Source organism: Streptomyces sp. NPDC102283, from assembly GCF_044766265.1.
Taxonomy (GTDB): Bacteria; Actinomycetota; Actinomycetes; order Streptomycetales; family Streptomycetaceae; genus Streptomyces.
Map to the genome: position 1 here is coordinate 113,882 of NZ_JBIWLQ010000018.1, position 57,118 is coordinate 170,999.

The 57,118-nt window shown below is 71.5% G+C and carries 48 protein-coding genes, 1 pseudogene and 1 riboswitch (2 of these 50 cut by a window edge); of the genes and pseudogenes, 24 read left to right on the forward strand and 25 right to left on the reverse strand.

Annotated features, from left to right (window positions below):
• Window positions 1-205, reverse strand: partial view of a hypothetical protein gene (locus ACIRJT_RS29945; RefSeq protein ID WP_361333251.1) — the 5' portion only. Its footprint begins 350 nt before the window's first position; 205 of the gene's 555 nt are visible here — the first part of the coding sequence; its start codon is at window positions 203-205; the stop codon falls past the left edge of the window.
• Between the two features lie 296 nt (window positions 206-501).
• A complete protein-coding gene (locus ACIRJT_RS29950) occupies window positions 502-651 on the reverse strand; it encodes a hypothetical protein (RefSeq protein ID WP_403915314.1) in 150 nt (49 codons plus the stop codon).
• Between ACIRJT_RS29950 and ACIRJT_RS29955 the strand changes: the two genes are divergently transcribed.
• From ACIRJT_RS29955 to ACIRJT_RS29980, 6 genes are all read left to right on the forward strand, one after another.
• Window positions 613-1,245, forward strand: coding sequence for a hemolysin III family protein (locus tag ACIRJT_RS29955; RefSeq protein WP_403915296.1), 633 nt, complete (start codon window positions 613-615; stop codon window positions 1,243-1,245). The genes ACIRJT_RS29950 and ACIRJT_RS29955 overlap by 39 nt on opposite strands.
• Window positions 1,246-2,454: 1,209 nt before the next feature.
• Complete coding sequence (locus ACIRJT_RS29960; protein ID WP_403915145.1) at window positions 2,455-2,793, forward strand: MerR family transcriptional regulator; 339 nt, start codon at window positions 2,455-2,457, stop codon at window positions 2,791-2,793.
• A gap of 648 nt (window positions 2,794-3,441) precedes the next feature.
• Window positions 3,442-3,645, forward strand: coding sequence for a cold-shock protein (locus ACIRJT_RS29965; protein WP_151512159.1), 204 nt, complete (start codon window positions 3,442-3,444; stop codon window positions 3,643-3,645).
• A gap of 324 nt (window positions 3,646-3,969) precedes the next feature.
• Window positions 3,970-5,487, forward strand: coding sequence for a DEAD/DEAH box helicase (locus tag ACIRJT_RS29970; RefSeq protein WP_403915148.1), 1,518 nt, complete (start codon window positions 3,970-3,972; stop codon window positions 5,485-5,487).
• 46 nt (window positions 5,488-5,533) lie between these two features.
• Complete coding sequence (locus tag ACIRJT_RS29975; protein ID WP_403915151.1) at window positions 5,534-5,938, forward strand: CBS domain-containing protein; 405 nt, start codon at window positions 5,534-5,536, stop codon at window positions 5,936-5,938.
• Between the two features lie 56 nt (window positions 5,939-5,994).
• Window positions 5,995-6,306 carry an SCO5918 family protein gene (locus ACIRJT_RS29980; protein ID WP_069752083.1) on the forward strand — a complete coding sequence of 104 codons (312 nt, stop codon included), beginning with the start codon at window positions 5,995-5,997 and terminating at the stop codon, window positions 6,304-6,306.
• Between the two features lie 103 nt (window positions 6,307-6,409).
• On the opposite strand, the pseudogene ACIRJT_RS29985 reads toward ACIRJT_RS29980, so the two are convergent.
• A pseudogene (locus tag ACIRJT_RS29985) lies at window positions 6,410-6,762 on the reverse strand (hypothetical protein).
• 1,253 nt (window positions 6,763-8,015) lie between these two features.
• Between ACIRJT_RS29985 and ACIRJT_RS29990 the strand changes: the two are divergent.
• Window positions 8,016-8,360 (forward strand): PRC-barrel domain containing protein, encoded by a 345-nt coding sequence (locus ACIRJT_RS29990; protein WP_403915154.1) that lies wholly within the window; start codon window positions 8,016-8,018, stop codon window positions 8,358-8,360.
• 401 nt (window positions 8,361-8,761) lie between these two features.
• Here the strand turns inward: ACIRJT_RS29990 and ACIRJT_RS29995 are convergent, their stop codons facing one another.
• From ACIRJT_RS29995 to ACIRJT_RS30035, 9 genes are all read right to left on the reverse strand, one after another.
• Entirely contained in the window at window positions 8,762-9,178 is a 417-nt protein-coding gene (locus ACIRJT_RS29995) for an ATP-binding protein (RefSeq protein WP_403915156.1), read from the reverse strand.
• A 1,069-nt stretch (window positions 9,179-10,247) separates the two neighbouring features.
• Complete coding sequence (locus ACIRJT_RS30000) at window positions 10,248-14,372, reverse strand: hypothetical protein (protein WP_403915159.1); 4,125 nt, start codon at window positions 14,370-14,372, stop codon at window positions 10,248-10,250.
• A complete protein-coding gene (locus ACIRJT_RS30005; RefSeq protein WP_403915162.1) occupies window positions 14,369-16,093 on the reverse strand; it encodes a TIR domain-containing protein in 1,725 nt (574 codons plus the stop codon). Before ACIRJT_RS30005 ends, ACIRJT_RS30000 begins: the two co-directional genes overlap by 4 nt.
• Entirely contained in the window at window positions 16,090-17,994 is a 1,905-nt protein-coding gene (locus tag ACIRJT_RS30010; RefSeq protein ID WP_403915164.1) for a hypothetical protein, read from the reverse strand. Before ACIRJT_RS30010 ends, ACIRJT_RS30005 begins: the two co-directional genes overlap by 4 nt.
• Window positions 17,991-18,320, reverse strand: a complete 330-nt coding sequence (locus tag ACIRJT_RS30015) for a hypothetical protein (RefSeq protein WP_403915167.1) — start codon at window positions 18,318-18,320, stop codon at window positions 17,991-17,993. Before ACIRJT_RS30015 ends, ACIRJT_RS30010 begins: the two co-directional genes overlap by 4 nt.
• Window positions 18,313-19,863, reverse strand: coding sequence for a hypothetical protein (locus ACIRJT_RS30020; RefSeq protein WP_403915169.1), 1,551 nt, complete (start codon window positions 19,861-19,863; stop codon window positions 18,313-18,315). Before ACIRJT_RS30020 ends, ACIRJT_RS30015 begins: the two co-directional genes overlap by 8 nt.
• The gene (locus ACIRJT_RS30025; RefSeq protein ID WP_403915172.1) at window positions 19,860-21,353 is read right to left on the reverse strand and encodes a hypothetical protein; all 1,494 of its coding nucleotides are present in this window, start codon (window positions 21,351-21,353) and stop codon (window positions 19,860-19,862) included. The genes ACIRJT_RS30020 and ACIRJT_RS30025 overlap by 4 nt, the downstream gene beginning before the upstream one ends.
• Window positions 21,350-23,422 (reverse strand): Hsp70 family protein, encoded by a 2,073-nt coding sequence (locus ACIRJT_RS30030; protein ID WP_403915175.1) that lies wholly within the window; start codon window positions 23,420-23,422, stop codon window positions 21,350-21,352. Before ACIRJT_RS30030 ends, ACIRJT_RS30025 begins: the two co-directional genes overlap by 4 nt.
• A gap of 17 nt (window positions 23,423-23,439) precedes the next feature.
• A complete protein-coding gene (locus ACIRJT_RS30035; RefSeq protein WP_403915177.1) occupies window positions 23,440-23,892 on the reverse strand; it encodes a hypothetical protein in 453 nt (150 codons plus the stop codon).
• Window positions 23,893-24,190: 298 nt separating this feature from the next.
• Here ACIRJT_RS30035 and ACIRJT_RS30040 point away from each other — a divergent pair, with 298 nt between their 5' ends.
• Window positions 24,191-24,979: a hypothetical protein gene (locus ACIRJT_RS30040; RefSeq protein WP_403915180.1), complete on the forward strand. Its 789-nt coding sequence runs from the start codon at window positions 24,191-24,193 to the stop codon at window positions 24,977-24,979.
• 36 nt (window positions 24,980-25,015) lie between these two features.
• Here ACIRJT_RS30040 and ACIRJT_RS30045 read toward each other — a convergent pair whose 3' ends face one another.
• Complete coding sequence (locus ACIRJT_RS30045) at window positions 25,016-25,666, reverse strand: response regulator (RefSeq protein WP_403915182.1); 651 nt, start codon at window positions 25,664-25,666, stop codon at window positions 25,016-25,018.
• A 181-nt stretch (window positions 25,667-25,847) separates the two neighbouring features.
• Between ACIRJT_RS30045 and ACIRJT_RS30050 the strand changes: the two genes are divergently transcribed.
• Entirely contained in the window at window positions 25,848-26,927 is a 1,080-nt protein-coding gene (locus ACIRJT_RS30050; RefSeq protein ID WP_403915185.1) for a hypothetical protein, read from the forward strand.
• Window positions 26,928-26,963: 36 nt separating this feature from the next.
• Here ACIRJT_RS30050 and ACIRJT_RS30055 read toward each other — a convergent pair whose 3' ends face one another.
• The gene (locus ACIRJT_RS30055) at window positions 26,964-28,205 is read right to left on the reverse strand and encodes a sensor histidine kinase (RefSeq protein WP_403915187.1); all 1,242 of its coding nucleotides are present in this window, start codon (window positions 28,203-28,205) and stop codon (window positions 26,964-26,966) included.
• A gap of 258 nt (window positions 28,206-28,463) precedes the next feature.
• Here ACIRJT_RS30055 and ACIRJT_RS30060 point away from each other — a divergent pair, with 258 nt between their 5' ends.
• Both ACIRJT_RS30060 and ACIRJT_RS30065 read left to right on the forward strand, forming a co-directional pair.
• Complete coding sequence (locus ACIRJT_RS30060; protein WP_403915189.1) at window positions 28,464-29,264, forward strand: thioesterase II family protein; 801 nt, start codon at window positions 28,464-28,466, stop codon at window positions 29,262-29,264.
• 135 nt (window positions 29,265-29,399) lie between these two features.
• Window positions 29,400-31,505, forward strand: coding sequence for a serine/threonine-protein kinase (locus ACIRJT_RS30065; protein ID WP_403915192.1), 2,106 nt, complete (start codon window positions 29,400-29,402; stop codon window positions 31,503-31,505).
• A 63-nt stretch (window positions 31,506-31,568) separates the two neighbouring features.
• On the opposite strand, the gene ACIRJT_RS30070 is transcribed toward ACIRJT_RS30065, so the two are convergent.
• The 5 genes from ACIRJT_RS30070 to ACIRJT_RS30090 form a co-directional block, all read right to left on the reverse strand.
• Window positions 31,569-31,973 (reverse strand): GntR family transcriptional regulator, encoded by a 405-nt coding sequence (locus ACIRJT_RS30070; protein WP_097866115.1) that lies wholly within the window; start codon window positions 31,971-31,973, stop codon window positions 31,569-31,571.
• Window positions 31,974-32,018: 45 nt separating this feature from the next.
• Window positions 32,019-32,993 (reverse strand): ABC transporter permease, encoded by a 975-nt coding sequence (locus tag ACIRJT_RS30075; protein WP_403915194.1) that lies wholly within the window; start codon window positions 32,991-32,993, stop codon window positions 32,019-32,021.
• A complete protein-coding gene (locus tag ACIRJT_RS30080; protein ID WP_403915197.1) occupies window positions 32,990-33,934 on the reverse strand; it encodes an ABC transporter ATP-binding protein in 945 nt (314 codons plus the stop codon). The genes ACIRJT_RS30075 and ACIRJT_RS30080 overlap by 4 nt, the downstream gene beginning before the upstream one ends.
• 128 nt (window positions 33,935-34,062) lie before the next feature.
• Window positions 34,063-34,707: a LuxR C-terminal-related transcriptional regulator gene (locus tag ACIRJT_RS30085; protein WP_403915200.1), complete on the reverse strand. Its 645-nt coding sequence runs from the start codon at window positions 34,705-34,707 to the stop codon at window positions 34,063-34,065.
• Window positions 34,707-36,161, reverse strand: a complete 1,455-nt coding sequence (locus ACIRJT_RS30090) for a sensor histidine kinase (RefSeq protein WP_403915203.1) — start codon at window positions 36,159-36,161, stop codon at window positions 34,707-34,709. The genes ACIRJT_RS30085 and ACIRJT_RS30090 overlap by 1 nt, the downstream gene beginning before the upstream one ends.
• Before the next feature lie 134 nt (window positions 36,162-36,295).
• Between ACIRJT_RS30090 and ACIRJT_RS30095 the strand changes: the two genes are divergently transcribed.
• The 3 genes from ACIRJT_RS30095 (at window position 36,296) to otsB (ending at window position 40,829) form a co-directional block, all read left to right on the forward strand.
• Window positions 36,296-37,183, forward strand: coding sequence for an ABC transporter ATP-binding protein (locus tag ACIRJT_RS30095; RefSeq protein WP_403915206.1), 888 nt, complete (start codon window positions 36,296-36,298; stop codon window positions 37,181-37,183).
• Complete coding sequence (locus tag ACIRJT_RS30100) at window positions 37,177-39,753, forward strand: FtsX-like permease family protein (RefSeq protein ID WP_403915209.1); 2,577 nt, start codon at window positions 37,177-37,179, stop codon at window positions 39,751-39,753. Before ACIRJT_RS30095 ends, ACIRJT_RS30100 begins: the two co-directional genes overlap by 7 nt.
• Before the next feature lie 224 nt (window positions 39,754-39,977).
• A complete protein-coding gene (gene otsB, locus ACIRJT_RS30105; protein WP_403915212.1) occupies window positions 39,978-40,829 on the forward strand; it encodes a trehalose-phosphatase in 852 nt (283 codons plus the stop codon).
• A gap of 19 nt (window positions 40,830-40,848) precedes the next feature.
• On the opposite strand, the gene ACIRJT_RS30110 is transcribed toward otsB, so the two are convergent.
• Both ACIRJT_RS30110 and ACIRJT_RS30115 read right to left on the reverse strand, forming a co-directional pair.
• Entirely contained in the window at window positions 40,849-42,279 is a 1,431-nt protein-coding gene (locus ACIRJT_RS30110) for a trehalose-6-phosphate synthase (protein WP_403915215.1), read from the reverse strand.
• Between the two features lie 105 nt (window positions 42,280-42,384).
• A complete protein-coding gene (locus ACIRJT_RS30115) occupies window positions 42,385-43,335 on the reverse strand; it encodes a glucosyl-3-phosphoglycerate synthase (protein ID WP_403915299.1) in 951 nt (316 codons plus the stop codon).
• A 154-nt stretch (window positions 43,336-43,489) separates the two neighbouring features.
• A riboswitch (SAM riboswitch) is annotated at window positions 43,490-43,617 on the forward strand.
• Between the two features lie 19 nt (window positions 43,618-43,636).
• Here ACIRJT_RS30115 and thrC point away from each other — a divergent pair.
• From thrC to ACIRJT_RS30140, 5 genes are all read left to right on the forward strand, one after another.
• A complete protein-coding gene (thrC, locus tag ACIRJT_RS30120; RefSeq protein WP_403915218.1) occupies window positions 43,637-44,938 on the forward strand; it encodes a threonine synthase in 1,302 nt (433 codons plus the stop codon).
• Window positions 44,939-44,966: 28 nt separating this feature from the next.
• Window positions 44,967-45,245 (forward strand): MoaD/ThiS family protein, encoded by a 279-nt coding sequence (locus ACIRJT_RS30125; RefSeq protein ID WP_003967347.1) that lies wholly within the window; start codon window positions 44,967-44,969, stop codon window positions 45,243-45,245.
• Between the two features lie 442 nt (window positions 45,246-45,687).
• Window positions 45,688-45,894, forward strand: a complete 207-nt coding sequence (locus tag ACIRJT_RS30130; RefSeq protein ID WP_003967346.1) for a cold-shock protein — start codon at window positions 45,688-45,690, stop codon at window positions 45,892-45,894.
• Window positions 45,895-46,260: 366 nt separating this feature from the next.
• Window positions 46,261-47,883 (forward strand): chaperonin GroEL, encoded by a 1,623-nt coding sequence (groL, locus tag ACIRJT_RS30135; RefSeq protein WP_018958808.1) that lies wholly within the window; start codon window positions 46,261-46,263, stop codon window positions 47,881-47,883.
• 465 nt (window positions 47,884-48,348) lie between these two features.
• Window positions 48,349-50,139, forward strand: coding sequence for an ABC transporter ATP-binding protein (locus ACIRJT_RS30140; RefSeq protein WP_403915222.1), 1,791 nt, complete (start codon window positions 48,349-48,351; stop codon window positions 50,137-50,139).
• 4 nt (window positions 50,140-50,143) lie between these two features.
• Here ACIRJT_RS30140 and ACIRJT_RS30145 read toward each other — a convergent pair whose 3' ends face one another.
• A complete protein-coding gene (locus tag ACIRJT_RS30145; protein ID WP_403915225.1) occupies window positions 50,144-50,731 on the reverse strand; it encodes a Uma2 family endonuclease in 588 nt (195 codons plus the stop codon).
• A 56-nt stretch (window positions 50,732-50,787) separates the two neighbouring features.
• Window positions 50,788-51,606: a hypothetical protein gene (locus ACIRJT_RS30150; protein WP_403915302.1), complete on the reverse strand. Its 819-nt coding sequence runs from the start codon at window positions 51,604-51,606 to the stop codon at window positions 50,788-50,790.
• Window positions 51,607-51,975: 369 nt separating this feature from the next.
• Here ACIRJT_RS30150 and ACIRJT_RS30155 point away from each other — a divergent pair, with 369 nt between their 5' ends.
• The 4 genes from ACIRJT_RS30155 (at window position 51,976) to ACIRJT_RS30170 (ending at window position 55,277) form a co-directional block, all read left to right on the forward strand.
• On the forward strand, window positions 51,976-52,779 hold the full coding sequence (locus ACIRJT_RS30155; protein ID WP_403915227.1) for a hypothetical protein: 804 nt from the start codon (window positions 51,976-51,978) through the stop codon (window positions 52,777-52,779).
• Window positions 52,780-52,880: 101 nt separating this feature from the next.
• Entirely contained in the window at window positions 52,881-53,381 is a 501-nt protein-coding gene (locus ACIRJT_RS30160; protein WP_403915229.1) for a SigE family RNA polymerase sigma factor, read from the forward strand.
• Window positions 53,374-53,856: a hypothetical protein gene (locus tag ACIRJT_RS30165; RefSeq protein WP_403915231.1), complete on the forward strand. Its 483-nt coding sequence runs from the start codon at window positions 53,374-53,376 to the stop codon at window positions 53,854-53,856. The genes ACIRJT_RS30160 and ACIRJT_RS30165 overlap by 8 nt, the downstream gene beginning before the upstream one ends.
• A 134-nt stretch (window positions 53,857-53,990) precedes the next feature.
• Window positions 53,991-55,277: a mannosyltransferase family protein gene (locus ACIRJT_RS30170; RefSeq protein ID WP_403915233.1), complete on the forward strand. Its 1,287-nt coding sequence runs from the start codon at window positions 53,991-53,993 to the stop codon at window positions 55,275-55,277.
• Between the two features lie 45 nt (window positions 55,278-55,322).
• Here the strand turns inward: ACIRJT_RS30170 and ACIRJT_RS30175 are convergent, their stop codons facing one another.
• Complete coding sequence (locus ACIRJT_RS30175; RefSeq protein ID WP_403915305.1) at window positions 55,323-56,213, reverse strand: NAD(P)-dependent oxidoreductase; 891 nt, start codon at window positions 56,211-56,213, stop codon at window positions 55,323-55,325.
• A 177-nt stretch (window positions 56,214-56,390) separates the two neighbouring features.
• Between ACIRJT_RS30175 and ACIRJT_RS30180 the strand changes: the two genes are divergently transcribed.
• Window positions 56,391-56,717 carry a winged helix-turn-helix transcriptional regulator gene (locus ACIRJT_RS30180; protein WP_403915236.1) on the forward strand — a complete coding sequence of 109 codons (327 nt, stop codon included), beginning with the start codon at window positions 56,391-56,393 and terminating at the stop codon, window positions 56,715-56,717.
• A 77-nt stretch (window positions 56,718-56,794) separates the two neighbouring features.
• Here ACIRJT_RS30180 and ACIRJT_RS30185 read toward each other — a convergent pair whose 3' ends face one another.
• Window positions 56,795-57,118, reverse strand: the 3' portion of a protein-coding gene (locus tag ACIRJT_RS30185) for a cupin domain-containing protein (RefSeq protein WP_403915239.1). Its footprint extends 63 nt past the window's final position; only the last 324 of its 387 coding nucleotides appear in the window; its start codon lies off the right edge, out of view; the stop codon is at window positions 56,795-56,797.

Consider the following 57,118-nt stretch of genomic DNA (forward strand, 5'->3'; position numbering starts at 1 on the left):
CGGCCTCGGTGGGGGCAGGGAGCGCGGCCAGCAGTCCGAGGAGATGGCCGATTGCCGCATAGCCACCGGAGTGGGCAGCTGCGACGACTGCGATGCCCGCGACGCGCTCCACGTCGACCTGGCCGGCTTCCGAAGCGGGGCCCAGCTGATGTTCCAACTGGTCGGCCAGAGGTGCGGACAGGTGGGGGTGGACTTCAGGAAGCATGGGCGCTCCTTGCGGGTGGGCGAGCGGAGATGCCGCTTCGGAAGCTCTGATCGTTCCCCACGGCCGGTCCGTCTACTCAGCTCCGGCAGGCCGAACCGACGTCGGGGTCGCGGGGGGGTTTGCACGACGGCGTTGGGCCCCATGGGCGACAAGCCCATTCTCCCGGACCTCTTGAAGGGTTTCGCGTGGGCCTTTTTGGCATGAGTGCATGATTGCCAGTGACGCTCATGAGCTCGGTGAAGGCCGGGAAGCCGTGTCCCGCGATGCGGCCGGAGCCGGAGGTGTCCCGCGTCGGCTCAAGGCGTGGAGAGCGCGGCGAAGTCGCTCAGCCCCGCGAAGCGCAGGGTGGCGATGGGGCGAAGAGCGGTCATCCGGTCGCTGCTCTGGTGGGGCAGGCCGTCAACCTGGTGGAGCCGGTCAAGCCGAGGCTGCGTGGCTGGCTGCATGCGGGGATGGCCCCCGCCTCTTTGACCGCGGGCATCGCGCTCATCGGGTTGGCTCGCACGCCGCAGGCGGTCTGGGCCCGCACCGTCTACGCCGTCACTGCCTGGTTGCTGTTCGGGACAAGCGCCACCTACCACCGCGGTACCTGGGGGCCACTGGGGGAGGCTCTTCTGCGACGTCTCGACCACGCCAACATCTTCTTGATCATCGCCGGTACCTGCACCCCTCTGGCCGTGCTGCTCCTGCCGCCCAACGACAGATCCGTGCTGCTGTGGACCGTGTGGGCCGGCGCGTCGGTCGGCATCGCGTTCCGGGTCCTGAGGGTCGGAGCGCCACGCTGGCTGTACACCCCGTGCTACCTGGCTCTGGGGTGGGCGCCGGTGCGGTATCTGGCCGACTTCCTGCACACCGGAGGAGCGGCTGTACTCACCCTGACCGTGGTCGGCGGTCTCCTCTACAGCGCCGGCGCGGTCGTCTACGCAATCCAGCGACCCGACCCATCACCTTGCTGGTTCGGGTTCCATGAGGTGTTCCACGCGCTCACTGTGGCAGCGTTCACCGTGCACGACATCGCCATCCTCTTGGCCGCTTACTGAACAGCCGCCGCTCTCGAGGGGCGATCCGCCGTGCTGCCGGCCACGATGCTCTTGGCGAGGTGTTCCAGGGCCGCCGTGTTACCGGGCGAGGTCGGCGCTGACGGCCACCGGGTGTCCGGTGAGCCACCGCGGTGGCGCGGGCGAGTGGGCTGAGCACGGGCGGTCGGAGCCTCCGGTGTCGCCGTTCAGGTCGGTGGTGCGCATACGCAGCGCCGCAGGCCGCTGTCGTAGCGGCCACCGTGATGCTGTCCGGGCAGGCGTATAGGCGAGCAGGTCCAAAGGGCAGGTGACATCGCCGAGCGGGCAGGTGAGACGTCGACGCTCATCGTGTCCACCAGGCCCCCTGGTCTCCGTCGGCCGTGCTGGAGCCCTCCTGTCTGAACCGGGGCCTGTGTCCTGTCCGGCCGCGCTCCGACCGGATGTGCCCAGCTGCGGGTAACGGCCCTGGTCGAGTGCAAGGGTCTTGGCTGGGATGACCCATCTGCGCTCCGCCGGTGGCTCAGGCGGAGAGCCTTTCTCGCTAGCGCGTGAATATCTGTGCTGGCCGAGGTAGACATTGAGGTGCGTGGTGGTTATGGTTTCTCTCGTAAGCAAGAAGGACGACACGGCCTGGTAGAGATGAACTACCGGGCAGCAGTACTCAGCAGTTGCAGTGTGCAGGTCGGTGCGGTGGTGGAGTTCCGAAGCCGGTGTCGTTGCAGGATGGCGACGGGGCTGACGACCGGACCGGGTGGCCCGCCGTCTTCAGGGGCTGCCGTACGCAGGAAGCAAGTGCAGTCCGCAGTACCAGTGGTCCCTCGGTAAATGGCGTCAGGCTGCGGCGCGCGTACCGGGAAGTTCGGCAGTGGGGTTCCAAGCCAGAGCAGATGCAGGGCGGGCGACGGGGCTGGCTGCCGAAGTGGCGCTGTGAGAGGCCACCATGAGTACGGAAGTGGTTTGTCCAGAGGGAAAGAACGGAGGAGTCGAGCGCCATCAGGATCGCCCGGGCGGAAGTGTTGGGCCCGGGTACCGCAGGACATCGTGAGTGAGGTGGTCTCCGGTCAAGCAACCGCGATCCCCGCAACCTTCGGATCTCTTTCCGGCAGGTATGCGGAAACACAGAGCCGGCGTAGCCGATCAAAGCCGGCTGATGGTGTAGCAGTTCCTTCGGGGCCCGGGTGCCACATGGCACCCGGGCCCCTCCGACGCGTGTTCCACAGGAAGGTACAGATGACAGCAGACGACTCGTTCGGCCGCCTCGACGACGACGACTACCCCGCCTACACCATGGGCCGGGCAGCCGAGATGCTCAACACCACACAAGGGTTCCTCCGCGCCATCGGCGAAGCCCGCCTCATCACCCCACTGCGCTCCGCGGGCGGCCATCGCCGCTACTCCCGTTACCAGCTCCGCATCGCCGCCCGCGCCCGCGAGCTCGTCGACGGCGGTACCCCGATCGAGGCCGCCTGCCGCATCGTCATCCTTGAGGACCAACTCGAGGAAGCCCAGCGCATCAACGCCGAACACCACCGAGGCACCAAGCCGCCCGGCATGCCGACCTCGGCCTGAAGCGCCGCACGTCCGGTGGAAGACCGGCAGGTGTCGGACTCACCTGCCGGAAGTGCGCTCAAGGGGCGTCCCCCTTGCGGTCGTCATGCTCGAAAGGATGCTCTCGTCTTCGGCGTGGGTGCTCTGTCGCGCCGCTGCTTCTTCGCGAAATACGTCCATCGGCTGGTCGGGGCGGCGTCTGCAGGCGGCTTCAACCCAGTGAAGGGCTTTGGCCGCGACGTCAGAGGCAGCTTCCCGGAGGCGTACCGCCCCGTTCGTGCCCTTCGGGCTACCGTGAACTCCAGTCTGCCGCCGCCGGCAAACGGTCGGCATCCCCGCGCTGTTAAGGGTGAAGCCCCTTCCGGCAACGCTGTGCTCGGGGCGGGCCGATATCTATGGCCGCGGCGTGAGAGTTCAATGCGCCGCGCTGGGAGTGTTTTTACCGCAGCAAAGAGACTGGAATTTTTCACCGTACGCGGACCATTACGGCATGCTACTGTCGATCTCGGTTGCAGTTGTGGTTCCCAAAACTTCAAGCTTTCGCGTGGGTATTTCCGACCACTGGAAGCTTCATTGTATTTCCGGTTTCCTCCGGGCGGGGCATCATCGCGGCGACGCGGTATCCGTGCATCACGGATCCCGACGTACCTGCCCCGAAGGAGATGTGACATGGCGTCAGGCACCGTGAAGTGGTTCAACGCAGCCAAGGGTTTCGGCTTCATCGAGCAGGACGGTGGCGGCGCTGACGTGTTCGCCCACTTCTCGAACATAGCCGCTCAGGGCTTCCGTGAGCTGCTCGAAGGCCAGAAGGTCACCTTCGACATCGCACCGGGCCAGAAGGGCCCGACGGCCGAGAACATCGCTCCCGCCTGACGCTGACGCGCACTTCGTGGCTGGGGCCCGCACCCTTCGGGGTGCGGGCCCCAGCCCCGGGCATTCTCCCGAGTGGTGCCACCTGCGGTGAAACTTTCGCCCGCAGAGTCTTCTCACTGCCCACTCCTCCCGAGCCCTGCCTGCCGGTGAAACTCGGTTCCTCGCCCCTACGGCGTCGCCCGTTCCATGGCCTGCCTCCCCATACGGGATCAACCGCAGGTCCTATTTGATTCCCCATTCTGCTCGGCCCGTTCTTGTGATTCCCCGCGCTGTTCTTCCGCTGCGGGAATTCCTTGATACGTGCCGTATCAAGGAAGGTTCTGAATGAACCCCACACGTACGAACAATCGCTCTTCCCGTGCCCGCAGCCGTACTGCCGACTCCGGCCGAGGCGGTAGCCGCTTCGGCTCGACCGCCCCGACCCGTTCCGCTGCCCCGGCCCGTTCCGGCGGTTCGGGCCGCTCGGGTGGTCATGGGCGGCGGCCCGCCGCGGTCCAGGGCGAGTTCGCCCTGCCGGTCACGGTCACTCCCGCGCTGCCCGCCGTCGAGGCGTTCGCCGACCTCGACATGCCCGCCCCGCTGCTGGCGGCGCTGACCGCGCAGGGGGTGAGCGTTCCGTTCCCGATCCAGGGGGCGACCCTGCCCAACACCCTCGCGGGCCGCGACGCCCTGGGACGCGGGCGCACCGGCTCCGGCAAGACCCTTGCGTTCGGACTGGCCCTGCTGGCCCGTACCGCCGGTCAGCGGGCCGAGCCCCGTCAGCCGCTGGCCCTGGTCCTCGTGCCGACGCGTGAGCTGGCCCAGCAGGTGACCGACGCCCTGGCCCCCTACGCCCGCTCGGTGAGGCTGCGCCTTGCCACCGTCGTCGGCGGAATGTCGATCGGGAGGCAGGCCAACGCACTGCGCGGTGGTGCCGAGGTCGTCGTGGCGACGCCGGGCCGGCTCAAGGACCTCATCGACCGCGGTGACTGCCGACTTGACCAGGTCGCGATCACCGTCCTGGACGAGGCCGACCAGATGGCCGACATGGGCTTCATGCCCCAGGTCACCGAGCTTCTGGACCAGGTCCGCCCCGAGGGCCAGCGGATGCTCTTCTCCGCCACCCTGGACCGCAACGTCGACCGCTTGGTCCGCCGCTACCTCACCGACCCGGTCGTCCACTCCGTCGACCCCTCCGCCGGGGCGGTCACCACGATGGAGCACCACGTCCTGCACGTGCACGGCACCGACAAGCACCGCACGACGACCGAGATCGCGGCGCGCGAGGGCCGGGTGATCATGTTCCTGGACACCAAGCGGGCTGTGGACAAGCTCACCGACCACCTGCTGGCCAGCGGTGTGAGGGCCGCCGCTCTGCACGGCGGCAAGGCGCAGTCGCAGCGCACCCGGACCCTGACCCAGTTCAAGACCGGGCACGTCACGGTGCTCGTGGCCACGAACGTCGCCGCCCGCGGCATCCACGTCGACAACCTCGACCTCGTCGTCAACGTCGACCCGCCGACCGACCACAAGGACTACCTCCACCGCGGCGGCCGAACCGCGAGGGCAGGGGAGTCCGGCAGCGTCGTCACGCTGGTCACTCCCAACCAGCGCCGCGACATGACTCGCCTCATGACCGCCGCCGGCATCGTGCCCCAGATCACCCAGGTTCGCTCCGGCGAAGAGGCACTCGGCCGCATCACCGGCGCCCAGGCCCCCTCCGGCATTCCTGTGACGATCGCCGCGCCGGTAGTCGCGCGGCGTGTGCGCAGCCGCAGCGCATCCTCTCGCGGCCGGCGCAGCCCCGCCTCCGCGGCCCGGCGCGTGACCGCACATCAGTCCTCCTTCGACGCCGCAGCCTGAGAACTCCGTGATCCGGAAACTCACCCACCACTGCAGGAGGCACCTTTTGACGTTCGTCCAGATGCAGCCCCGCACGACGAAGGCCACTGCCGTAGGCAGGACGGTGGCCGACACCATGGACACCGCCGGGCCGCAGGTCTGTGATGACATGACCGTCGAGGTCGCCCTGTCCGTCATGGCCAGTGCCCGCACCGGGCATCTGCTTATCTGCGACGACAGCGGCCGGTGTACCGGACTGGTCACCCACGCCCGCCTTGCAGCAGTTCGTGACGGCTCCGCGTACTCGGACAGGGTCCGGTTGCGGGACATCCTCGGCGACCGCGGACCGTTCACCTCACCGGTGACCACCATGGCCGAAGCCGGCCACATGATGCGCTACAACCAAGTCGATGCCCTGCCCGTGGTCGACGAACACGGCAGCGCCCTGGGCGTCCTCGCCCTCGCCCGCTGAGCCGTCCCATCCGCGGCAGAACCACTCCCTCTTCGTTCCTCTCCCTGTGAGGCATCATGCGCTGTGTCATCGCCCGCTTCCCGTTCGACCTCACCAGGAGCGGCGTCCTGGAATCGATGAAGGGCATCAAGCCCGAGCACGCTCCCGGCGAGTCCGTGATCATCGGCCGACGGACCTACCCCGTCAAACAGGTCGGACAGGTCATCACACGCCAGGACCGCCGCGACTTCAGCGCAGGAGAGGTACTGCGGGCCATGACCCAGCTCGGCTTCACCTGCCGCGACCTCGCCCCGGCCCCCGCGCCCACTCGCGTTCTCAATCCTTTGCAGCAGGCATCCGCGATGCTCGGCGCCCCTGTGGCCGCTTGAGCGACGGGCAGGCGTGAGCCGCCGGCAAGCAGGGGTGAGGGGCCGCCCGGAGCATCCGGGCGGCCGCTCACCCCTGGCTGGAGCAGTCCGGCCCGGCAGTGTCTCAGTGGTCGGAGTAGCTGAAGTCGCCCAGGCGCTGACGTCCTCGATCGCGACCCGGTACATCCCGCCCGTCTCCGGGATCCCCACCGTGCCCTGCAGAATCCGCGCCACGTGGAAGTGCAGATGCGTGGGCGGCCCTTCCTCAGAGGCAGCGGTGGTGAACATGGCGGAAAAGTCGCCCAGGCGGGCCGAGTCCGCAAGGACCTTTGACACCCGCTGCCTCCGGACGGCCTCGGGTGCCAGCCGGCCCGTGATGACAGCTCCACCGGCGACCACGGTCGGGGCCATCTGATTGCTGCGCCCGGACTCCACCAGGGCGGCAACGTCAACAAGCAGCGCGTCAGGCTTCGACATGGAGCCGATTGTGTTCGTCGAACATTGGCAGGCTCTCCCGCGCTGCCGCTGCGAGCAGGACAGCACTGAGGCCCTGTTGCCGACAGGCGCTGAACCGCCTGTCGGCGGCACCGGAGCCGACGCTCCTCCTGCCCCGCGGGCGCCTGCTCCGAAAAGGAGACGAGTCGGCTTACCTCTGCACCGAGTCGATCCTCGCGCTCGGCACATGGTCCGTTACGGGCATGAGGCCGGGCACCCCCGCCGGTGGAGTCCGTCGACGTCATAGCCGCTTCTTTGAGAAGACAGCTCGGAGCCCGGTCGGCGTGCCCGCGTGTACGTGCCTGGCGACACGGCTTTCCGGCCGAGCACGACAGGCGGGTTACCCCACCGCAGCGCACGGCTTACCTACTCGTGCAGGGCGAGGAGGTGGCAGGAGTGCCGGTGAGGGCCCGGCTCGGCGCAGCCGGAAGACATGAACTGCTTGTCCGTCCATGGACAGCAGGGAGAGGGCGGAGCGCGGTCGTGACCGACTTTCCGGCCTGGCGCGAGTGGAGCTCAAGGGACCGGAAGCGGAGGTGGCGAGGTGCCCGGCCAGCCCTGAGACACCGGTGCGGCGCGGACCACCTGGGGAGCCTTCAGCCGAACCGACCCCGCTGGGCCTCCCATGGGGCTTCTGCTTCCAGGTGGAGTCGGCGCAACGTGCCTTCCGTCTCACGCCTGAAGTGTTCGAAGGACACCAGACGCTGCCACAACGGGTCAGGACGGCAGGGGACGGCGGCTCCTTCGGATGACCATTCTTCGGCGAGCCGACTGTACAGAGGTGTACTCCCGTTCATCGCTTCGTCAGAGGCCTGCTCTCGGGCGTGAGCCGGGCCGCAGGCATGTTTGCCGCGCGCTTGCTCCGGAAGAAGAGGGCCCGCTCTGCGCTTGCCCCTGCCGGCCGGCGCGCTGCGGTTCGATTCGGCCCCTTGGTCATTCGTCACATATGCCAGAACGATTCCTCCACCTCTCCGGATACTGCTGCCGTGCTTTGCCGGCCTGCCCTGGCCCGCCCTTCACGCAACGGCCGCCTCCGCCACAGGGCCTTGGCTGTCACGGAAGCCACCACGCAACCCGCTCCGGCGGCAACCGACTTGGCCTGCGCGCACGCCGACCGCCGCATCGAATGGCTGATTGCCCGGCACGTGGCAGGGAAGGAAGAGACCGTCGTAGGAGACCAGGCCACCGTCCGCGGTCGGCCGGGATGAAGGGCTGGGTCGGTGAGCAGTATGTGGATGTACGCGCAGGACAGCGGTCACATGGATGGCCAGTCGCTGGTGGGATTCACCGTGGAGGCCGCGGACGGGGGCATCGGCCACGTAGACCGTCAGCAGGACCAGCCCGGCATGCAGCACTTGGTCGTCGACACCGGTGTGTGGAAGTTCGGCAGAAGCGTGCTGATCCCGGCCGGTGCTGTCATTGCCCTCGACACCAGGGCGCAGACGGTGAAGGTCGCACCGTCCCGGGAGGAGATCAAAGCCGCTCCCCGATTCACCACCGACAGCGAGACAGGTGATCCCGACTACCTGTCGGCGGTCGGTGACTACTACCTTTCTCTCCGCACCGCGCCCCTTCGCTGAACCTGGGCGCAGTCGGCGGGCCCGCCTACCAGGGCTGGTACTCCACCGCGACGGGACCGGCCCCGGCACGCCTGCCTCGGCAGCTTCGGTTTCGGTGTGCCGACAGACAGCCGCTCCGTCCCTGTGTTCGGGGCGGAGCGGCAGCGAGGGCGTCGGTCGTGCGTTGCGGTGGGATCAGAATGAGGTGAGTATCGCTCCCCCAGCCCCTCGCGTCATCCATCAGAGTGCCAAGTGGAGTCCGCGCAGACGCCTTTGCGTCCGCCACGAGTGATCGCCGCCTTGTTGCCGCAGATGCCCCGTACGCGCCCCGGAACGACCTCAGTGGCTTTCCTGTTCGGTCCTTCGGGCTTTCGCTGGCTCTGCGGTGATCCGACCCGGAGGTCTTGCTGCCCGTGGCAGCGTCAGCGGGAGAGGAGGGCCGTGACGGTCTTGCCTCCGGCTGCCCGGCGAGTGACCGCGGTCCTGCGGGCCAGGCGGTTGACCATGGGCCAGCCGAAGCCGCCGTCGGAACCGGTCACGTCGGGGGTCCGCATACGCGGCCATCGCGGACTTGCGTCGTCGACAGCGACCTCAATGGCGCCGAGGTGAGCGTTCAGACGGAGTGCGAAGGCGCCGCCGCCGTGGCGCAGGGCGTTGGTGACGAGCTCGGAGACCACCAGGACGAGGGTGTCCGCCACGTCCGAACAGGGCTTTGGGACCAGGCGGTCGGTGAAGGCCCGGGCGGCCTGGCGGGCTTGGCTGACGCCCGTTGCGCTGTTGCCCCGGACCGTGGCCGGTACGGGGGTCGCCTCTGAGATGGTGATCTTCGTGCTGTTCATGCGCGTACACCCCACCTGTGATCGGTCGTGGCGCTTGTGCCGTGCTGGCCCGCCTGCCCGTTTCCGGCAGTGTTCACACCTTTAGGCCCGCCCCGGAGCACCAGGTCGGCGCTGCGTACCGTAAGACTTCAATGGCACCGTCCATAGAAAATCTGTTGCAGTGGAAGTAGACATGCGGGTGCCGCTGAGGCTGGTGTTCTGTCCGTAGCCAAGAGGTCGAGCAGGACCGGCAGGCATGAACTGCCGTGAGGCACTGACGCAGTTGCAGGACGGTGCGGCGGTGGAGTTGCGAAGCCAGGATTGTTGAAGGACGGCGACGGGACTGGCCCCGGACCGCGTGGCCCGCAGTGGATCAGGGGCCACCGCAGGCAGTACCGCAGTCCGCAGTACCAGTGGTTCCTCGGTAAATGGCGTCAGGCTGCGGCGCGCGTACCGGGAAGTTCGGTAGTGGGGTTCTAAGCCGGAGCAGATGCAGGATGGGCGACGGGGCCGGCTGCCGGAGTGACGCTGTGAGAGGTCACCAGCGGTTCGCGGTATCAGCAGTACGCCTTTCCGGCGCGGTATCAGGGCCGGTGGGTGGTGTAGCAGTGCAGTCGGGCCCCGGCGCCCTTGGCGCCGGGGCCCGACGGCGTTTCGCGGAGTGGGCACTGTGGCGGTGCCGGGCGGCCGCGCGTTACAGGAAAGTGACAGTCGCCCTCGTGCCCCGCCCAACGTGCCCGGTCCTCGTGGAGAGCCACGCGGCCTGACAGGGATGTGCGGTCGCGCGGCCCCGCCGGTGGACGGGCGGTGGACGGACGCCTTTGGATGGTGCAGCGCGGAGTGGCAGAGGCCAAGCTGCTGCACATGCTCTGACCAGGAAGAACGTCCTGGGCCAGCACAACGAGGTACCACCCGGCATGAGCGCTCGCGGTCTCGTCATGCGTAGGTCTCGGGTTCGAATCCCGAAGGCGGCTCAGTCGAACCCCAGGTCACTCAGCTCGTGACCTGGGGTTTTCTGTTGCTCGGGGCGTGGCGGGTCACACGGCCGGTGTGCTCGTGGCCGGTGTTCCGTGCGGATCGGCGTGGGCGGTCATGCTTCCTCCGGGCGTACCGCTCGGAGGATCTGCTGGATCTGCTCGCGCCGCTCTCCGTCGGCCAGGAGTGTGGACTCCAGGAGTTCGGTCGCACGCTCCGCGCACTTCGTGCGCACCGCTTGGAGTTCATCGCTCAGAATCCTGCGCGACGTGCCCGTGGTGGACCGAATCCGCGTGCGGACCGCAAGCGCCTCCTGGTAGAGCGCGACGACCAGTTGCTCGTTCGCCCCCGCGTTCTCGGGGTCCTGCTCACACAGATTCCGTAGGTCCTTGGAGAGCGCACGCGCTGTGGCGACGGGGTCCAGGTCGCTCCGGTCCGTGGCCAGGGCCGCGTTCACGACCAGCACTCGGCGGTTCCTGACCGTGGCGTCGTCCGTCCACCGTGCGAGGTCCTCGGCGACGGTAGACGCGGTGGGCACGTCCTTCGCCGAGTTGATCCAGTCGTTGTACGCCTCGGCGAGCAGAACGCGCAGCCGCTCGTCGTCGGGGTGATCGTCGAGGAGTTCACGCACCAGGTCCACGGCCTCGGCGAACCTTCCAGCGCTGATGTCGAGACGGGCGGACGCGATGGCGACCTGTCGTCGTCCCAGCTCGCCGAAGGCTTCGCGCCTGGCCCTGGACAAGACCGCGCGGGCCTCGTCGAACCGGCCGAGGGCAGTGAGCAGTGCCGCCAGGTTGCGGGCGGGGCCGGTGGCCCCGGGGAGCCGGTCCCGCCAGCGTTCCAGAGCGGCCGCGGCGGCCGTGAGGATCTTGCGTTGCTCCTCGCCGGCGGGGCGACCGGTCTCTCGCAGCTGCTTCAGGAGGTCGAACGCCGATTCCGCGGACGGGGAGTAGACCTGGTACGGGTCGTCGAGGAGGCCGGCGTACACCTCGGGGACGGCGTCGCCATTGCGCCCCCAGGAGAGTGCCATACGCCGGAACCGGTCGGAGAAGTGCCGTGTGGCGGGGCCGGACGCCGCCTCCTGGGCCGCCCCGTAGATCCGTTTCACGGCGACCTCGCAGGCCAGCTGGCCGAGTTGGTTGTACTGCTCGATGACCTCGGTGGCGTCACCCCGGGCGCCCAGCTGCTGGGCACCGCGCAGCAGACCCTCGTCCGCCGGGTCCAGGGGCAGCGAGTCGATGCGGCTCAGATTCGCGATCACGTCGCCCGAGTGCTCGGTCAGCGGCCATGCGGAGTCCTGGCTCTGCACGGCCTTGCCGAGCTTCACCTTCCACAGGAGTCGACCGCGCGCCCATTCCTGGTGGGCTGTCTCCTCCGCCTCGCTGCCCGCCCTCCGGGTGCGCCCCCGTGTCCGGGAGGCATCTCTGTGGGCCGCGTCGATCATCTCGTCGCACAGTTTTCGGAAAGCGGCCCGGACCTTGGGCGGGAGCAATCCCACGGCCCCTTCGACGGCAGCCTTGCGACGGTCCCGGGCGGCGGCCAGTTCGGTGTCCTTGACGGAGCGGCCAACGCCGAGGACGAGGGTCGAACTGCGATGGGACAGGGCGTGGTTCAGCTCCTCCAGTCGCAAATGCGCGACGGCGGTCGTGATCTTGCCCGCGCCTGCCAGCAGCCGCACCACCTGCCCCTGGTTCTCGTCCGTTTCCTGGTCGGCTGTGAGGGGCGGGCAGAGTGGGGCCGTACCGAACGACGCGGCCAGCACCCGGTGCAGGGCCGCGCGTTCGGCGGCGCCGCTGCGGATGTCCCCGTCGACCACCGCCCTGAGGTAGTGCGCTTCGAGATCGAGGCTCCACGCCTGAGCGGCCGGACCGAGGTCGCCCGCGACGGTGTGCGCCACCGCGAGGTTCCGCAGTACGGCCGGGTGCAGGGGATCGTCGGTGAGCATGGTGCTCCAGCGCCGCCGCGCCGCCGCCGACCGTCCGAGCCGCTGATCGGCCTCCGCCTGATGCCCACCGAGGTAGGTGCGCAGGAGGACGACCGCCTCCCGGTGTCTCAGCGCGGCCGGATAGGCGTCCAGTGTCTGCCAGGCCTCGGCGAAGTTGGTGTGGAGGGCCTGTTCGGCGACGGCGAGGGCGTGCTGGACCCGCTCGCGCGGACCTGCCTGCTCGGGAGGCGGCGGGGGAGACGGGCGCAGGGCGACGGTGTCGGCTGCCACGGGGGCGGCGGGGTTCGGGTCCAGGGCGGCGAGGCGCTCCGCGAGCGCCAGGGCGGTCGGCGAGGGGGCGGGTGCGGTGGCCGGGAAGACCGCCTGCTGTGTCGCCAGCCTTTTGCCGACCCTCTTGGCGAGGATGCCGCGTACCTTGCCCGGGCCTTCCTGCAGGCTCGACTCGCACTCCTCCAGCCGCCGCTGGAACTCCGCGAAGGGCAGCACGAGACCGGAGGCCGACGCCTCGGGTGCCTTGAGCTGTTGCAGGGCTTGAAGCCGGATCGTTCGTACGGCTTCCAGGCGTTCCACCAGGTCGGCAAGGACCTGCTGGTCGCCCAGGGCGCGGGCGTAGTCCGGCTCTTGGTCCACGGTGGCCTTCACCAGGGCCTTGGCCTGGCCGAGGGCGTCGTCCGTGACGGCGGTCAGCCGGGCGGCAGCCTCCTCGAGTAGGGCCAGCTCGTCGTCGGGAGAGGAGAAGCCGCCGGGAGAGGAGGAGCCGCCGGGAGAGGAGAAGCCGCCGGGCGGCCCCTCCAGCGTGGCCAGGCGGTCCACCAGAGCGTTCGCCCGGTCGCTCGGCGCGGGTGCGGCGGTGCCGAAGCTCGCCTTGTTGGCCGCCAGTTGTCTGTTCACTCGTCTGTTCAGGACGGCCCGCAGGCTGCCCAGGGGCTCCTGGAGGGAGGACTGGCATTCCCCGACCCGCCGCTGGAACTCCTCGAAGGCCATCACCAGTCCCGAGGGCTCCGCCGCCTGGAACCGCTGAAGCTCCTCCAACCGGGCCTGCCGTACCGCCTCCAGGCGCTTCACCAGGTCCGTCAGTACGTCCCGGTCGCCGGCGACCAGGGCGTATCCGGCATGGTCCGTCACCGTGGCCCCGGCGAGGGCCTTGATGTGCGCGTGCACGTCCCTGGTGAGGAGGGCCAGATCCGCGGCGGCCTTCTCGAACGCCGCAAGGCGGTCGTCGGGATCCCTTGCGTCCGGCCCCGTCGTATCGGCTTGCCGCGGTACGTCCGCCATGGGCCCGGCGGAGGTGAGGGCGAGCTGCTCGGCCACCAGCCGCAGCGCCTTCTCGTGCCGCGTGTGATCGCCCTCGGTGAACTCCCGCGCCGCCGCGTGGGCACCCAGGTCCGGAAACCGGAGCGGGCGCCGGAACAGCCTTCGGCGGTGGATCAGCGCGATGAGCACGTCGGGCAGGGAACGTTCGGCGAGGCAGGCGGCGAGCCGGTCCGGGAGTTCGGCGAGGTCCGTCTCGAAGAGGTCGCACACCAGGTACAGCATGCGTGCCGCCGGGCCATCGTCCGGTGGCAGCAGCTTCGCCAGGCGGCGCACGGTCGCGGTCGGGTAGCCGTACACCATCCACTGCACGGCGAGAACGGTGAAGGAGGCCGTCCCGCCCCGGCGTCGGCGGGCCCGTTCGGCGATGCCCTCCAGTTCGGCGGCGAGTACGTCCCGGGTCTGGGCGGTGGTGTTGCCGCGGAGCCGGACGTCGGCCGTCATGTCGTGGATGCCGGACCAGCGGCATTCGCCGGGACGGAGCAGCGGGAGCGCGGGCGGCGGCGTGGCTTCTGTGTTCTCCTCCGAGCCCTCCGGCGCGAAGTCGTGGCGTCCCTCGCGGATCTTGGCCGCGATCGTCTCCGCGCGTGCGCGATGGCCGTCGTCGACGCCCTTGCGCTGATCGTCCAGTCCTCGGTATGCGAGGCTCAGATGGGCCCAGATTCGGTGGTTGGCGGGAGAGAGGTCGGCTGCCGCCGTGAACCAGCGTACGGCTGCGTCCGGTTGACCGTGACGCAGGTAGAGCAGACCGACGTGGTAGGGGTGTTTGGGATTCGTGCCGTCCGCCCGGTGGGCGCGGGTCAGCATCCGCAGCGCGGTCCCCGGGTCGGTGGCGGGATGCACGCCGATCCGAAAGCTGGCCTCGACGGCCGCTTCCCACTGGCCGTGGGTGAGCGACCGGCCCTGTTCGAGGTCCGACCACAGCCCGTCGGCCATCCGCCGCAGTACGTCGGGCCGGTTCTCCAGCGCCCCACGGGCTGTCATGACGATTCCTCCAGGTCCTCGGGCACGAGGATCAGCAGGCGCTCCCCGTCCGACACCGCCGCCCGCCGGCCGTCCGGGGAGAGGGCCATCGGATGGCTGGAGACGTAGGTGGTGCGTCCGTCGCGCACCAAGGCGTGTGAGCCGTCGGGAGCTTTCAGGACCAGCAGCCGTCCGTCGTCGCCGGATCCCGTGGGTCGGGCTCCCGCCGCCGTGCGGAATCCGAAGCGCACCGCCAACTCCGCGTCGAAGCACATGCCTTGTCCCGCGCCGTCCACGATCGCCGTCAACTCACCACCCGCCAGTGTGCCGGTGATCGCCGTCACCGGCTGCGTGACCTGGAGCAGCCGACCTGTCGTCAGGTCGAGCCGGTGCACCCGCTGTTCGCCGACCGCGATGACGAAGTCACGTACGCGGGTGAGGGCGAGAAGGACCGGCTCCAGCCGGTGCTCGGCGCCCGCCCCGTCGTCCGTGCGGTGGGTGAGCCGCCCGTCGAGGCCGCCGATCAGCAGCCCCGGGCCGCTCGTCGCCAACACCTGCACTCCCGCCGGGTGTTCCAGTACCGGCTCCGGGGTCCTGGCGTCGAGTGACAGCGACCACACCGACCCGCTCCACATGCCGACGTACAGCACGTCCCCGGCGAAGGCCAGAGCCCCCGGCACGTTGAACCGCCCGCCGCGCGGCTCGGGCAGGTCCACGACCCGGGTCCGTCCGTCCGGAGCCGCCAGCACCACCCGCCCCGACCAGTCGGCGACGGCCAGGCAGCGCTCCCCGCGCTCCCACAGTCGGGGCCGCGCTCTGAGCTCCGCCGTACCGCCCACTTCGTACTCCGCCGTATGGAAGGTCAGGGTCCGCCCGTCGCGTACGGCCAGTGCCCGGCCGTCGGGGAAGAAGACCGGGTGACCGCGAGCGCTGAGTACGGGGTGGTCGGGCTTGTCCCAGGAGGGCGGTTCCTCGGGTTCCCGTACCTCGAAGGGCGGGGTCGTCGCCGGTTCGCAGCCGGGGGCGGTCGCGACGAGACGTACCTCGGTGGCGGACGTACGGAACGCGAGGTCGCCGAAGACCGCCGTGCTCCCGGTGACCGACGCGGACAGGGTGCCGGTCAGTTCGGCGGTGGGCGGTTCCGCGGTCAGGGCGACCGTTGCCCCGGCCGGCCACGGGGCGCCGTCCGGTGCCGTGCCCGTCACCTTCAACCGGGGCAGCGTGTGACCGGCGATCGCCCCGGTCGGCGGTGTGTCGAAGCGGAGGGCGGCGCGGGTCTCGGCCGGGCGCAGCCCCACGGCCCTGCACACCTCGTCGATCCAGCGCGGCCGCGCCGCGGAGATCCAGTTGATCCGGTGCACGATGTAGGGCACCTTCTCGATCGCCCCCGGATCGATGAGCAGGGGGATGAGCCGGCCGCCCTCCGGCGGGTTCAGCTTGTGAGCCTCGTGCAGCTCCCACTGGCAGACGTCCTTCTCGAAGTACGTCGGCGAGTAGAGCGCCACGACATGGCGGCTTCGGGGGAGCGCCTCCTCCAGGAAGCCCTGCCAGTTCACGCCCAGCGGGGTGCCGTCCGTCCGGGACACGTCGAGGTAGATCCTCGGCGTCGCGCCGTCGGCCGTCACGCAGCCGCTCAGCGCGTCGTGCAGGTCCTTGGCCTGGATGTAGTCCTCGCGGGCATAGCTGATGAACACGTCCCAGTGTTCGGGCCCGGGCACTGTCCCCGTGGTGTCCGCCGTCATCCCAGCACCTTCGAGATCGCGCCGATCAGCTGGTCGAGCAGCTTCAGGTGCTCGGGGTCCAGGGTGGGCCCGTGGTCGCGGCGCAGTTTCCGGGCCTCACCGAGGATGCCGACCAGCTCGGTGCGCATGGTGTACGGATCCGGGGGCGGCGGCGGGAGGAGGCCCGCGGACCTTGACGACAGGGGGGCGGGTGGCGGTTTGACCAGGTCGTTGAACCGTTGGACGACGTCCGACACCCGCAGCCCCGCCCTCACGCGGTCCAGCTCCGCGCGGCGCGCGGTCACGAGCTTCGCCAACTCCTCGAACGGATCGCGCCCGGTGCTTTCCCCGGCCCTCCGGCGCTCGTCCTCGATCACCGCGGCCAGGTCTTTCAGGGAACGGGCCAGCCGGTCCGCCGCCGCCGTGCCGGCGATCCCGCCCGCGACCGGGGCCATGACGGCGTCGTACCGGTCGTAGAGGGTGCCGACGGTCATGGCGTCCGCGACGTCCACGAGCCGTTGGGCGATCGCCTCCTCCAGTTCCCGGACGACCTGCCTGCCCTGCCCGGTCCGGGCTGCCGCCCGCACGGCGGGAAGCCCGCGTCGCAGGGTCGTCAGCCGGGTGTGCAAGGTGGCCAGCCGATCGGCGGACACTCCGCCGGCCGCGGACTTCATGGCGGCGACGAACTCGGCGACAGCCGGGTTGATGACCGCCGCCTCCTGCCAGCCCCTGATGGCCTCCAGCAGTTCACCGGCCTGGGTGAGGGTGGCGTCCCGCCCGGCGATCTCGGCGCAGGCCGCTGCCCGCTCCGGGTCACGGCCCAGTCGCAGGAGGCAGGCTGCGTAGAGGAAGTTGAGCCAGGGGAAGCCGGGGACCAGGGGCAGCACCCGGGCCAGCACCTGCTCCGCCGCTTCGGTGAGACCGGACTGCATCAGCGTCGCGGCTGTCTGCCCGTCCGCCTCGGCGATCAGGGAGTAGACGGCGTCGGCGCGGTCGGGGGGCAGGCCAGGCGTCGGCAGCGCGGCACGGTTCGGGCCGGTGACGCACAGGGCGAGATAGGCGTCGAGGTCGTCGACGACGGAGTTGCGGCGTCGGTCGGGGTCCATGCGGGACAGCTCGGCACGTGCCAGACGCGGGTCGCCCGCCTTGAAAGCCTTGACGGCCGGCGCGACGGCCGGGCGCAGCAGCGACAGGAGCAGCTTGCGTACCAGCGCCTCGACCTGCTCCTTGTCGACGTCCGCCTCCTCCGCGCCCCGGGTCGCGGTGTCCAGGGCCTGTTCCAGCGCGCCGCCCTTGGCCTGGCCGAGGGCGACGAGATACGACAGGGAGCCGTCTTCCGGCGCCAGTTCGAGGTACGCCTCGGCACGTTCGAGCGCGCCCCGGGGATCGGAGCGGGCCGTCCGGGCGTATGCGCTGATCTCGACCGGGGTGAGACGACCGCGCAGTTCGCGGCGGAGTGCGCGGACCTGCCCGCGGAGGCCGTCCGCCATCGGTTCGTCGCGCAGCGGACGCAGCATCCGCAGCGCCGCGACCTGGTCCTGCCCGTCAAGGCGGTACATGCAGAACGCGCGCAGGTAGCGGGCTTCCTGGTGCTCCGGCCTCGTGCGCAGGTACTCGGTCAGGAGCTCCAGGGCGATGTCGTAGGTGCCGTCGTGGGCGTTGGCCCGTGCGTCCTCCAGAAGATCCTCGCCGTCATCGGCGAGAACCAGCGACATTTCCATGAGAGGAGCGGGCGGTAGCTCCAGCGGGCGGCTCGTGACGGGCTGGGAGTCCGGCCTGCGGGCGATCTCGTCCAACCGCTGGTCGTGTTCGGCGAGGTCCGCCTGGCGGCTGATCGCCGAGAACGTGAAGGACGGAGCCCCCAGCGGCTGTACGGGGTTGATCTCCCGGAAGGAGTGACGGTCGTCCGTGGCACCGGTCATGCGTACTCCCCTCCGATATCCAGCGAGTCCCCGGGCTCCGGCACCTCGCCGGGATCGGGCACCGTGCCGAGCGCGTGTTCGGCCAGCTTCCGGCAGAGCAGGTACTCGGACTCCTGGTTCACCTTCACCAGGAGCATCAGCACCCGGGCCGGCCCGGCCTGTTCGAAGAGCTGTTCCTCGTCCGGCGCCGGCCGGTGCTCCACCGGCGGCAGCCGGTCGAGCAGCACGGCACGCTCGACCGTACGGCCACGCCCGAGCACAAGTCCGGCCAGGAGACCGGTGGTCGGCGCGGCGGCCTGCCCTCCACGCTTGATTCGCCTAGCCACGATCCTGGTCATCGGTCTCCTCGGGCAGCAGGATCTCTCCGGTGCTGATGATGAGCTTGCGCTCCGCTTCGTGCAGGACCCCGGCGCCGTCCGCGTACACCTGGGAGGCGGACCTGAGCTTCTCCAGCAGCTCGCCCACAGCGACCTTGGCCGGGTGGTCCTCGGGCAGGTCCCGGAGCTTCGGGTACGTGATCAGTTCGACACGGCGGCGCAGTGAGTCGTTGCGGCGCTGGATGTCCTCCAGCGGGGCCCGTTGCCGGGGCATGGCTTCCGTGTCGAGGTCGGTGGGCTTGCCGTACGGCGCGAGCCTCTCCTTCATGCGCCGGTGCTGGGCCCGGTCCTCGGGGGACCGGTCGGGATCGTCGAGGAACTCGCTCACGAGGGTGAGGTAGCGGGAGATGGCGTTCCCCTCACCGCCGAGCTCACGCTCGCGTTCCATCAGATCCAGCACCTCGGGAAGCGTGATGCCTCTGGCGAGTCTCCTTCCCTCGTCCAGGACGGCGAGAGCGTCCTCGCGCTCGGGTTGGCTCAGGGCGAAGTAGTAGCGCACCAGGCCCTCGACCAGGGCGGCGTCGCCGAGCTCGGGATCCGCCTCGCGCACCGCGTTGGCCCGCCGCTCCAGTTCCAGGAAGTCGGACGGCCAGGGCGCCCCGGACAGGGCGGGCCTGCCCAGCCACTCCCGTACCAGCGCGATCAGGCTCAGCGTCTCGATGCCGGTGCGCAGGAGTCCCGTCGTGGGGTCGTCGGCCGGGCGCTGCGCCACCTCTCCGGCCAGCTGGGCCAGCCGTTCGCCCAGCGCCCGCGGGTGACCGTCCGCCCAGTCGCAGGCGAGGATCCCCAACTCCGCTTCTGTCGTCGGCAGTCCCCGCTCCGCGGCGCGTCGGCTCGCACCGGTGAACGCGTCGCGGGCCTCGTCGGGCTGCCCGTCGAAGAGCGACTGGACGCCCTTGGCGAGTTGGAGGTCGTTCACCTCGGGCGGGATCCGGTCGGTGAGTTCGCCGAGCTCGCGGACGCGGTCGAAGTGGTGCAGTGCCCCGTCGGTCTCCCGACGCTGCCAGTGCCCGACGGCCAGCTGGAGGTGGGAGAGGGCGGCGATGCGGCGGCCTACCGGGCGGGTCTCCAGAAGCACGGAGTGCTCCGCGTACAGATCGGCCACGCGGTCGTGGTTCTCCATCTTCGCCTGTACCCACAGTTCCAGGTAGGCGGTGTCCGTGGTGCGGCCCGCCGCGGCGATCAGTTCGTCGAGGACGGTCGCCGCGGCGCCGTACCGCGCCCGTTCGTACCGTCCCAGCATCGCCCGCACGTAGGCCTGCGCGAAGCGGATCCGGTCGAGCGCCTGTCCCCGGGGCCCCGAGTTGAGGGCATGCCCGAGCAGCTCGTCGGCCCGCTCCAGCTCGTCGCGGTCGTCGCTGTCGAGCAGCACCAGTGACTGCTCGTACGGCAGTCGCCAGCGGCTCGGCAGGACAACGAGGAAGTACGCGGCTCCGGCCAGGACGGACAGGAGCAGGAGTGGCAGGACGACCGCCAGCAGAATCGTGATCACGCCCCGGGCTCCCCGCCGCGCTTGCTGTGCAGAGCCCTCACGAGCTCCGCGTACCGCAGACCGTTTTCATGGATGTGCCGCTGTGTCATGTGGTTGTTCTCCCTGGCCCGTCGGAACCCGGCCCGGATCTCTTCCAGGACCTGTTCGGCCGCGTCGCACCGGCCGAGGAGCAGGAAGGTCTCGGCGTAGTCGAGCATGAGGTCGAAACGCCACCACATCAGCGTGGCCCCGTCGTGCAGCCACTGGTGCACGAACCCGTTGGCCTCGACCAGCTCGCCATGGCCGATGAGACAGACGGCCATCCCGTGGGCGTGTTCCCGACGCCGATCGGGCGGTAGCCGGTCGAACGCCTCGCGGGCCGTCGTCAGCAGCCGGTGAGCGAAGGCGCCGTTCGTGGTCCCGGCGAGCCGGCCGTGCACGATCTCCCACAGCCCGCCGATGATCGACATTTGGGCCGCGTACGCCTCGGCGCGCGCCGGGTCCGTCCGTACCGCGCGCTCCAGCAGTGACAGCGCCTCCAGCGGGTCCCAAAGGTCCTGGTGGGCGATCTCCGCGGCGAGGATCAGCAGGGGGTATCCGGGATGGTCGACCAGTGCGGCGTGGGCGAGTCCGGCGGCCTTGCGCGGTTGCCCCGCGGCACGGAGGGAACGTACGGTCGCCACCGGGTCCATCGCGCGGCACGCCTCGTCGAGGGCGTCCGCCAGGCGTACCGGATCCGTGTCTCCGGACCCTGTGGTCAGGGCGCGGAGTTGTTCCCGCACCGCTCGGACCGACTCCACCCGGCGCATCCAGGGCGGCAGCAGGCTGTCGTGCGGCCGTGGGGCGAACACAGCGGCGCAGGCCGCCCGTTGAAGGAGCCGTTCTCCGTCGGCATCCCGCGACGGCTCGAAGCAGCGCAGCGCCGACACGCCGAGGGCGTGCAGCCCCGGGTCCCGGTCGCCGGTCGGGAGCCCGCGCGCCGCCTCCGGAGAGAGATGGGCCAGCCGCTCCGGCTCCGCGAAGACCTGCCCGAGGGAAGGTGCTCCCCAGGCGGGCAGGGGCAGCAGCAGGGGGCCGTGTCGGCTCAGTACGATGTCGGCCGGCAGGGCCACCAGTTCGGGGCCGATCGCCGCCCGCCAGGCCGGGAGCGCGCGCAGCGCCTCGGCCAAGGACGCGATCCGGGCGGCCGTGTCGCGCCGGGCGAGGGCGTCGGCGAGCCCGCGGGGCTCGTCGGTCTGATAGCTGACGACCTGGAACCAACGCCCGGCGAGCTGCCGTTGATCGCCCTGCTCGTCGGGCACCACCGGGACCATCCCGGGGCGGCGTGGCCGGGTCTGCCAGGCCAGCAGCTCGGCCCGCTGGTTTCCGTCGACCTCCTCGACCGGGATCAGCCGGTACCAGCGGCGGCGGTGCGGCGCGCGGTAGAGCGTGCCCCACCAGCCGACGCCGACGTACTCGGCGTCGAGCTCGTCGGCGACGGCCGCCTCCGGCGCGTCCAGGGGCGTGGTCACATCTCGTCCTCGAGCGTGTCGGCGAGATCGTCCAGGGTGTCCTCGTCGGCACCGGCGCGCACGGCGTTCCAGAATCCGTCCAGGGCCGCGGTGAGCGCGGGGGCCGCGTGACCGTCCCGGCTCGCGCGGAGGGCCTTCTTGACCAAGCGGCGATACTCGGCCGGTACAGCGGCCGGATCGATGCCGGTGGCGGGCGCCTCCACGGCGGGTGCGGACGGCTGAGGGGGCAGGAGGGCGGGGCCCGTGGCGGTGGCGGCCCCCGGTACGGCGGTGGCGACGGGGCCGGGCACGCTCGGGGGTGCCGGTACGGCGGTGGTGACGGGGCCGGGCACGCTCGGGGGCACCGGGCCGGGCACGCTCGGGGGGACCGGACCGGGCACCGGACCGGGGGCCGCGGGCGGCTGTGATCGGTCGCTCGGAGCGGACCTGCCGGGCGTCCCGACCGTCGCGAACAACGCCTCCAGCGCCGCCCGCTTCTCCGCCAGCTCGTCGAGCTTGCCGATGGTGGTGCTCTGGTCGAAGGTCGCCTGGTACTCCCGCCCCGTGTTGGTGTGGGTCACCTGCACCGCGAGCAGCCCGTTCATGTCGAGCCCGAATTCGACCTCGAACTCGTGGTAACCCCCGGGGCGGGGCTCGATGTCGTCGAGGTGGATCGTGCCGATCAGGGTGTTGTCGTAGATGAACCTGCCCTCGCCCTGATAGATCGCCGCCTCGATGCGGGGCGCCTGGTCCGGGTTGTAGTACTTCCGCGTCCGGCGGGCCGGGATCTTGGTGCCACGCTCGATCAGCACGCTGAACTCGCCGTCCTTCACACCGACGCCCATGCTGTGCTCGGCGATCAACGTGACGGCGTAGTCCTGGTCGTCCGCGGACCGCTCGGCGGTCGGCCGTGTCGCGAGGTCGAAGGCGGGCGAGGCCTCGAACCGGTTGGCCACGATCGCCGCGCCCCGCGCGACCAGCGTGTCGGGGTTGGCATCGCCGCGCACGAACCCCTCGTCCTGGTCGAAGTGGTTCAGAAGCATCCGCTTGACCTGGGGCACGCGCGTAGAGCCGCCGACGAGCAGAACGGCGTTGACGTGCGCGGGCTGTACGCCCTTGCGCTTCTGCGCGTCGTCCAGCGCCCTGTCGACCTGCTTCAGCGACCGGTCCAGAAGAGGCTGGATCAGCGTCTCGAAGGTGTCCCGGCCCAGCTCCAGCGGGGCCGCCCCGCCGCCGAGGTCAACGGTCGTCGCGGCGCGCAGGGACAGCTCGCGTTTCGCTGTCTCCGCCGCTGCCTTGATCCGCAGCGGCTCGATGTTCGCCGGCAGGGTGTCGCCGAGCTCCTGCTTGATCCACTCCGCGACGGCGTCGTCGAAGTCGCCGCCGCCGAGCCGCTGGTCGCCGGCGGTCGCGATGACCTCGATCTCGTCCTCCCGGGTCTCGATGATCGACACGTCGAAGGTGCCGCCGCCCAGGTCGAAGACCAGGTACACCTGCCGCTCGGTCTCGGCCCGGTCGACGCCGTAGGCGATGGCGGCGGCAGTGGGCTCGGGGATGAGCTGGCGGGGATAGAGCCCTGCCAGCAGTGCGGCCTCCTCGGTGGCCTTCTTCTGCCGCTCCGTGAAGTAGGCGGGTACGGTGACCACCGCGTCGTGGATCTCCCCGCCAAGTGCTCGCTCGGCGATCCGCTTCATCTTCATCAGCACCAGAGCGCTGACCTCCTGGGGGAGCAGCCACTCGCTGCCGAGCCTGGCCCGCACCGGGTCGTTCAGCTGGTAGACGCCCTGGGCGCCGAAATGGCGGAGCCGTTCCGGCTCCTTGAACTCCGCCCCCATCTCGCGCTTGATCTCCACCAGCGTGCCCTCGGCACCGGGCCCCTCGCTGATGGAGTCCTTGGCGTCGTGCCCGACGACGAGGACGCCGGTGACCGGGTCGAGCCGTACGACCGAGGGCGTGGCGACGGCGGCGGACCCCTCACGTTCGGGGTCGGTGAGGATCTTGGGGGTGAGGTCGTCGGGGTGGTAGGCGGCGACGGCCGAGTAGGTGGTGCCGAGGTCGATGCCGACGACCCGGTGCAACGCGTCTTCCATGGGGAGACCTTCGGTGTTCAGTCGTCGGCGAAGCCGTCGAGCAGATGGGTACGGGTGAAGTCGCCGGTGAAATCCGTACGGGTGGTGTCCGTGGGGTGGTGGACGTCCGCACCGGCTGCGGAGAGGAACGCCTCGGTCTCCCTGCGCAGCACGGTCAGGCCTGCGGCCTTGGCGTCCGCGTCGAGGATCGGCTCCCAGGTCGGCGCCAGGCGCAGCAGGGGAAGCGGTGGTTGGCGGGCGTCGTGTGCGGCGCGGGACCCGGTGCTCTCGAGATTGGCGGCGTGGCCGGCGGCGATCTCCTCGTCACTCGCCCCGCGCGCTCTGAGCCGGGCGTCGTGACGGTTGGAGGCCGCGCGGATCTCGTCGGCCGTGGCTTCGGGCGACACGCCGAGACGCACGTACTCGGTTGCTCTGGGCACGACCATGGGCAGCGAGAACAGCGCCCCGCCGGTCTCATCGGCACCGGGCATCCCAACATCCCCCGTTCGCACACGCTGCGCGCCGAGGGGCGAGGCTGGGACAGCTCGCGTCCGACGCGGCCTTCTTGACGTCGTACGACCACACATGGTCGTGAAGGTGCGTCGAGTCTAGAGGTGTCGGACGGTAACGTGCAGTGCGGACACGGCAGTTGCGGCCGCCGGGATGGACATGGCCGAAATTGATCCCGTGCGGCGTCCCGTGCGGCGTCCACAGGGCCGAGGCAGAGGCCCATGCGCTCCGACGCACAACGTCGCCTCCGCCTGCGGGACAGCCCTTAGCCTGCGCTCCATGCTTACCGAAGAGCGCTTCGCCGATGTCTGCACAGAGACGGCATGGCATGCAAAGAAGTTCCTGGACCTCATCTCCATCCACTCCGAGCAAGAGGTGCGGGGGCGCCGGCCACGGGCGACGCTGAACCCTCTCACCGTCCTGATGGCGGCGGCTGCCTGGGAGCGATTCCTCAACGACCTGGCCGGTGCGGCGTTCTATCCGGATGAGACGTGGGGTGAGCGAGGAGCGAGCGGGCTCGGGCGTTTCCAGATCCCGAAGATCAAGAGGCCGGACGGGAAGGGCTGGCTCTCACTCCCCTGGGAGCCGGAACACCTGTCCCCGTACCTCCGCCGACGAGGAGTGCTCGATCGCGACCTTGCGGCGGAGTGGGCCGCTTGGTTGTCCTTCACCTGGGTGGGAGCGACGCCCAAGGGCTGGGTATTCGCTGAATACGCCCAGAGCGCGGAGACCTTTCGCGACGTCCTCAAGGAGGTGCAGAAGGTACGGAACGGGGTCGCTCATCTCGCGTTCCCGCAGGACCTGGCCGCGGCTCGGGAATCGAGCTACTCGTGGTCGAACAACGCGAAAACGATCACGGTCCAAAGTGGCCATGCGCGCGGCCTGGCCGCCGCCGTACTGCAGTTGATCGATGCGAGCATCGTGACGGTCGCGCGCAGTCACCACTGGCCCTCCGAAAAGCACAGGCTGCCGGCGGCCTGGTTCCGCGCCGAGGTGCCGGACAGCGACTCCCGTTACGCGGGTGCGAGGTTCTGGGGCGGGCGGAGGCTGCATCGGTTGGATTCCTGACCACGGGACGCACGGCACGGGTCGTCCCCGCCGAGGTCACCCCTCCAGGCCGTTGCCCCAGATCCAGGCGGCGATGCCGACCCGATTGCGGACGCTCAGCTTGCGCTGGATGTTGGCGACATGTGTCTTGGCCGTGCCGGCCGAGATGAACAGCTCGGCCCCGATCTCCGCGTTGGTCATCCCCTTGGCGACCAGGCGGCCGATCTCCGTTTCCCTGCTCGTCAGCGCGTCCATCGGTTGCGCGGGCCTGGGCCGGCCGGCGTTCCGGTGGTGCTGCAGCAGGCTGATCGTGAGGGAGGGGCTGATCAGCGTGTCACCCGCCATCGCGGCGCGCACCGCCTCCACCAGCAGCGTCGGGCCCGAGCGCTTCAGCAGGAAGCCGCAGGCGCCGTTGCGTAGCGCGATGTGGGCGTATTCGTCGAGTCCGAAGGTCGTCACGACCACCACGCGCATCGGCTGCTCGACGTCGGGTCCGGCGAGCCGCCGGGTGACCTCCAGGCCGTCCAGGCGCGGCATGCGGATGTCGGCGAGCACGACGTCCGGTTCCAGCTGCGCGGCGAGTTCGACGGCTTCCAGACCGTCGCGGGCCTCGCCGATCACCTCCATGTCGGGTTGGGAATCCAGGATGAGGCGGAATCCGACGCGTACGGATTCCTGGTCGTCGGCGAGGAGGATACGAACTGTCACGGACCGTACGGTAGTTCGCTTTCGATCCGTTGAGCCACCGGAGCCGTGTGCGCGTCCTTCCTGCCTACTGCGGCCGTGAATCGGCCGGTTGCGGCCGCTCGGCACATCTGCCGTTCGGGAGATGTGCCGAACGGCCCCGCCAGGAAGGCTGGTCGGCGAGACGATCCAAGGAGGAAGCATCATGGTCCAGGTGATCGAGCACACGCCATCGCGGACAGCGGGCGGTGCCGAGGGTGTCCCAGGCCCGGTGAGCAAGCGGTTCGACAGGGCGGCCCTGATCGGCTACGTGGCTTTTCTCGCACTCCTCCTGTACGGGCTCGTCCACACCTACTGGGCCCTCGGCGGGGACGGCTTCCCGTTCGGCGCCGACGACGCCAATCCGGAGTACTCGGCCTTCGAGCACGTCGGCCGCGACCGGCTGGCACCGTGGATCGCGGGCGGGTTCCTGGGCAGCGCGGCGGTCGCTCTCCTCCTCGCCCTGCCGGGCCGCCGGCGGATACCCGCCCGGGTGCTGGTGGGCGCCTCCGTCTTCTCGGCGGCCGCGGTGTTCAGCACGCTTGCCGACTTCCGCATCCTCGGCAATCTCGCCTATGTCTTCATGCTGAAGTTCAGCGCGATCAACTGGACCGTGATCAACCAGCTGTTCGCGGTGGTCCCGATGGGCCTCATGCTCGCTTCGGCGATCATCTACCAGCGTCGCACCTCCGGCGCGTGCACCGGCTGCGGGCGTACCGACTCGGGCGCCGGATGGACCTCGCCGGAGGCCGCGGCCCGCTGGGGCAAGCGGGCCGCCTGGACGGCGGTCGTCGTCCCTCTGCTGTACGCCAGCACTCGGTGGGCGTGGGCCCTGGGCATTCCGCTCGGCATCTCCGAGGAGCTGTGGGAGGAGGGCAAGGAGGACAACCTCTGGATCGCCGGCGCCGCGCTCGCCACCATGGGAGCGCTCGGCTCGCTGCTCACCCTGGGCCTGGTGCAGCGCTGGGGCGAGGTCTTCCCCCGGTGGATGGTGGGCCTCAGGGGCCGACGCGTGCCGTTGAGCCTGGCCGTCGTTCCGGCCACGCTGGTCTCCGTCATGGTGACGATCGCCGGGGTCATGTACATCCGGCTGCACTTGCAGGGGGCCTTCGACAACCAGAGGGACGACTGGGGGGCCACGGTTCCGGAGATGATCTGGCCGGTGTGGGGCATCGCTCTGGCGGCGGCCACGCTCGCCTACTACTTCCGGCGGCGCGGGGCGTGCAAGCGCTGCACCCGCGGCTGATCCGGGCGGGTGCGGACCGGCGCGGCGGCGGAAGCCTCAGCCCAGTGGCAGGACCGCGGTGACCCGCCAGCCGTGTTCCCCGTGAGCGCCGAACTCCAGGGTCCCCCCGAGCGCCCGGGCGCGTTCGGCGAGACCCTCCAGGCCGCTGGTCCCGTGCCGCCCCCGGTCGCCCAGGTGCCCGCCGCCCGTCTCGCCGGCGGCGGGGGAGCCGTTGGCCACGGACACGGTGAGCACCGGCTCCGGGCGTTCGGGGGCGGGCGTCACGGACACGGTCACCCACGGCGCGCTGTCGGCGTGCCGCCGTACGTTGGTCAACGCCTCCACCACCACGCGGTGGGCCGTGCTCGCCACGTCGCGGGGGACTCGGCCGAACTGCTCGGGCAACCCGCCCATTTCCAGGCGGACCTCGGTCCGGCCGGCCGCACGGAAGCGGTCCACGACGTCCACGATGTCCTCCAGGCCGTAGACCACCGGCTGTGGTGCGCCGGACGGGCCCGGGGCGGCGGGGGGCGTACCGTCGGAGGACCTGAGCATGTGGACCGTACGGTCCAGGGAGCCGAGAGCCTGGAGGCCGGAAGCCTCGATCTGCTGGAGAAGCGGCATGATCTTCTCCGGCCGGTCCGCACCGATCACCTGGGCCGCCTGTGCCAGCACGACGATGCCCGAGACGTCGTGCGCCACGAAGTCATGCAGATCGCCCGCCAGTTGGAGGCGCTGGCTGAGACGGGCCTCGTGCACCGCCCGGATCCTTCGGGTCTCCAGGGTGCGCAGACCGCCGCCCGCGGCGGCCGCGGCGATGGCGCCGAGCGCGAAGAACGAGCTCTGCGCGGCGGCTTCCAGTGCGGTCGGGGGAAGGTGGAGCCGCAGGAGCGCCGTCGATGCCAGGACACCGAGCACGGTGCAGAGCGCGAAGGCCTGCCGGGTCCCGGCGTACCGGGCGACCAGAAAGACGAGCAGCAGAAGCCCCGTGATCTCCACGAGGGTGGCCGCGCCGGTCGCCGCCTCCGGGGCCGGAGGGGCCCCGAACAGGGTGCCGAGGGCGGAGCTCACGGCCACCACGGCCGCGGCCGCCGGGACCAGCCGGTCCCTGCCGTGCAGCGAGGCCACGGCGAGGGCGCCCAGCACCGCGACCATCATGGGCAGGGCCGCGCGCCAACCGGCAGACGGACCCGCCAGCAGACCGGCCGGCACCACGAACGACGCCAGGACGGCGCAGACCGGGCCGACGGCGCGCTCCCGGAGGCGGGCCGGGGAGCGCTTTCCCGTCTTCGTCCCCATTCCTCGGATTCTACGTACCGGTCGGGTTCTCCCTCCTTCTGCCGGCCCGGTGATCTCGGGCCGGTGATCTCGGAAGCCCGAACTGCCCGTCCACGAAGCGATATTCTTCGACGCGACACCCCTCTACCGGCGGTGGCCATGCTGCGGACAGGTGAATCTTCACCCAACTCCCGTTCACACCTGTCCTCTTCCCCCCGCAGCCCGGCCTCCCGTCCACCGACTCCCCATCGCCCAGCGCCTCACAGCAAGGATGACCGGATGAACGTCGGCACGCACCGCACCGCACCGCCAGTGAACGTCGTCGCGGACGGATGGCTGCGTCGCTACCCCGCGACGACAGACGTCCGCCGCAGGCTGCTGGTCCTGCCGCACGCGGGCGGCTCGGCCGGGTTCTTCCACTCCTGGGGCACCGCGTTCGGCAGCGATACGGAACTCCTGGTCGCGAGCTACCCCGGACGCCACGACCGCATGGGCGAGCCGTGCGTCACGTCGATGGACGAGCTGGCCGACCGGGTGACCGAGGCGGTCCTCCCCTTCCACGACGTACCGCTGTCGCTCTTCGGCCACAGCATGGGAGCCTCGCTCGCCCACGAGGTGGCGCTGCGCCTGCGGCACCGGCACGGTAGGAGCCCTGCGGCGCTGCACGTGTCGAGCCGCATGCCGCCGCACCGTCTGACCCCACGGGACCTGCACGAACAGGGCGACGAGGCGTTGATCGACGAGGTGCGCCGGCTCGGCGGCACCGACGAGTCGGTCCTCGGCGACCCGGACCTCCGGGAGATCATCCTGCCCGCCATCCGCGCCGACTTCACGATCGTCGGGACCTATGGGCCGCGCCCGGCCGATCCGGTCGGCTGCCCCGTGTACGCGTACATCGGGGACGAGGACCCGAGCACCTCGGTGGAGGACATGTCGGCGTGGTCCGACGTCGCCGCCGACGGTTTCCGGCTGGACGTCCTGCCCGGAGGTCACTTCTACCTGGTCGAGCAGCGCGAGCCGCTGCTCCGGTCCGTCCTCGCCCGCCTGCACTCCGCCGACGACGGCCCCCGTTCTTCCTGACCGCGCCTCCCGTGCCTCCGGCCGGGATCCGCATGCGGCGCCGGTGCCCGGGGCTCCTATCCTTGGCGGGCGCGCACGGCCCCGGCCGGGCGCGAACGACCGCAGGGGACAAGGCCATCGGGGGATCGGGTCAGCATGGGCGAGGGCACGGGCAAGGGCAGCGGGCGGTACACGGCGATGGAGGGCATACGTCCGCTCGCGGCCGGTGATCCGGCCCGGATCGGGCCGTATCCCCTGCTCGGGCGGCTCGGTGCGGGCGGGATGGGCCGGGTGTATCTGGCCCGCTCGGCGGGCGGGCGCACCGTGGCCGTGAAGGTGGTCCACGAGGAGCACATCGCGAACGGGGAGTTCCGGGCCCGTTTCCGCCGCGAGATCGAGGCGGCCCGCCGGGTCGGCGGGCGCTACACCGCGCCCGTGCTCGACGCCGACGCGGACGCCGATGCGCCGTGGGTGGCCACCGGCTATGTGCCCGGCCCCTCGCTCGAACAGGCCGTCCGGGAACACGGCCCGCTGCCCGCCGAGTCGGCGCACGCCCTGGCCGAAGGGCTGTTGCGGGCACTGCGCGGCATCCATGCCGCCGGGATCGTCCACCGGGACCTGAAGCCGTCCAATGTCCTGCTCACCGTCGACGGCCCCCGCGTCATCGACTTCGGCATCGCCCGCGCGCTCCAGGTCTCCGTGGAGTCCCTGCTGACCAGTACCGGCATGGTCATCGGTTCGCCCGGCTTCATGGCGCCCGAGCAGATCCTCGGCGAGGAGACCGGGCCAGGGGCGGACGTCTTCTCCCTCGGCTGTGTGCTGATGTACGCGGCCACCGGACGCCTGCCGTTCGGGGCCGGTGCGAGCAACCAGCACGCGGTGATGTTCCGGATCGTCCAGTCCCCGCCGGACCTCGCCGCGGTGACGGACACCCCTTTGCGCGAGCTGATCGAACGATGCCTGACCAAGAGCGCCGCCGAACGCCCGCGTGTGGACGAGCTGTTGGAGGGGCTTGTGCCCTCGTCGTCCTCGGACGCCCTGCACGGCGCATGGCTGCCGCCGGTTCTGCTGGCCCGGCTGGCGCAGCAGTCGGCGCTGCTGCTCGACGCGGAGGTGCCGGAGGGTGCGGGCGTGCCGGGGGCCGAGGGCGTACGGGAGGTCGAGGGCGTACGGGGGGTCGAGGGTGCGGATGCGCCGGGGGCCGAGGGTGTGGAGGTGCCGGAGGGCGGGGCCGTGTCGAAGGGTGCGGATGTACCGGTCGGTGTAGAGCTTTCAGCCGCTTCCGCTTCCGCTTCCGCTCTCGGTCCCGCTTCCGCGCCCGTTCCCTCTCCCACTCCCCGGGACCTCGGCACGGTCGATCTGCGGCCGGCGCCCGCGTCGGCGAAGGGCGACGAGCCGGGACCTTCGGTCGACCCGGCGCCCGTTCTCCCGCCCGCGTCGGCCGGAGACCGGCCCCGGCAGCGCAGTCGTCGTACCTGGATCGTCGCCGCCGTCGTCGTCGCCGTGCTGGCCGCCGGCGGCACGACGGCCTATCTCAACCGCGACAGCGGCGGCGCCCTCGACGCCCGGGGCGGAGGGGCCGCCGCGCCGCCCGTCGCCAGTGACGCCCCCTCCGGCCCCGCGGCCTCGCCCTCGGGGAAGGACGACGACGCGGACGCCAAGGACGGCGACAAGGACGGCGACAAGGAGAAGACCGAGGACAAGGGGAAGGGCCGGAGCGGCGACGGCGGTGAAGCCGAGGGCGGGCAGGGCGCCGGAAGCGGTGACGGCTCCGCCTCCGGAGGGGGTTCGGCCGGGGGTGAGGAGGCGGCGGCCTCCGGTGGGGGCGATGCGCGGGGCGGGGCCGGATCGGCGGGGTCGGGCGGCTCCGGTGGCGCCGCGAAGCCGCCCGCCCCGGACCCGGATCCCGCCGCCCCGGACGGCCGGGTGCCGCAGCACTTCGTCGGGACCTGGTCCATCGCGTCCCAGTACAACGCCCTGCGACCCCACACCGTGGTCGTCCGGCGGGTGTCGCCGGGGCAGAGCGCGGTCACCCTCGTCGCCGACGTACAGGGCTCCGGGCACTGCGAGTACACCGCGAAGCTGACGTCCGTGGCGGACGGCGGACAGCGGATCGGCGTCGGCACCGCCGTGGTGGACCAGGCCCGTTCCACCGGGATGTGCCGTGACACCGACCCGTCGTTCTTCGCCGTCGCCGGGTCCGGCATCCAGCACGACGTCGGCCCCGCCCACGGCAGTGGCTACCGCTACAACCGCGCCTGACCGGCGCCGGTCGGTCCGGGCGATCGGGCCAGGTCGGTCGTCCGGGCAGGTCGGGCCGGTCGGTCAGTCCGGTGCCTCGCCCGGGTACGCGCTCTCGAACGCCGCGTGGAACAGGGCCGTGACGTCCTGCCCGGTGAGGCCCTCGGCGCGGGCCCGGTCCAGCCAGTCGGCGAGCGCGGAGCGCAGTGGTGAGCCGGGGCCGGACTGCGGCTGGGCGAGGGAGCGGGTGATGAACGTGCCCGCTCCCTGGCGCACTTCGGCGAGGCCCATGCGTTCCAGTTCGCGGTAGGCCTTCAGGGTCGTGTTCGGGTTGACCTTGGTGGTCGCGGCGACCTGGGCGGCGGTGGGCAGCCGGTCACCCTCCTCCAGCGCGCCCATGCGCAGCGCCTGCTCGACCTGCCGGACGATCTGGAGATAGGTCGCCACTCCACTGCGCCGGTCGATGCGGAACACGACCACGGTCTTCACCTTCCGCTCGACTGCGACATTTTACGTAGGAGGAGAGGGCGCTGTTCACAGCGGTCGGCGGGTGACCCGCCACAGGGTGAACGCCGTGAGCAGGGCTGTTCCGGCGAGCAGGATGCCCGCCGCGGTCCACTGCATCGACGCCATCTGGCTGTAGTCGAGGTATTCGATCACGTCGTTGACGATGCCGTGCTCCTCGATGCACGCGTTCTGCGCCTTCTCGGTCGCCTCGGCGCAGGTGCCCCAGCCGTACAGGGTCCCGTCGGCGCTGCCGACCCAGCGGTCCACCTCGTACGCCTCGGCGTAGCGGGCCGGGAGTTCGGTGTCCATCGGGTAGGTGAAGATGTGCGTGTCGCCGAGGCGTACGCGGATCTCGTCCCAGACGAACATGGTGGTGATCGCCGTGAAGAGGAACGTGACCACCATGGCCGGCAGAACCCGGCGGATCAGGGTGCCGATGGTGATGCCCGCGGCGGTGAGGAAGAGGAGGAACGCGGGCAGGACGGGGCCGGTGTTGTCGAAGATGGCGCCGTCGATCCAGTCGTTGAGGAAGACCGAGCGGTACGGCTTCCACCACCAGGTGAACAGGACCGAGAGCACCACGCCGGAGACCAGCGCGAGGGTGTAGGCCAGGCCCAGCTTGGCGATCAGCCACTGGCGGCGGGTCGCCGACTGGGTGGTGACGAGCTGCGCGGTGCCGTTCTCCTGGTCGCCCGCGATCAGCGGGGCGCCGATGAAGACGGCGAGGATCAGGGGGAGGCCGCCGAGGATGGAACTGACGTACTCGTAAACCCGGTTGTTCTCCATCGGCTGACCGGCGTCCTTCTCCGGCCACCCCTTCGCGTCGAGCAGCTGGAGCAGCTCGTTGCGCCCGTACGCGATCAGGAGCGCGGCCACCAGCGTGAGACCGAGGACGCAGACCAGCGCGACCCGGTGCTGGCGTACGACGAGCCACGGCATCCCGCGCAGCAGGCGGCGTCCGGAGTCGGTTGCGGCGGGCTTCTCGGTGAGGGTGGTGCTCATGCGGCCTTGTTCCCTTCGGCCTCGACGCGGGCGCCCTGGGTGTAGAGCGAGGGCGCGTCCGGGGAGCGGAGATGGGCGAGGAGGACTTCCTCCAGGGAGGGTTCGGCGCTCTCCCAGTCGGCCGGGAGCGGAGCCTTCGGCCGGATCATCGCCTGGAACTGCCGCCCCTGGAGGCGGGTCTCGACGACGGTGTGGTCGGCCAGCTCGGGCGGCAGCGAGCCGTCCCGGGCCACTCCGGTGACCAGTGCGTGGGCCGGGACCAGCGCGTCGGCGTCACCGGCCATCCGGATCCGGCCCTCGGAGACGACCAGCAGGTAGTCGCACATGTCCTCCAGCTCGGTCAGCATGTGCGAGGACATCACCACCGTCGTGCCGCGCTCGACGGCCTCCGCCATCAGCAGGGTGCTCATCTCGTCGCGGGCCAACGGGTCGAGGTCCGACATCGGCTCGTCCAGGAGCAGCAGGTCCGGCCGCTTGCCGAAGGCGAGCGCGAAGGCCACGCGGGTGCGCTGACCGCCGGAGAGCGTGCCGACCCTCGCGTGCAGCGGGACGTTGCCCGAGCGGACGATGCGCGTCGCCGCCGCCGCGTCCCAGCCGGGGTTCAGCTCGGCGCCCATGCGCAGGGTGTCGGCCACGGTGAACCGCTTGAACAGCGGCTTCTCCTGGCCGAGGAACGCGAAGGTGGGCATCACGGCGGGGTCGTCGACCGGTACGCCGAAGATCCGCAGTTCGCCGGTGGTCGGCTGCACCTGCCGGGTCGCCAGTCCGAGCAGGGTGCTCTTGCCCGCCCCGTTCGGACCGACCAGACCGCAGATGCGGCCGGCCGGGATCCGGAAGGAGCAGTCGCGCAGCGCCCAGCCGCGCCGGTAGCGCTTGCCCAGGCCGCGGGCTTCCAGCGCCCAGCTGCCGGGCGTCGCGTTCGGAGTGCCCGTGTCCGCCACGCGCCTCACCTCAATTCCATTAGTCAATTAATGGAATCATGGAGTCGCGAGGGAATGACTGTCAAGCCGGGGAGGCCACCGGGAGAGGAGGGAGGAGGGATGAGGGAGACGGGCGAGGGGCGGTGGGATCAGCCGCGCAGGAACGCCAGGACCGCGAGCACCCGGCGGTTGGTGGCGTCCGAGACGTCGAGGTCGAGCTTGGCGAGGATCGACCCGAAGTGCTTGCTGACCGTGCCCTCGCCGACGTGCAGGGCCTCGGCGACCGACGCGTTGGACCGGCCCTCCGCCATCAGCGCGAGCACCTCCAGCTCCCGGGCGGTGAGCCGGGCGAGCGGGTCGCGGCGACGCCGGATCAGCTGCCGTACGACCTCGGGGTCCACCACCGTGGCGCCCTCGGCCACCCGGCGCAGCGCGTCGGCGAACTCCTCGACGTGGCCGATGCGCTCCTTGAGCAGGTAGCCCACTCCCGTACCGTCCGAGGCGTCCAGCAGGTCCTCGGCGTAGGCGCGCTGGACGTACTGGCTGAGCACCAGCACCGGTAGCCCCGGCAGCTTCCCGCGCAGCGCGACCGCGGCCCGCAGGCCCTCGTCCGAGAAGCCGGGCGGCATCCGGACGTCGGTCACCACGATGTCCGGGCGGTGCTCCAGGGCGGCGGCCGTCAGCTCGTCGGCGGAGCCCACCGCGGCGAGGACCCGGTGCCCGAAGCGTTCCAGCAGGCCGACCAGGCCCTCGCGCAGGAGCACGCTGTCCTCGGCCAGTACGACGCGCAGCATCAGGTCCTCGAATCCGCGGGCGGGCAGGGAACCTCCAGCCGGAACACCGTCGGCCCCCCGGGCGGACTGGACATTAGCAGGGTCCCGCCCAGCACCGAGAGGCGATCGGCGACGCCCTGGAGGCCCGTCCCGCCCCCGCCCCTGCCTCCGCTCTCGCGTCGGCCGCCCCCGCGTCGGCCGCCCCCGCGTCGGCCGCCCTCGCCGTCCGCGGGGCTGCCCAGCCGTGCGCCCCCGTGTCCGTCGTCCTCGACCTCCACGGTCAGCCACCTCCTCGCGGTCGCGCCGGTCACCGTCACGCGGCCCGCCCCGCTGTGCTTCGCCACGTTCGCCAGCGCTTCGCTGACCGCGAAGTAGACGGCGGTCTCGACGGCTTCGGGCAGCCGGCCCGGTACGGCGAACCGCACCTCGACCGGGATCGGCGAGCGGTCCGCCAGGTCCTCGACGGCGGCCTCCAGGCCCCGGTCGGTGAGGATGTGGGGATGGATCCCGTGGATCAGCTCGCGGATCTCCACCAGGGCGACCGACGCCTCCTCGTGCGCCCGGTCCAACAGCCCGCCCAGCGGCTCGGCGGGTCGCTCCATGCGGGCCAGGCCCAGCGTCATGGAGAGGGCCACGAGCCGCTGCTGCGCCCCGTCGTGCAGATCGCGCTCGATACGGCGGCGTTCCGCCTCGAACGCGTCCACCAGCCGCGTCCGCGACCGGTCCAGCTCCGCGATCCGGGAGTCGAGCGCGGAGTCCGGCGGGGAGAGCAGCGCCCGGGTCAGTACGGCCCGGCCCCGGGCCACCACCCCCAGCGGCCAGGCCAGCAACGGCAGCAGCAGCACCCCTGCCACCAGCACCGCCATCGCCTCCGGCCAGGAGTCGGCGAGCCAGAGCTTCAGGACGCGCGCCTCCCCGTCCCCGCCCGCCGCCATCATCACCGGGGTCCCGATCAGCCCGCCGCACACCAGCAGTACGCTGCCGACGGCCAGCGCCTCCAGCGGCCACAGGACGAACGCGAAGAGCAGCGCGTACGTCAACTCCCGCCAGGTGCAACGCTCCTGGAGCCTGGTCCGCAGCCAGGACGCCAGGCCCGGCTCGGGTGGTTCGCGGTGCGGATCGAGGAGAGGGGCCGGGTCGATCAGCCGGAGCCTGCGCCGTTCCAGCGCGGCCAGCGGAATCCCGGCGAGTACGAGCGTCAGCAGCAGCGGCACCCCGATGACGAGGACGGTCAGCGCGCTGCCCACGACCGCCAGCAGGAGCAGCGCCACCAGCGTCGCCACGCCGAGGGGCACGCTGGTCAGGAGATAGAGCGCGGCACGCCACGGCCGGCCGCCGAGGAGTCCGCGGGACAGCGCCCGGGGGAGGTCCCGCGGGGCAGCTCGGACGGCGGCCCGGGGGCGGGCCGGCCGGGGCTCCGGGAGTGCGGCCGGTCGGGGCTCCGAGGGCGCGGGCGGTGGGCTGGGGGAGAGCATGCCGGGCACGCTACGAGACGGCCCCCGGGCGGGCCACCCTGTTCTCCGCCCCTTCCATGGTGGAGCCGGCTCCACCATGGAAGCCCCCTCTCGCTGCGATGTGCCGTGCGGGCGTCGCCGGTTGAGTGGACCCCATGAATCCAGCTCCAGCAGCAAGCGCCGGTCGGGTACCGGCTGTTCGGCTCCGGTCCGTGACCCGTTCCTACGGCCGCGACGGCAGCGACGGCGGCAATGGTCGCGACGGCAGCGACGGCCGCACGGTGAAAGCGCTCGACGACGTCAGCCTGACCATCCACCGCGGCACGTTCACCGCTGTCATGGGGCCCTCCGGCTCCGGCAAGTCGACGCTCCTGCACTGCGTCGCGGGCCTGGACCGGCCGACCGGCGGCCGCGTGCTGCTCGGCGACACCGATCTGACCGGGCTGAGCGAGGCCGGGCTGACCCGGCTGCGCCGGGGGCGGATCGGCTTCGTCTTCCAGGCGTTCAACCTGCTGCCCTCCCTGACCGCCGCGCAGAACGTGGCCCTGCCCCTGAGGCTCGCCGGGCGACGGCCCCGCAAGGCGGACGTGCTCCACGCGCTGGAGCAGGTCGGGCTGCGCGACCGGGCCGGCCACCGGCCCGGCGAACTCTCCGGAGGCCAGCAGCAGCGGGTCGCGATCGCCCGCGCCCTGGTGACCCGGCCCGAGGTGCTCTTCGGCGACGAGCCGACCGGAGCCCTGGACTCCACCGCGGGGCGCGTGGTGCTCGGCCTGCTGCGTGCGATGACGGACGAGGGGCGCACCGTGATCATGGTGACCCACGACCCGGTCGCCGCCTCCTTCGCCGACCGGGTCGTCTTCCTCGCCGACGGCCGCGTCGGGGACGAGCTGGACGCGCCCACGGCGGAGCGGGTCGCCGCCCGTATGGCGGCGGGTGCCGCCCCGGCCGCACCGATGGCCTCCGGCGATCCGGCGGCACCGATGGTCCCGGGTGACCCGGCCGCACCCATGGTCTCGGGTGACCCGGCGGTGGTCCCGTGCTGATGCTGGCACTGCGCGGGATGCGCACGCGCTGGGTCACCTTCGTCGGGTCGTTCGTGGCCCTGGCCCTGGGGGTGGGCCTGATCGCGGCCACCGGGCTCGCCCTCGCCGCGACGTCCGACGCACCGGAGCGCGGACCCGAACGGTTCGCCGCCGCCCCCGTCGTCGTCCGGGCCGCCGATCACCTCCGGGTCGACACCCCGACCGGGACCCGGAGCAAGCCGCTCGACCACCCCGGACCGGTAGGCCCGCGGACCGCCGACCGACTGGCCGCCCTCGGCCGCACGGTGGAGGACCGGACGTTCCCGGCGGACGTCACGGTCACGCCTACCGGCCCGGACGTCACGGCTCCTCGTACCGGCGCCGACGCGAGGGATCCCCGCCCCGGCCAGGCCGCCGCGCCCCGTCCCGCCGAGGCCGCCGAGGCCCGGGTCGGGCACCCCTGGCCGGTCGCCGCCGCGACCCCGTACCGCCTCACCTCGGGCCGGGCCCCCGCCGCGCCCGGCGAGGTCGTCGTCACCACGGGGTCCGGCGGCGCCCCGCTCCGTACCGGTGACCGCGTCCTGGTCCGTACCCCGGCCGGGAACGCCCCCCGGACCGTCGTCGGCACCGTGGGCGACCGGGGCTTCGAGGACGCCGTCTTCTTCACCGACGCCGAGGCCGCCCGGATCTCCCCGGACATCGACGCCCTCGTGGTGCACGCCGACGCCACCGCCGTACGCAGGGCGCTCGGGCCGGACAGCGGCATGGACGTCCTCACCGGCCACGACCGCCGCCGCGCGGACCCCGATCCCGACCGCGACGCCCGCGCCCTGGTCTCCGTCAACGCCCTGCTCGGCACCGCGGCGGGCATCACCCTGTTCGTCTCCGCCGCCGTCGTGGCCTCGACGTTCTCGTTCGCCGTGGCCGGGCGGCGGCGGGAGTTCGGCCTGTTGCGCACGGCCGGTGCGACGCCCGGCCAGATCCGCCGTACGGTGTGCGCGGAAGCGGTCCTCGTCGGCGTCCTCGCCTCGGCCGCGGGCGCGTGGCTCGGCGCCAGGAGCGCGCCCCCGCTCGTCGGCCGGATGACCGAAGCGGGCCTCGCACCGCCCTGGCTCGCCCTCGGCGACGCCTCCTGGCCGCTGCACACCGCCTTCTGGACCGGGGTGTTCGTCGCCACGGCCGCGGCGCTCGTCTCCTGCCACCGGGCCGGGCGGACCGCCCCGACCGAGGCGCTGCGCGAGGCGGCCGTCGACAGCCGCGTCATGCCGGCGAGCCGCTGGGCGGCCGCCGTCCTGGTCCTGCTCGCCGGACTGGGCCTGCCCGCTCTGGCGTTGGCCGTCGACCCCGGCGACCTGCTGGGCCGCAAGTCCTACATCACCCGTCCCATGCTGCTCGTCGTCGGCTTCGCACTCCTGGCCCCCGTCCTGGTGCGCCCCGTCGGCCGGCTGCTGACCTGGCTGCCGGCCCGGCTGCCCGGCGCCACCGGCGTACTCGTCCGGGAGAACACCGCCGCCGGGGTGCGCAGGACCGCGGCCGTCGCCGCGCCCGTCCTCATCACCGTCGCCCTCGCCGCCACCCTGACGGGCACCGTCGCCACCCTGGAGGAGGCCAGGGCCACCGAGGCGCGCACCGCCGTGACCGCCGACTTCGTGGTGACGTCGGGACAGGAGGGCCGGCCGTTGCCGCCCGCCTTCGTGGAGCGGGCACGGGCCGTCGAGGGGGCCGTCGTCGGCATCTCGCGGTCCACGGCCGTCACCGTCCTCGAGGAGGACACGGCCCTCGTCACCTCCGAGGCCCGCGCGGTCGACCCCGCCCGGCTGGCCGCCGTGTCGGAGCTGCCGGTGACGGCGGGCCGGCTCGCCGATCTCGACGACGGCGCCATCGTCGTCAACGAGGAGTGGCTGACCACGCGGGTCGGCGACCGGGTCACCGTCTGGCTGGGCGACGGCCGTAGGACGTCGCTGCGGATCGCCGCCGTCCTGGCCACCGGAACCGGCGACAACGGCGTCTACGTCACCCGGCACAACGCCGGCGGCGCGGGCGTCGACCGGATCGACGTCGAGGTCGCCGAGGGCGGTGACCGGCAGGCCGTCGCCGCGGCGCTGCACAGCGCCGGGGCCGCCACCGGTACGCGGGTGACGACCCGGGCCGAGTGGCTCGCCGCGAACGGCCCGGGGCCGAACGACCCGACCAGGACAGGACTCCGGATGATCCTCGGCATCGCTCTCCTCTGCACGGCGACAGCTCTGGCCAACACCCTGGTCATGGCCACCTCCGGCCGGGTCCGCGATCTCGCCGTCCTCCGTCTCGCCGGAGCCACCGTCCCCCAGATCCTGCGGCTCGTCGCGGCCGAGGCGGTGGCGGCGGTCGGGGTGGGGACCGTCCTCGGGGGCGTGGTCGCGGCGGTGAACCTGCTGGTGGTGTGGGGTGCGCTGGTGCTGCTGGGCGTCACGTCCGCCGTGGTGGTGCCGTGGGGAACGCTCGGCCTCGTCGTCGCGGCCGCGGCGCTCCTGGCCGCCGTCTCCGCCGTCCTGCCCGCCTCGCTCGCCCTGCGGACCCGGCCGGTCGAGCTCGCGGGCGCCCGCGAGTAGTCCTCGCCGGTTGCTCACCGGCGTCCGGGGGCGGTCGCCGCCGGCTGCTCCCGGCGTCCGGGAGCAGCCGGCGGCGACTGTTCACCGGCGCCCGGAGTATTCGCCACCGGCTGTTCACCGGCCCCCGGGGAGCGGTCGCCGCCGGCTGCTCATGGTTCCCGTGAGCAGCCGAACGACGGTCCACAACGCTCGTGATCAACCCGTCCAGGGCATAGGCTCGCCCCATGGGCAGTCACTCCGCACATCTGCCGAACCCGACCACCCCGGCCGGCCGCGAGGGGCTCGACGCCGTTCTCGCCCGCCCCGACCGCGCGGTCGTCGCCCTCGACTTCGACGGCACGCTCGCCGACATCGTCCCCGACCCCGAGCAGGCCCGCGCGCACCCCGGCACGGTGGCCGCGCTCGCCGCGCTCGCGCCGAAGGTCGCCGCCGTCGCCGTGATCACCGGCCGCCCGGCGGGCGTCGCGGTGCGCTACGGAGGCTTCGCGGGCGTCCCCGGGCTGGAGCACCTCGTCGTGCTCGGGCACTACGGCGCCGAACGCTGGGACGCCGTCACCGGCACCGTGAACACCCCCGCCCCACACCCGGGCGTCGCGGCAGCGCGGGCCGAAATCCCGGGCTTGCTGCACGAGTTCGACTTCTGGCATGGCACCTGGATCGAGGAGAAGGGGCAGGCCGTCGCCGTCCACACCCGGCGAGCCCAGGACCCGCAGGCGGCCTTCGAGACGCTGCGCGGGCCCCTCGGCGAGCTGGCGGCGAAGCACGGGCTGATCGTCGAACCGGGCCGCCTGGTCCTGGAGCTGCGCCCGCCCGGCATGGACAAGGGCGTGGCGCTCGGCAGGTTCGTCGCGGAGCTGGACGCCGAGTCCGTGATCTACGCGGGCGACGACCTCGGGGACCTCGCCGCGTTCGCCGCGGTGGAGAAGCTGCGGACCGAGGGCCCGGACGGCATCCCCGGCCTCCTGGTGTGCAGCGGCAGCGCGGAGGTGCCCGAACTGGCCGAACGCGCCGACCTGTCGGTGCCCGGCCCGGCCGCCGTGGTGGACTTCCTGGCGGCGTTGGCGACAAGGCTCTGAGCCGTATCGGGAGACCGGCTCACCCCTGCCGCAGCGCCTCCAGCTGGTCCAGGAACCACTGCTGGGGCGGCAGCGCGGTCGCCGCCTCGGCCAGTCGCTTCGTGCGGCCGGACCGCTCGTCGGCGCTCATCGTCAGCGCCTCGTGCAGGGCCTCGGCCGTGCCCACCACGTCGTACGGGTTCACCACGATCGCGTCCTCGCCCAGCTCCTCGTACGCCCCCGCCTCCCGTGACAGCACCAGCGCGCAGCCGTGGTCGGAGACGACGGGGACCTCCTTGGCGACCAGGTTCATGCCGTCGCGGATCGGGTTGACCAGGGCCACGTCCGCCAGCCGGTACGCGGCCAGCGAGCGGGCGAAGTCGTCCTTGACGTGGAGGACGACCGGCGTCCAGCTCTCGGTGCCGTACGCCCCGTTGATCTCCGTGGCCAGGGTCTGCACCGCCGCCGTGTAGTCCCGGTAGACGGCGAGGTCCTGCCGGGAGGGGTAGGCGAAGGCGATGTGCACGACGCGCTCGCGCCATTCGGGGTGGGCGTCCAGCAGGGCCCGGTACGCGTGCAGGCCGCGCACGATGTTCTTGGACAGCTCGGTGCGGTCCACCCGGACGATGGTCTTCCGGCCCTCGCCCACCTGCTCCCGCAGCGCCGCCATCCGCTCGTCCACGTCCGCCTCGTGCGAGCGCCGGCGCAGGAAGTCAGCGTCGGCCCCGAGGCCGTGCACCCCGATCCTGGTCCGGCCCGTCCCGCCGAGGATCTCCGTGCAGCAGCCGATGAACGCGTCCGCCCAGCGGCGGGTCAGGAACGCGGCCCGGTCCGCGCCGAGGATGCCCTGCAGCAACTGCTCCGCGATGTCGTCGGGCAGCAGCCGGTAGTAGTCGACGGGCGCCCACGGGGTGTGCGAGAAGTGGCCGATCCTGAGGTCCGGGCGCAGCTCACGGAGCATGCCGGGGACCAGGGCCAGGTGGTAGTCCTGGACGAGGACCGACGCCCCGGGGCCCGCCTCCTCGGCCAGCGCCCGGGCGAAGGCCCGGTTGTACGTCTCGTACGAGGCCCACTGACGTCGGAACTCCGCGTCGAAGACCGGCTCGACGGGCGTCTGGTAGAGCAGGTGGTGGACGAACCACAGCACCGAGTTGGCGATGCCGTTGTACGCGTCGGCGTGGACCTCGGGGTCGATGTCGAGCATCCGCACGCCCGCCTCGCCGACCCCGCGCCGCACCGCCTCGCGGTCCCCGTCGCCGAGGGCCGCGCAGACCCACAGCTTGTCGTCGACGGCGCTCAGCCCGGAGACGAGACCTCCGCCGCCGCGCTTGGCGTCGAGCGTCCCGTCCTCGCCGAGTGTGTACGAGACGGGGCCGCGGTTGGACGCGACGAGGACCTGGGCGGTGGCGGCGGCCGCGGGGCCGGGTTCGGCTTCGTGTTCGGCTTCGTGTTCGGCGTGCTCGGAGACCATGTAGCGGAACCTAGCCCGTTCGGGAAGCCCCCAAACGCCTCCCGGGCCTCCTCCCGTGGCCCAGGTCGCTCCCGCCCGGCGGCGCGCACCGGCCGCCCGCCGGTCTCAGGCCGCGTGGCGCTCCGCGTACTCCGCGATCTCCCGCACCGGCGGCCGTTCCTCCGTGTCCACCGCATGGGTGCGGGGCACGAAGCCGTCCTCGCCGCGCTCGAACTGGGTCAGCGCGGGCCGCACCAGATGGCCCCGGGAGAGCCGCAGCTGCGCCGTGCGGTAGATCGCCGCCGCCATCCGGCCCAGCGCCTGCCCGTCCTGGTGGCGGTGTCTGCGTACGCCGACGTCGACCTGGCCCAGCGCGTCCAGGCCCACCGTGTGCAGCGCGTCCACCAGCAGCCCCAGCTCCACTCCGTAACCGACCGGGAACGGCAGCCGTTCCAGCAGGGACCGCCGCACCGCGTACTCGCCGCCCAGCGGCTGCACGAACCCGGCCAGCTGGGGCCAGTGCAGATTGAGCAGCGGGCGCGCCACCAGCTCGGTGACCCGACCCCCCTGACCTGCGCTGTCACCGAGCGGGCGGTCGTACATCGCCTTGACGAACTGGACGGACGGGTCGGTCAGCAGCGGTCCGACCGTGCCCGAGACGAAGTCCGCGGAGAAGTCCCTGAGGTCGGCGTCCACGAAGCAGACGATCTCGCCGCTGGTCACCAGAAGTGACCGCCACAGCACCTCGCCCTTGCCGGGCAGGGCCGGTATCCGGGGCAGGATCGCGTCCCGGTGGACCACCCGGGCGCCCGCCGCCCGGGCCACGGCGGCGGTGGCGTCGGTGGAGCCGGAGTCGATCACCACGAGTTCGTCGACGAGCCGGACCTTCTCCATCAGCTCCCGGCGGATCGTCGCCACGATTGCGCCGACCGTGGCCTCCTCGTTCAGCGCGGGCAGCACCACGCTCACGGACGTGGCGCGAGGATCGGCGTCCCGGGCGTCGGTGAGCCGGTTCAGCGGGCGGTCGCCGGACGACCAGGAACGCCTGGTCAGCCAGCGTTCCACCTCTTCGAGCACGGTCGGCACTCCCTGTGTGTGATCCATCTCGCGGTTCGGACGACTATCTCAACGGTCCGGTGCTTCGGTTACAGTCTTGAACAACGCGTACGACCGTCGCATGTCGGGGTCGGACCGCACATAAACGCCTGGATCGAAGATCCAGCGCCATAAGAGCTCATCCAGAGGGACTGAGGGAACGGCCCGTTGAAGTCCCGGCAACCCTCCTGCCGACCGCGAGGTCACGGTGGGGAAGGTGCCAATTCCGTCTTGCGGCGAAATGCGTCGCAGGGAAGATGAGGAGAAAGGGACCTCCGCCATCATGGCTGTTCAGACCGTTGCAGGCAGCACCGCTTCTTCCGCCCCGGCCGTCGATCTCGGCCCCGCCGCGGCGCTTTCCTGCCGCGAGTGCGGCGAGCGTTTCGAGCTCGGCCCCCTCTTCGCCTGTGCGTCCTGTTTCGGGCCGCTGGAAGTGGCCTACGACCTGCCCACCGGCTCCCCGGAGGAGCTGCGCAGGCGCATCGAGGCCGGCCCGAACAACATCTGGCGCTACGCCCCGCTGCTGCCGGTGCCCGCCGACGTCGCGGAGAAGCCCAACATCAACCCCGGCTTCACCAAGCTCGTCAAGGCCGACAACCTCGCCCGTGAGCTGGGCGTCACCGGCGGCCTGTACGTGAAGGACGACTCCGGCAACCCGACGCACTCCTTCAAGGACCGCGTCGTCGCCATCGCCGTCGAGGCCGCCCGCGCCTTCGGCTTCACCACCCTCTCCTGCTCCTCCACGGGCAACCTGGCCGGAGCCGTCGGCGCCGCCGCCGCCCGGGCCGGCCTGCGCTCCTGCGTGTTCATCCCGCACGACCTGGAGCAGGGCAAGGTCGTCATGGCCGCGGTGTACGGCGGTGAGCTGGTCGGCATCGAGGGCAACTACGACGACGTCAACCGCTTCTGCTCCGAGCTCATCGGCGACCCGCTCGGCGAGGGCTGGGGCTTCGTCAACGTCAACCTGCGCCCGTACTACGGCGAGGGCTCCAAGACGCTGGCGTACGAGATCTGCGAGCAGCTCGGCTGGCGGCTGCCCGACCAGATCGTCATCCCGATCGCGTCCGGCTCCCAGCTCACGAAGATCGACAAGGGCTTCCAGGAGCTGATCAAGCTCGGCCTCGTCGAGGACCGCCCGTACAAGATCTTCGGCGCCCAGGCCGAGGGCTGCTCCCCGGTCTCCGCCGCCTTCAAGGCGGGCCACGACGTGGTGCGCCCGCAGAAGCCGAACACCATCGCCAAGTCGCTGGCCATCGGCAACCCCGCGGACGGCCCGTACGTCCTGGACATCGCCCGCCGCACCGGCGGCGCGGTGGAGGACGTGACCGACGAGCAGGTCGTCGACGCGATCAAGCTGCTGGCGCGCACCGAGGGCATCTTCGGCGAGACGGCGGGCGGCGTGACGCTCGGCGTGACGAAGAAGCTCGTCGAGGCGGGCGTCATCGACCCGGCGCTCACCACCGTCGTCCTGAACACCGGCGACGGGCTCAAGACGCTGGACGCGGTCTCCGCGACCTCGCAGGCCACGGCCACCATCAAGCCGAGCCTGGACGCGTTCCGCGCCGCGGGCCTCGCCGCCGGCTGATCACCAGAGACTCAGGAAGGCACCCACCATGAGCGTCAAGGTCCGTATCCCCACCATCCTCCGTACGTACACGGGCGGCCAGGCCGAGGTCCCGGCGGAGGGCGCCAAGCTCTCCGAGGTCATCGAGTCGCTGGAGAAGGACCACCCGGGCATCGCGGCCCGCGTCCTGGACGACCAGGGCAAGCTGCGCCGCTTCGTCAACGTGTACGTCAACGACGACGACGTGCGCTTCGAGGGCGGCCTGGACGCGGCCACGCCGGACGGCGCGGGCGTCTCGATCATCCCCGCGGTCGCCGGCGGCTGCTGAACCGCCGGGGCCGCTCCACGGCGGCCCACCGCACCTCTGTGTGACCACAGTTGCCCCCTCCGCGAGAGAAGCGGAGGGGGCAATTCTGTATGGTTGAGCACGGTACAGTTGGGGAAGCCCCGTCCGCTGCCCGTGCCGCCCGCATATGAGAATGCGCCCGGTCCCGATAAGAAGCAGCCAAAGTGCGTGAACCTCTTGCGGCATAAGTACCCTTTGCCTGGCCCGACTTGCCCGGAAAACTCATCAAACCCGCATATTCGCGTGTTCTTCGATGCCCAGAATTCTCGTCCGATTGACCTGTTGCAGAGGGCAGTTGGGCGGATACATTCGGCCGCGGTCGACGCGCTGCGGCGCCGCGCACCCTCTCCTGTCGGAGGGTGAGTTCCGACCCGGGCCCGCGAAGTGCGGTCCCGTGCAAGGGCCAGTAATAGGGGAGTTAGGCATGGCTCAGGGCACCGTCAAGTGGTTCAACGCGGAGAAGGGGTACGGCTTCATCGCGGTCGACGGTGGTGCGGATGTTTTCGTCCACTACAGCGCGATCCAGATGGACGGGTACCGCACCCTCGAAGAGGGTCAGCGAGTTGAATTCGAGATCTCGCAGGGCCAGAAGGGGCCCCAGGCCGACATGGTCAAGCTCGCCGTCGGCTGAGCTCGGCGCGGTCGTCCGACGACACTACTCACGCACGCAGGGCCCGGCTCCCGGATCAGGGGACCGGGCCCTCCGTGCGTCCCGGCGGCCCTGCCGGGAGGTGCGCCGCCGTCCACATCCGGTGCGTGCCGCTGTCGTATTCGACGCGCCCCGCTGTCCACATCCGGAGAGGGACGCTTGCACTCGCAGGGGTCGAGTGCTAATCATTGGCGTTAGCACTCTCCAGGTGAGAGTGACAGAAACTTGGACCGGGCCGGTGAGGCCCGCAGGCGTGGTGGGGCAAGGAACCACCACGCAGGCAGGCCGTCCGTCGCGGGCGCCTCTCGGTCCGGAGAAATCCACCCCTGTCCGGGAGGACCACTTCACATGGCCAAGATCATCGCGTTCGACGAGGAGGCACGGCGCGGTCTCGAGCGCGGGATGAACCAGCTCGCCGACGCCGTCAAGGTCACCCTCGGCCCCAAGGGCCGTAACGTCGTCCTCGAGAAGAAGTGGGGCGCGCCCACGATCACCAACGATGGTGTTTCCATCGCCAAGGAGATCGAGCTCGAGGACCCGTACGAGAAGATCGGTGCGGAGCTGGTCAAGGAGGTCGCCAAGAAGACGGACGACGTCGCCGGCGACGGTACGACCACCGCCACCGTTCTGGCTCAGGCTCTCGTCCGCGAGGGTCTGCGCAACGTCGCCGCAGGCGCCAACCCGATGGCCCTCAAGCGGGGCATCGAGAAGGCCGTCGAGGCCGTCTCCGCCGCTCTGCTGGAGCAGGCCAAGGACGTGGAGACCAAGGAGCAGATCGCTTCGACCGCCTCCATCTCCGCCGCCGACACCGAGATCGGCGCCAAGATCGCCGAGGCGATGGACAAGGTCGGCAAGGAAGGCGTCATCACCGTCGAGGAGTCCCAGACCTTCGGTCTGGAGCTTGAGCTCACCGAGGGTATGCGCTTCGACAAGGGCTACATCTCGGCGTACTTCGCGACCGACATGGAGCGTATGGAGGCGTCGCTCGACGACCCGTACATCCTGATCGTCAACTCGAAGATCGCCAGCGTCAAGGACCTCATCCCGCTGCTGGAGAAGGTCATGCAGTCGGGCAAGCCCCTGCTGATCATCGCCGAGGACGTCGAGGGCGAGGCGCTCTCCACCCTGGTCGTCAACAAGATCAAGGGCACGTTCAAGTCCGTCGCCGTCAAGGCTCCGGGCTTCGGCGACCGCCGCAAGGCCATGCTCGCGGACATCGCCATCCTCACCGGTGGCACCGTGATCTCCGAGGAGGTCGGTCTCAAGCTGGAGAACGCCGGCCTGGACCTGCTCGGCCGTGCCCGCAAGGTCGTCATCACCAAGGACGAGACCACGATCGTCGACGGCGCCGGTGACAGCGACCAGGTTCAGGGTCGCGTCAACCAGATCCGTGCCGAGATCGAGAACTCCGACTCGGACTACGACCGCGAGAAGCTCCAGGAGCGTCTGGCGAAGCTGGCCGGCGGCGTGGCCGTCATCAAGGCCGGCGCCGCCACCGAGGTGGAGCTCAAGGAGCGCAAGCACCGCATCGAGGACGCGGTGCGCAACGCCAAGGCCGCCGTCGAGGAGGGCATCGTCGCCGGTGGTGGCGTGGCTCTGCTCCAGGCCTCGGCCGTCTTCGAGAAGCTCGACCTCACGGGCGACGAGGCGACCGGCGCCAACGCCGTGAAGCTCGCGCTGGAGGCCCCGCTCAAGCAGATCGCCGTCAACGGTGGTCTTGAGGGTGGCGTCGTCGTGGAGAAGGTCCGCAACCTGCCGATCGGTCACGGCCTCAACGCCGCGACCGGCGAGTACGTCGACATGATCGCCGAGGGCATTCTCGACCCGGCGAAGGTCACGCGCTCCGCTCTGCAGAACGCCGCGTCCATCGCCGCGCTCTTCCTCACCACCGAGGCCGTCATCGCCGACAAGCCCGAGAAGGCCGGCGCGGCCGCTCCGGGCGGCATGCCGGGCGGTGACATGGACTTCTGATCCGCCGCGGAGGCCCCGGGTCCGCCCGGGAGCCCTCCGGCTGATCGAAGTTCGCCGTACGTCCCACAGGGGCGGCACCTCCTTCACGGAGGTGCCGCCCCTGTGGCGTTTCTCCGGCCGGTCCGTTTCTCCGGCCGGCCCGGCCGGTGCCGCCCGCACCCCAGCATGCGGGCGGCACCGCCGTTCTCCCGCATGCTGGGGTGCGGGCGGGGGGCCGCACGGCCGGAGAGCAGGTGGAACCGGCGGATCTGCGTCCCTTGACAGTGGTGACGGCAGACGGCAGACGGCAGACGCAAGACGGAGGGGGTCCGGGTGAGCACGGTGGCGAGGACGACGGAAGCGAACGACGGAGAGGGAGAGGGAGGGCGCGAGCGCGGGGGCGGGAGCAGAGGGCCGGAGGAAGCTGTCGCGTCTCGGGAGCCCGTTGAGCAGTTGGCGGGGGAGGCCGGGGGGCAGGCCGCCGAGGTGGAGGTCACAGGGAAAGCCGCCGGGAAGGCGGACGTGGGCGAGGCGGGTGCGGGCGGGCCCTCCCCTCTCCGTCTCCTCCTCTCCCGGGTCCGCCCGCACCGCGGCGTCCTCGTCCGCGCGGGCCTGCTCTCGCTCGCCGGATCCGGGGCGGGCCTCGCGATGCCGCTGATGGCGAAGCACGCGGTCGACGCGTTCGCCGCGGACCGCTCGCCCGCCGGGCCGCTCGTCGCGCTGACCGTGCTCGTGCTGGTCGGTGCCTGCCTCTCCGCGTACGGGCGCTATCTCATGTCCCGTACGGGAGAAGGCGTCGTCCTGCGCGCACGCGACCAACTCGTGGGCCGCATCATGCGGTTGAAGGTCCCGGCGGTGGACCGGCTGACGCCGGGCGACCTCCAGTCACGCGTGACCAGCGACACGACCCTCCTGCGGACGGTCCTCTCCAGCGGCCTGGTCGAGTCGTTCAACAGCGTGCTGATGCTGCTGGGGACGATCGCCTTCATGGCGTACATGGACCTGACGCTGCTCGGCGTGACGCTGGTCGTGATCGTCGGCATCGGTGCCGTGACCTCGCTGCTGATGCCGCGCATCCAGCGGGCCCAGCTCCGCGCCCAGGAGTCCGTGGGCGCGATGGGCGCGGCACTGGACCGGGTGCTCCAGGCCTTCCGCACGGTCAAGGCGAGCGGGGCGGAGGAGCGGGAGACGGCGGCCGTCGCGGCGGCCGCCCGGCACGCGCACGACCGGGGCGTCTCGGTGGCGCGGTGGTCGTCGGTCTCCGACGTCACGATGGCGATGTCGATCCAGCTGGCGTTCCTGGCGGTGCTGGGCGTGGGCGGCGCACGGGTGGCCTCCGGCTCGCTGGAGATCTCGTCGCTGATCGCGTTCCTGCTCTACCTCTTCTATCTGATGGGCCCGATCGGCGGCCTGGTCGAGGGCTGGACGGGCTTGCAGAGCGGGCTCGCGGCGGTCCGCAGGATCGACGAGGTCGAGTCGCTGCCCGGCGAACCGGCCGCCGCGCCCGGAGCCGTAGCGCAGGAGATCCCCGCGACTCCGCTCGGCGTCACGTTCCAGGACGTGGCGTTCGGGTACGGGGACGAGCGCGCGCCCGCCCACAAGGGGGTGACGTTCGACGTCCCGACCGGCGGTCTGGTCGCGCTGGTGGGCCCGTCGGGGGCGGGCAAGTCGACGGTGTTCAGCCTGCTGGAACGCTTCTACGACCACGACTCCGGCACCATCACCGTGGACGGCCGGGACATCCGGGACTGGCCGCTGGCCGAGCTGCGGGGCTCGCTGGCGTACGTGGAACAGGACGCGCCGGTCCTGGCCGGGACGCTGCGGGAGAACCTCGTCTTCGCCGCCCCGGACGCCGAGGAGGACGCGCTGACGGAGGCGGTGGCCCGTACCCGTCTGGACAGCCTCGTCGACCGGCTGCCGGAGGGCCTGGACACGGCGGTGGGCCACCGCGGCGTCACCCTCTCCGGCGGCGAGCGCCAGCGGATAGCCATCGCACGGGCCCTGTTGCGACGCCCGCGGCTGCTGCTGCTCGACGAGGTGACCTCGCAACTGGACGCGGTCAACGAGCAGGCGCTGCGCGACGTGATCCTCGAACTGGCGGAACATACGACGGTGCTGGTCATCGCGCACCGCCTCTCCACCGTCCGGCACGCGGACCGCATCGTGGTCCTGGAGGACGGCCGGGTCCGGACGGCGGGCACGCATGAGGAGCTGATCGCCGGGGACGACCTCTACCGCGAGCTGGCGACGACGCAGCTGGCGGCGGACGCGCGGTAGGGCTTCAGCGGGCGTAGTCCTTGAGCTCCTCGGTGTCCAGGGTGATGTCGACGGGGCCGGGGAGGGGGACGGCGTCGCCGTAGTCGTACGAGAGCTGCTGCCGGTAGCGGCCCTTGTCGGGCTCGCTGTGGACGACGAGAGTGTCCGACTCGCGGTCGATCAGGAGGTACACCGGGATGTTCGACGCCGCGTATCCGTCACGCTTCTCCGTGCGATCACGGCTGTCGGTGTCGTGGTCGTGCGACGTCACCTCGACGGTCATGAGGATGCGGTCCGGGCTCGACCACTCGCCGTCACCCGCGAACCGGCCTGCGCGGGCCAGAGTGCCGTCCGGGCGGGCGCGGCCGTTGCGGTATCCGCCGATCCGCAGGCCGCGTTCGCGGTACAGCCGCAGTTCCGGCTGCTGCCGCATGCACTGCATCGCGACCCACATGATGATCTCGTCGTGATCCCCGTCCGGCACGGGCTTGACCTCCAGCTTTCCGTTGATGAGCTCAAGCGTCACGGTCTCGGGGGACGTGCGGGCGAGCTGCTCGAAGTCCTCGACGGACAGCTGAGCGTGCGGGACGTGATCGGCGGTGCTGGGGGTCATGGCGTCGCCTCCTCCCCTCCATCGTGCCCTGTCCGGTCTGTGCGTGAGCCGCACGCTCATCGGTATGTCCTCTCGGACCGGGGGGTCAGGCCTGCCCGGACCGCGTTCATCCGGTCCCGTACGCCAGGCGGCTGCACGGCCCCCGGCGGGCCGACCGGCGGTTGGGGGGACGGCCCCCGGCATGGCCGGCAGAGCCCGCCGAGCAGCGCTTCGGGCGCGCCGGGGGCCCCGCACTCACCGCACTCCAGGGTGCGCAGGACCGTACGGGGGCTTGGCAGGATCCGCTCGGGCGGCAGCTTGTCGCGCAGGCGCCGTTCGACGAGGCGGGCGGCGCAGTGGACGGGCGACGGCAGCCCGCCGGTGAGCGCGTGCAGCAGCTCGGCTTCCGTGGCGCCTCGCGCGAACCACTCGCTGACCTGCGGTTCCAGATGTACGCAGTCGGCGGCGGACAGCGTCAGCGCGGGGGCGGTCCGGCCGAGCGCCGCCAGCAGGATGAACGCCCGCGAACGGGTCGGCCGTTGGGGCTCGTCCGGCGGGGCGTCACCCCGGGTGAAGGCGTTCCACCAGTCGTCCCCGCGTGCGGTGCGGGAGAAGAAGGTGCGGGTCACCCAGAGCATGACCTCGTCGGTGATCACGCACTCGCTGCCGCGCCGCAGGTGGCCCGCGTCCTGGAGCCGGTTGAGGGTCGTGCTCAGGGCGCACTGACCGTACGGCAGGTGCTTGGCCAGGGTCTTCACGGAGATGTCGGAGCCGTCGGGCAGCCGGTCGATGGAGGCGGCGACGGCGGCGTCGCGGGGGAGGAGGTGAGCGAAGTCCCGGTCGGTGCGCGGGCGTTCGCCGGGCGCGGAGCGCTTACCGTAGCCGGGGTTGGCCAGGGGGTGAGGGTTCGCGGAGGGGCGCGTGGGTGGGGTCGCGGCACCGCTCTCGGGCGGGGTCTCGCGCGGGGCGCGGTGGGCATCACTAAACTGGCTGGCAGCCATGGGGATCGCTACTTTCGACGGGTCGATCTTCGGTGGTCAGGCCCCTGTCGGTGTTGGAGCACCGGCGGGGGTCGACTTTTTGGGTCAGGTCCTGCGCACGCTAGAGCCTGGCGACCGTGTGTCGCAACTCGATCACAAATTGTCAACTTCGCAGCCAGGGTGGGTGGGTGGGACAACTGACCCATCCACCCCATCCTTGTTAAGAGCGCTCGGATCTCACGGCTTGAGCTTCGGGAGGTCGAAGCGGAACGGGGGAGGGGCGGCATGAAGGACACGGAGGACATGGAGGGTGCGGGCGCGAGTGCGGAGCTGAGAGGCCGGTTCGCCGCAGAGGTCGACTGGGCGAAGGTGGTCGACCCCTACATCCCCGGGCCGGACGGGCAGTACGGGCCGGACCTGCTGGAGCGGCTCTGGTCGCCCGACCTGCCGACGGCCGATGACGCCCTCGCCACCCTTCACTTCGCGTGCTGCGGCGACGGCGGTTCGGTGCGGCCCGCGGCGCCCGAGGTGCTTCCGTTCCTGGTCGAGGCCGTCCGGGACCCGGCCGTGAGGGTGCGCCCGCAGATCCTGGACACGCTCGCCGTTCTCGCCCGCGCCGGGAGCGAAGCCCCCGCGAGGTCCGGCCCGAGGCTCGGCGGACGGTGGCGCACCGCACCCGCCGCCTGGCCCGCCGCCTGGGAGCAAGCGGTCGACGCGCTGCTGCCGCGGCTGGCCGACGACGTGGAGGGCGAAGAAGACGTCCGGGCCGGAGTGGCCGCCGTACTCGCACGGGCCGCCTACCGGGCGGACGACCTCATCGGCCGCTTCCTGGCCCGGTTCGAGGGCGAGCCCGGCCTGTCGGCGGCGGAGCGACTCGTGCTGGCCGTGGGTGAGCTGGCCCCGCACGCGGTGGAGCGGCGCGAGGACGCCGTCGCGTGGCTGCGGCGGCGGACGATCGACGCAGGGAAGGGCGAGGAGCCGGACATGGACGACGACATCGACGCGTGGCTCGCCTGGATGGAACAGCACGGGCACGATGTCCGGCCGGCCGCGGTCGTCGCGCTGCGCCGCGCCCTTGGACCGCTGTGACGCTGTGACGACCGTCACCCCCGATTCCTCCTGGGTAGTGTCGACCGGATGACCTGCGGCGGGCGTATACCCGGTGAAGCGAAAGATCCGGGAGCAACCTTTTGACCGTCGAGGAGTTCGAAGAGTTCTACGCCCAGGCGGTCGCGCGTCTCACAGGCCAGCTGTACGTGATGACCGGCGACCTCCAGGAGGCGCAGGACGTCGTGCAGGAAGCGTTCGTCAAGGCGTGGGTCCGGCGCGGCCGACTGGATCGCGACGGCAGCCCCGAGGCGTGGATCCGTACGGTCGCCTGGCGGCTGGCGGTGAGCCGTTGGCGCTTCCGGCGCCGTTCGGCGGACGCCTGGAACCGGGGGAGCGGCGCGCCCGGACCCGTGGAACCGCCGGACCCGGGCCATGTGGTCCTGGTCGACGCGCTCCGTGAACTGCCTCCGCAGCAGCGGCGGACACTGACCCTGCACTACCTGTGCGATCTCACGGTCGAGCAGATCGCCGGGGAGACCGGGCTTTCCGGCAGCACGATCAAGACGCATCTGGTTCGCGGACGGGCGGGGCTCGCCCACCGTCTGCGGGACCCCCGCATCGAGGAGGCCCCTGATGTCTGACCCGCGGGATCCGTTGCGGTCCCTGTTCCGGGAGGCCGGTGAGTTCGGGCAGACCCGCTCCGACGCGGACGCCGCGTCGAGCATCACGCAGCGCGGAATGCGCGCGCGGCGACGCCGGATGGCCGTGGTCGCCGTGGGTGTGTGCCTGGTCGTCGGTGGAGGCGGCGCGGTCGCGGTGGGCCTGCTGCCGGTCCGGCCGCAGCCGGTCGCCCCGGCCACGGGGCCGTCGCCCGGCTACCCGTCGCCCCTACCGTCGGGCCGGCCGCCGGAGTCGCCGTCCCTGCCGCCGACGCCGAGCGCCACGCTGCCGGGGGCCGGGTCCACCGGGCCGGGCGGAGCACCCACGCGTACGGGTACGCGTACGGGTACGACCGCGAGCACGACGCGGCCGCCGCCGAAGTCCACGCAGACGGCGACGCCCGATGGGGCGACGACCGATGGGGCGACGACCGATGGGGCGACGTCGATGCCCTGACTCCCCGCCCCCGCCCGGCGCTGCCGCTCCACCCGCTTGCGCCTCCCCTGTTCCCTCCCCGTGCCCCGGCGACCTCACCGGGTGATCCCGTACGCCTCGACGTATCCGCGAGGCGCGCCCGAAAGGTGCCTCAGTTGTCCACGCTCTCCCCCGGGCTGCGGCCTCCTGCCGGCCGCCCCGTACCGCCCGAGTCCAGGACCGCCGCCCCGGCCGAGCCCCGGGCGGGGCGGTTCCGCCGGGCGGCGGCCCGCCTGGCCCCGGCCGACCGGACGGTGCTGTGGTTCTACCTCCTGACGCGAATAACCCTGGGGATCACGGCCCACTTCGCCCGCTGGCTGTTTCCGGCCCAGTCCGGTACGCGGGAGGCGGTGTCCGTCCTCGCGCCCTTCCAGCGGTGGGACGCGAACCACTACCTCCACATAGCGCGCGACGGCTACTTCCCCGCCGGCTCGGGCCCGTGGACGAGTGGCTGGGACAACCGCGAGGCGTTCTTCCCCGGCTATCCCTTCCTTCTCCGTGCCGTGCACACGGTGGTGCCCGACTGGACGGCGGCCGGGCTGCTGATCTCGTTCGTCGCGGGGGCGGTGGCCGTACTGGCCCTGTCCCGTATCGCGCGGACGTATCTGCCGAAGGACGAGGGGGGCCGCCGTACGGCTGTTCTCTTCCTGCTCTCGCCCTGTGCGGTGTTCCTGGCCGTCGGCTACACGGAGGCGCTGTTCCTCGCGTTCGCCCTGCCCGCCTGGCTCGCCGCCGTGCGGCACCGTTGGGCGTCGGCCGCCGTGCTGACGGCGCTGGCGACGACGGTGCGCGTCAGCGGACTGTTCCTCGCCGCCGCCATCGCCCTGCTCTTCGTGCTGACCGCCCGGGACGAGCAAGGGGACGAGCAAGGGGACGAGCAGGGGGACGAGCAGGGCCGGCGGGTCTGGCGATCGGCGGGCTGGACGCTGCTTCCGGCGCTGCCGCCTGCCGCGTACAGCTGGTACCTGCATGCGCACACCGGCGACTGGATGGCCTGGAAGCACGCGCAGGAACGCGGGTGGTACCGGACCTTCCACACCCCGTGGGAGGCGTGGGAGAACACCTGGAACGGGGCGTTCGGCCACACGCAGACGACCGGCTACGCGCTCATGTTCCAGGCGGAACTACTGGCGATGCTGGTGGGGCTCGCGCTGGTGGCCGTGCTCCTGTACCGCCGCCGCTGGCCCGAGGCGCTGTACGTGGCCCTCAGCCTCTGGGCCCTGGGCACGTCGTACTGGTACACGTCGATCCCGCGCGCGACGCTGCTGTGGTGGCCGCTGTGGATCGGCCTGGCGGCGCTGAGCCTGCGGTGGCCGTGGTTCAGGACGGCGTACCTGAGCGTGGCGGCACCGGTGACGACGCTCGTCGCGCTGACGTTCCTGACGGGGAGGTGGGCGGGGTGAGCAGGTCCCGCCCTCCGGGCGACGACGGCAGTTCGAGAACGGGACCTAGGCGGCGGGCCGGGGCTCCTTGAGGATCTCCGTCAGTGCGGCGATGCTCTGCGTCCCGTAACCGGCCTTCACCGCCCGCTCCAGCAGCTCGTGGAACGGCTTGTGCCACTCCACGTCGAGGCCCGCTTCCTTCCCCAGCTCCGCGTCGTGCGCGGCCCCGGCCACGAAGACGTTCACCGACGACAGCGGCTCGCTGTAGTCGCCGCTGTCGATCTCCCGGGCCAGCACGGGCAGCACCGACGCGATCATCTCCAGCCACTGCTCGCTGAACCGCACCATCGAAGCCGCCTCCAGGCCACGTGCCTGTAGTGCCGCAGCTCCCTGGAAGAAGCCGACGAGCGCGGGCAGCAGCGTGCCACCCACCGCCATCTCGTACAGCGCGGCGAGGTCCGGGTCGGGGCCGAGATACACGGTGTCCCCGCCCAGCACCCGCAGGACCGGCTCGTACGCGGTGAAGACCGCGGCATCGCCGCTGTAGTAGAGGAGTGTGTCCGCGGCGCCGACCGCCGGCGGTACGTTCTTGATCGCACCGCCGAGATAGCGCGCGCCGTGCCCTCGCGCCCACTCGGCCATGCGGCGGGCGTCGGCCGGGGTCCCGCTGTTGAGGGTCACGAGGTCCCGGCCCTCCAGCGCGGCGGTCGCCGGTTCCAGGGCCTCGAAGGTGTCCTCGTACGTCGTCAGGCAGGCGATGACCAGCGGGCTCGCCGCGACGGCTTCCGCCACCGTCTCCGGATGCGCGGCGCCCTTGGCGACGAGCGGGGCCGCCCGCGACGCTGTTCTGTTCCACACCGTGGTCGGGTGTCCCGCCTCGACGAAGGCCGCCGCCAGCGCGCTGCCCATCGCGCCCAGGCCGATGACGGTCACGGAGGTCTGGGGTTGGTTCGGCATGGACATCTTCCGCTCCTGTTAGGGGAGTTGGGTAGGCGGGGGAGTTACGGAAGGCCCGGTGGTTCCGGGCTTCGGTGATCTCCATGCTGTGGCGGCGCGATAGATTGCACAAGTACCGACATTTTTGTTCGGTACCCACATTCTTGTCAGCGGAGCATGCTCGTCAGCGGAGGTGCCATGCGGAAGTACACCTGCGGATTCGACGCCGCCATCGCCGTCATGGGCGGGAAGTGGAAAGGGCTGATCCTCTTCTGGCTCGGCGAGGAAGAGCGGTTGCGCTTCGGGGAGTTGCGGCGGACGGTCGCCGGGATCAGCGAGCGGATGCTGACTCTGCAACTGCGCGAGCTGGAGGCGGCCGGTCTCGTCCATCGAGAGGTGCACGAGCAGGTGCCGCCCAAGGTGGAGTACTCGCTGACCGACTTCGGCCGCTCACTGGTCACCGCGCTGACGCCGCTCGGGGAGTGGGGCGAGGAGCACATCGACCGCCTCGAAAACCGGCCGTGACCGGCCGCGGGCAGGCACGCAGGCAGGCAAGTGCCCCCGACGCGCCGGCACTCAGGCGTGCTTCGGCGCTCCGGCGCTCAGCCTTCGGGGTAGAAGACGAAGAGCGTGCAGCCCGACGTCGTCTGCGGGATGTGCGACGAGCCGGCGGGAGCGTGGATGAACGAGCCCGCGGGATAGTCCCGTTCGCCGTCGTTGAAGACACCGGAGACCACGAAGACCTCTTCCGGCCCCGGTTCGTGGACGTCGATGCCCTCCCAGCAGGTGTGCGGATCCATCTCCAGCAGCTGGGCCTTCGCGCCGTTCCCGCCGCTCCACAGAGGACGCAGCCGAATGCCGGGGAAGAGTTCATGCGTCGGCGCGTCGTGTACGGCGGACCAGACGTAGCCGGGCAGCTGTCCGCC

Excerpts from the sequence above, each read along its gene's own strand:
- ACIRJT_RS30175 (WP_403915305.1), bottom strand. The coding sequence starts at position 56,213 with ATGCCGAACCAACCCCAGACCTCCGTGACCGTCATCGGCCTGGGCGCG.
- ACIRJT_RS30000 (WP_403915159.1), bottom strand. The coding sequence starts at position 14,372 with ATGACAGCCCGTGGGGCGCTGGAGAACCGGCCCGACGTACTGCGGCGG.
- ACIRJT_RS30145 (WP_403915225.1), bottom strand. The coding sequence starts at position 50,731 with ATGACCCCCAGCACCGCCGATCACGTCCCGCACGCTCAGCTGTCCGTC.
- ACIRJT_RS30165 (WP_403915231.1), top strand. The coding sequence starts at position 53,374 with ATGTCTGACCCGCGGGATCCGTTGCGGTCCCTGTTCCGGGAGGCCGGT.
- ACIRJT_RS29950 (WP_403915314.1), bottom strand. The coding sequence starts at position 651 with ATGCAGCCAGCCACGCAGCCTCGGCTTGACCGGCTCCACCAGGTTGAC.
- otsB (WP_403915212.1), top strand. The coding sequence starts at position 39,978 with ATGGGCAGTCACTCCGCACATCTGCCGAACCCGACCACCCCGGCCGGC.
- ACIRJT_RS30125 (WP_003967347.1), top strand. The coding sequence starts at position 44,967 with ATGAGCGTCAAGGTCCGTATCCCCACCATCCTCCGTACGTACACGGGC.
- ACIRJT_RS30130 (WP_003967346.1), top strand. The coding sequence starts at position 45,688 with ATGGCTCAGGGCACCGTCAAGTGGTTCAACGCGGAGAAGGGGTACGGC.
- ACIRJT_RS30090 (WP_403915203.1), bottom strand. The coding sequence starts at position 36,161 with ATGCTCTCCCCCAGCCCACCGCCCGCGCCCTCGGAGCCCCGACCGGCC.
- ACIRJT_RS29960 (WP_403915145.1), top strand. The coding sequence starts at position 2,455 with ATGACAGCAGACGACTCGTTCGGCCGCCTCGACGACGACGACTACCCC.
- ACIRJT_RS30065 (WP_403915192.1), top strand. The coding sequence starts at position 29,400 with ATGGGCGAGGGCACGGGCAAGGGCAGCGGGCGGTACACGGCGATGGAG.
- ACIRJT_RS30035 (WP_403915177.1), bottom strand. The coding sequence starts at position 23,892 with ATGCCCGGTGCCGATGAGACCGGCGGGGCGCTGTTCTCGCTGCCCATG.
- ACIRJT_RS30075 (WP_403915194.1), bottom strand. The coding sequence starts at position 32,993 with ATGAGCACCACCCTCACCGAGAAGCCCGCCGCAACCGACTCCGGACGC.
- thrC (WP_403915218.1), top strand. The coding sequence starts at position 43,637 with ATGGCTGTTCAGACCGTTGCAGGCAGCACCGCTTCTTCCGCCCCGGCC.
- ACIRJT_RS30060 (WP_403915189.1), top strand. The coding sequence starts at position 28,464 with ATGAACGTCGGCACGCACCGCACCGCACCGCCAGTGAACGTCGTCGCG.
- ACIRJT_RS30050 (WP_403915185.1), top strand. The coding sequence starts at position 25,848 with ATGGTCCAGGTGATCGAGCACACGCCATCGCGGACAGCGGGCGGTGCC.
- ACIRJT_RS30110 (WP_403915215.1), bottom strand. The coding sequence starts at position 42,279 with ATGGTCTCCGAGCACGCCGAACACGAAGCCGAACACGAAGCCGAACCC.
- ACIRJT_RS30005 (WP_403915162.1), bottom strand. The coding sequence starts at position 16,093 with ATGACGGCGGACACCACGGGGACAGTGCCCGGGCCCGAACACTGGGAC.
- ACIRJT_RS30180 (WP_403915236.1), top strand. The coding sequence starts at position 56,391 with ATGCGGAAGTACACCTGCGGATTCGACGCCGCCATCGCCGTCATGGGC.
- ACIRJT_RS30055 (WP_403915187.1), bottom strand. The coding sequence starts at position 28,205 with ATGGGGACGAAGACGGGAAAGCGCTCCCCGGCCCGCCTCCGGGAGCGC.
- ACIRJT_RS29970 (WP_403915148.1), top strand. The coding sequence starts at position 3,970 with ATGAACCCCACACGTACGAACAATCGCTCTTCCCGTGCCCGCAGCCGT.
- ACIRJT_RS30030 (WP_403915175.1), bottom strand. The coding sequence starts at position 23,422 with ATGGAAGACGCGTTGCACCGGGTCGTCGGCATCGACCTCGGCACCACC.
- groL (WP_018958808.1), top strand. The coding sequence starts at position 46,261 with ATGGCCAAGATCATCGCGTTCGACGAGGAGGCACGGCGCGGTCTCGAG.
- ACIRJT_RS30010 (WP_403915164.1), bottom strand. The coding sequence starts at position 17,994 with ATGACCGGTGCCACGGACGACCGTCACTCCTTCCGGGAGATCAACCCC.
- ACIRJT_RS30095 (WP_403915206.1), top strand. The coding sequence starts at position 36,296 with ATGAATCCAGCTCCAGCAGCAAGCGCCGGTCGGGTACCGGCTGTTCGG.
- ACIRJT_RS29965 (WP_151512159.1), top strand. The coding sequence starts at position 3,442 with ATGGCGTCAGGCACCGTGAAGTGGTTCAACGCAGCCAAGGGTTTCGGC.
- ACIRJT_RS30155 (WP_403915227.1), top strand. The coding sequence starts at position 51,976 with ATGAAGGACACGGAGGACATGGAGGGTGCGGGCGCGAGTGCGGAGCTG.
- ACIRJT_RS29995 (WP_403915156.1), bottom strand. The coding sequence starts at position 9,178 with ATGAACAGCACGAAGATCACCATCTCAGAGGCGACCCCCGTACCGGCC.
- ACIRJT_RS30085 (WP_403915200.1), bottom strand. The coding sequence starts at position 34,707 with ATGCTGCGCGTCGTACTGGCCGAGGACAGCGTGCTCCTGCGCGAGGGC.
- ACIRJT_RS29990 (WP_403915154.1), top strand. The coding sequence starts at position 8,016 with ATGTACGCGCAGGACAGCGGTCACATGGATGGCCAGTCGCTGGTGGGA.
- ACIRJT_RS30040 (WP_403915180.1), top strand. The coding sequence starts at position 24,191 with ATGCTTACCGAAGAGCGCTTCGCCGATGTCTGCACAGAGACGGCATGG.
- ACIRJT_RS29980 (WP_069752083.1), top strand. The coding sequence starts at position 5,995 with ATGCGCTGTGTCATCGCCCGCTTCCCGTTCGACCTCACCAGGAGCGGC.